Raw genomic sequence first — 56,615 nt, 5'->3', positions numbered from 1 at the left:
GATGCCCCCGCGCTACGACTGGATGCGCCACAAGCACGGGGAGGTCCTGCTGACGAACCGCCGGGACTACGCCGGCGCCGAGAAAGAGTACGCCGCCGCGCTGAAGTGCGTCCCCGGGTTTTGGAAGGCGGGCGCCGCCCTGGCGGAGATCGCCCTGTGCCGCGGCGACGGCGCGTCCGCCGCGCGTCTCCTCGACGAGCTCCTCAAGGGCATGCCCGAGCGGACCCGTCCGTGGGGCCACGCCTGCCGCGGCAAGCTCCTGCTCTGGTCGGGCGAGTATGAGGCCGCGCTGGCGAGCCTCGAGCTCGGCGTCGGCGCGGGCGTGCCTTATTCCCTGCGCCACCGCGGCGCGGCCCTCCTGCTCCTCGGACGGCTCGACGAGGCGGCGCGCGATCTCGACGAGGCGCTGCGCCAGGGGACGGACGCCGAAGGCCTCACCTGGCGCGGCGAGCTCCGGCGGCTGCGCGGGGACCACAAGGGCGCGCTCGAGGACCTCGGCGCCGCGATCCGCATGGACGGGGCCCACTCCTTCTGGGCCCTGGCCGACCGCGCGCTCGCCAAGGGCGCGGCCGGGGACCCGGCCGGGATGTGGACCGACTACTCGACGATCCGGCGCGACGTCCTCGACCGCTTCGAGAAGGCCGCCGGCCTCAAGGCCGAGTCCCCCGAGAAGCCCGACGAGGTGCGCGCGGTGCTCGAGGCGGGCCTGGCGCTCGGCCGCGGGATGCGCGTCTCCAACGAATACCTCTTCCCGGTCTGGATGGGTCATGGCCGCCAAGCTTAGCCTCGCCCAGAAGCGGCGCTTCGCGCGCGACGGCTACGTCATGCTGCCCCGGGTCGTCCCCGCCGCGCTCACCGGCGCGGCCGTGCGGGAGATCAACAACCGCCTCGGGACCGGAGCGCACCCCGGCAAGGACTACGCCGCCGATCCGAAGGACTACCTGTCGGAATACGCGAGCTCGCGCGCCGTCATGGATCTCGCTCGCGGCCCGGTCCGGCAGATCGCCGAGTCCCTGCTCGGCGCCGGCAAGGTCGAGCCCTTGACGCAGGGGCAGGTCGTCCTCCGGTTCCCGGCCGAGCACGACGCCGTCGAGTACGAGAGGCTGATCCACATCGACGGGCTGTATTCCTCCAAGGACGGCCTCGGCACCGGGGCCGGCAAGCCGCTGCGCTACTCGCTGTGCGCCGGCGTCCTCCTCAGCGACACGCCCGCGCCCGACATGGGGAACCTCACCGTGTTTCCGGGCACGCACCGCCAGATCGCCCGCGCCGTCGAGACCCGCGGCCTCGACGCGCTGAAGGGCGCCCTCGAAGAGAAGATCCCCCTGCCCGCGCCCGTGCAGGTGACCGGCCGCGCCGGCGACGTGGTGCTGTTCCACTTCCAGCTCGCGCACGACAAGGCGCGCAACCTCTCCCCCCACATCCGGCGCGCCGCGTATTTCCGCTTCTGGCACATCGACGCGTGGCACGACGGCTCCCTCGAGTACCTGAAGCGGGCGATGATCGATCCGTGGCTCGAGTGGCCCGGCATGCGAGGCATCGGTGAAGCTTAGCCTCGCCCGGAAGCGGCGCCTCGCGCGCGACGGCTACGTCGTGCTGCCCCGGGTCGTCCCCGCCGCGCTCACCGACGCCGCCGTGAGGGAGATCAATCACCGCCTGGGCGCGGGCGCGCCCCCGGACGGCGGAGCCTACGCCGTCGAGCCGGACTGGCGCTCGGAGCACGCGGCCTCGGCGTCCGTCATGGACCTCCTGCACCGCACACCGATCCCCGCGCTCCTCGAGTCCTTGCTCGGCGCCGGGAACGTCGAGCCCTGCTTCCAGGCCCAGGTCGCCCTGCGCTTCCCGTCCGTCGAGGGCTCCCTGTGCGACTACGATCCGCACATCGACGGGTTCTCCCCGAACGAGGAGCTGCACCGGTTCACCTTGCTGGTCGGGGTGCTGCTGAGCGACTGCCCCCGGCCCGACATGGGCAATTTCGCGGTCTATCCGGGCACGCATCTGCGCAGCGCGCGCTACCTGAAGGAGCACGGGATCGACGCCCTGCGGCCGGGTCCCGAGGGCAGGCTCGACCTGCCGGAAGCGGTGCCGGTCACCGGCAAGGCGGGAGACGTCGTCTTGTGCCACCATCAGCTCGTCCACGCCAAAGGGAAGAACCTCTCCCCCCACATCCGCTATATGGCCTACTACCGCATCTACCACGCCGCCGCCTGGCGCGACCGATCGAGGGAATATCTCGAGCGGGCCCTGACCGACGTCTGGCTCGAGTGGCCCTCGATGAGAGGCGTTCATGGAGCTTGACCTCGAGCAGAAGCGCCGCCTTCTGGAGGACGGCTACGTGACTTTGCCCGGCGTCGTGCCCCGGGCGCTGGTCGACGAGGCCCTGCGCGAGATCAATCACCGGCTCGGCCTCGGCCGCACCCGGACGATGGACGCCTACGCCGACTCGCGCGACTACTGGTCCGACGACACCGACTCCCCCGCGATCATGGACCTGCTCTTCAAGAGCGGCCTGTGGGAGCTCGCCGAGTCGCCCGTCGGGACCGGGAAGCTCCTGCGCCCCCCGACCGGCCAGATCGCGCTGCGCTTCCCGTCGGTGAACAATTCGCACGGCGGGCCCGCCTCGCATATCGACGGCTTCTATTCCCCCAACGCCGCGAAGTCGATCAGCCGCTTCACCATGCTCGTCGGCGTCCTGCTCAGCGACCTGCCCGAGAAGTACATGGGCAACTTCACCGCCTACCCCGGAACCCACCGCCGGGTCGCGGAGTTCATCAAGGCCCACGGGACCGCGCCCCTGCGCGCCGGCCTCGCGGGCAAGATCGACCTTCCCGACGCCGCGCAGATCACCGGCAAGGCCGGCGACGCGATCATCTGCCATTACCAGCTCGCGCACGACAAGGAGCAGAACCTCTCCCCTCTGATCCGCTACGCGGCCTATTGGCGCGTCTGGCACGTCGACGCCGAAAGCTGCCAGACCGAGGGCCTGACCGACATCTGGCGGGAATGGCCCGCCATCGCCGCGCTGGTGAAGAATGCCTCGAGGAAAAAAGCGAAGTAGCGCCGGCGCGCTCCGCCGGGCCGGCGCGGCTCATTTCAACGCCGGCCGCCATGAGGCGGCGCTGGAGTGCTTCCGCCGCGCGCGGGAGCTCGGCGACCGCAGCCCGGAGCTGGGGGTCTTCGTCGCCCACGCGCTGAACGCGGCCGGGCGGGCGGAGGAGGCCGTAGCGGAGTTCGCGTCCCTGCTCAAGGACCATCCCCGCCATCCGGCCCTGAAGACGGGCCTGGCGTCGATCATGCTCCACCCCGCGCGCCTGCCCGAGGCGGAAAAGGCGCTGCGCACGGCGCTGGCCGCCGATCCGCGCGACGCCGGGGCGCGGGTCGGCCTCGTCGAGGTCCTGCGCATGCGGGGGCAGGGGGCGCTCTCCTCGGGCGAGCCGTGGACGGCGGAGGCTCTGCTCCGCGAGGCGCTCGCGCGCCGGCCCCGCGGCGAGGCGGCGCGGCGCAAGGTCGTCGACGTCCTGCGCTCGTGCGGCTCGGCCTACCTCTTCGCCGGGCGCCTCGAGGACGCCGCGAGGGTTTTTCGCGGGATCCTGCGCTCCGCGCCCAAGGACGCGCGCGCCCGCCTCGGCCTGGCCGCCGTCATGCGCGCCCGCGCCGAGCACGAGAAGGAGCGGGCGATCCTCTCCCGGGCGGACCTCGCCTCCGCGCCGGTCCTCCCCCGGGACCGCTTCCGCGGCCTGATGAAGCTCGGGCGCTACAAGCGGGCGATCGCGGAGGCGGAGCGCATCCTCGACGAAGGCGCGACGCTCGACGACATCCGGACCTTCTGGGACCCGTGGGAGTGGGCCGACCGCCGTCCGAGGTCGGACCGCCTCAAGGCGCTCAAGCGCCTCGAGCTCGCCCTCGGCCCCCGGCCGCGCACGCCCTGGCTGCACTACTACCGCGCGGAGCTGCTCGGCCCGGAGAAGGGCATGGCGCATTTCGAGGCGATCGCCGCCTACCCGCGCAAGCGCTACGGCTGGATGTTCTCCAAGGCCGGGCTCGCGGCCCATTGCGGGGCGCGCTTCGACGTCGCGGCGCGCTGGTTCAAGATCGCCCTTCGCTGCAAGCCCGCCGACTGGCGCACGAACGGCTTTCTCGCCGAGGCCCTCCTGTGCCTGGGCCGCCCCGACGAGGCGCTGGCCGAGATGGAGAACGCGCTGAGCGGCGCCCCGCCCGAGGACGCCGGGCAGGTCCTCGCCTGGCGCGGCGCCCTCGATCTGTGGCTGGGCCGCTATGAGGAGGCGCTCGCCCGGCTCGAGGAAGCCCGCCGCCTCGACGCGCAGTGCGCGTATTGCTGGCGCGCGGGCGCTTTGCTCAAGCTGGGCCGCCCGGCCGAGGCCCTCGCGGCCCTCGACGAGACCTTGGCCCGCTTCCCGCGCGACTTCGAGGCCTACGTCTGGCGCGGCGAGGCCAAGCGCGAGCTCGGCCTGCACGAGGAAGCCCTCAAGGACCTCAACGAGGAGTCCCTCGTCGACCCGACGCGCGAGCCGCCGATCTGGCTGTGGGCCCTGGTCAACCGCGCTTTGGTCAAGGCGGCGCTCGGCGACGCGGCGGGCCTCAAGGCGGATTTCGACGCGCTGCCCGCTTACTTCACCGACTACCTTCGCGCGAAAACCGGGCTTGCGGACCCCGAAGCGCTCCTCAAGGCGAGCCTCGAGCTGAGCCGGGGCTTCCGGCGCGAGGAGTACCGGCAGGCGATATGGATGACCTGAACGCCCGCGGCGTGGAGCACTTCAACGCCGGGCGCTTCGAGGAGGCGCTCAGTTGCTTCCGCGCCGCCGTCGCCGCGGGCGAGAGCGTCGCGCAGGCGCGCGTCTTCATCGGCCATGTCGCGGGCTCCCTGGGCCGCCCCGACGAAGCCGCCGCGGAGTTCGTCTCCGTGATCCGGGATTTCCCCCGCCACCTGCCGGCCTATGCCGGCCTGGCCAACGTCGTCCTCCGCCGAGCCCCGGCCCGGGACCCCGCGGCGGAAAAGGCCCTGCTCAAGGTCCTGTCGCTCAAGACCGGCGGAACGGCGCTCGCGGAAACCCTGCGCGCTTGCGGGCAGGCGCTGGGGGCCGTCGGCGAGCTGGCCGCGGCGGAGAAGGCCCTGACGAAGGCCCTCGTCCTCGGCGGGGGCGCCGCGCGGCGGCGCCTGCGCGACGTCCTGCGCGCGCGCGCCGAGTCCTTCCTCGCCGCCGGCGCCCTCAAGAAGGCGGAGGGCGAGCTGCGCAAGCTCCTCGCGCTCGCCCCCGAAGACGAGCGCGCGCGCCGCGCCCTCGTCCGGCTCCTGCGGCGCCGCGGGCTGGAGTACGTCCAGGCGGGCCGCCTCGACAACGCGGAACGGATCCTGCGCCGGGCGGTGTCGCTGGCGCCGGCCGATCCGTTGTCCCGGCGCCGCCGCGCCGAGGTCGCGCGGATGCGGGAGAAATCCAAGCGGGCGCGCCGGTCGGCGGCGCGCCGCAGGAAGGCCGACAAGGTCCGGGTCCTGCGCGGACGCGGCGGAGCGCTCGTCGCCGCGGGCCGCCTCGTCCTCGCGGAAAAGGCGCTGCGCCGGGCCCTGCTCGTCGGCCCGGGCGACGCCGGGGCCGGCCGCCAGCTCGCCGAGGTCCTGCGCATGCGCGAGCAGGCCGAGGAAGCCCGCCGGCAGGCGGCGCGCGCGGCCAAGGGAGAGAAGCTGCGCGCCTTACTCGAGGCTCTCAAGGCGGCCTCGCAGGCCTACCGCTCCTCCTCGCGAACGAAGACGGCGGCAAAGATCCTGGCCAAGATACTCAGGCTCGAGCCGGGAGACGCGCGCGCGCGCCTGATCGCGGGAGGCATCCTATTCTCCTCGGGCGCCGTCGCGCGCGGCCGAGCGCTGCTCGCCGAGGGCCTGCGCCTGAACCGCGGCGTGCTGCTTCCCGGCGAGGTCTTCGCCGCGCTCATGAAGCTCGGCCGCTATAAAGAAGCGCTCGCCGCGGGTGAGCGTCTGCTCGACGGCCGTCCGGGGCTCGCGGACATCCGCGCTCTGCGCGACCCGTGGGAATGGGACGATCGCCCCCTCGCCGAGCGCCGGCGCGAGGTCCTCCGGCTCGAGCGCGCCGCCGGCCCGGCCGCTCGCCGCTCGTGGGTTCCTTATTATCGGGCCGACCTGCGCGGGCCCGAGGAGCTGCGTCAGTTTTCGCGGCTGGCCGCCTTGCCCGGGCGCCGCTACGGCTGGATGCTGTGCCGGGGCCGGACCGGGGAGGCCTTCGCCGAGCTCGACCGCGCCCTGCCCGAGGCCCCGCCCGACGAGGCCGGGCAGGTCCTGGCCTGGCGCGGCGCCTTCGACCTGTGGCTGGGACGCTACGAGTCCGCGGTGGGCCGCTTCGACGAGGCCCTGCGCCTGGGCGCGCCGTACGCGCTGAGCTGGAGGGCCGGGGCCCTGCTCAAGCTCGGCCGGGCCGAGGAGGCGCTGCGGCAGCTCGACGAGGCTCTGACGCTTTACCCCCGGGATCTCGAGGCCTACGTCTGGCGCGGCGAGGCCAAGCGCGCGCTCGGCCGCCACCGGGAGGCGCTTAAGGATCTCAACGAGCCGACCCTCTCCGACCCCGACCGCGCGACGCCGATCTGGCTGTGGGCCCTGTTCAACCGCGCCCTGGCCAAGGCCGCGCTCGGCGACAGCGCGGGGCTCAAGGCGGATTTCGACGCGATCCCGGTCCGCATCAGGGATCACATCCGGGGAAAGTCCGGCCGCGAGGACATGGTGGGCTTGCTCGAGGCCGGCCTCGAGCTCAGCCGCGGCTTCCGCCGCGAGGAATACCGTCAGGCGATATGGATGGCGTAAGCGGACGCCTGGCCGCCGCCGCGATCGCCGCCGGGCTGTGCTGGCGCCTCGCGCTCGCCTGGCCCGCCGGAGACGCCGCGCGCCCCTACGTCGTGCCGCAGGAGGAGTACTTCCTCTCCTCCGTGATGCTGCTCTCCGAGGGGCTTTACTCGTCGGACCCGGGCGGCGGCCCGCTCACGGGCCGCGGCCCGCTGTACACGACCTTCCTCGCGGCGGCCCAGCACGGCGGCGAGCGCCCGTCCCCCCGGCGCGCCCGCGTCTCTCAGGCCGTGCTCGGAGCCCTCGCGGCGATGTGCGCCTGGGGGCTCGCCTCCCGTCTGTTCTCCCCCGCCGCGGGCGCGCTCGCGGCGGCTTTCGTCTCGCTCGACCCGTCCCTGGCCGCCTCGGCGCGAGACCTGGACGTGCACGGCTTCTACGGCCTCGTCATCCTGCTGCTCGCCTGCGCGGCGGCGCGGTGGGCCGAGCGCGACGGCGACCGCGCCGCGGGGAATCTCCTCGGCTTGGCGCTCGGAGCGAGCCTGCTGTGCCGCAGCGCGCATCTGCTCGCCGTTCCGCTGCTCGCGGCGGCGGCCCACGTCTGGTGGGGGCGCGCCGGCGCGCGGCGCGCGGCGCGGGTCCTGCTCGTCGCCGGCGCGGTCCTGCTCCCGTGGACCCTTCGGAACTACGCCCACACGGGCCGCCTCGTGCCCCTCGACGCGGGGACCGGCGCCTACAACCTGCTCGCCGCGGCGGACGGGGGCGACCGGGCCGTCATGTTCGGCGAGGCGTTCGCCATCGCGGAGCGGCGCGCGCCCGGCTTCGCCGCGGCGCATCTCGACGAGACGATCGAGCGCCGCGATGCCGCCTTCGCCGGCCTGGCCCTGCGGCTCATCCTCGACTCCCCCCTGGACTACGCCCGCGGCAGCGCGCGGCGGCTCGCCGCGTTCTGGCTGCCTCTCTCGGCGCTGCTTTTGCCCGCGCTTTTCGCCGCCCTGCGGCCGGGCGCCTCGCGAGGCGCGCAGGCGGCCGCGCTGATCGCGGCGTCATTCTCCGCCTACGCGGCGATCGGGCTCGGCCACGGCTACCGCCTCGGCGTCGAGCCGCTGCTCGCCGCCCTTGCCGGGATCGGCGCGGCCGGATTCTTCCGGAAGGAGGCCGCGCCCGAGCCGTCCGCCTTCCTGGCGGCGCTTCCCCTCGCGGGGAGCGTCGCCGCGACGCTCGCCGCCTGCCTGCTCCTGACCCCGTTCGACGCCCTCGCGGCGGCGCGGGCGGGAAAGGCCGACTGCCGCCCGCCCGGCCCGGCGCTCGCCGCGTTTCTGGACGACGGGGTCCGCCTCGCGGGCGAAGACTGGTATCTCGCCCCCTGGGCGCAGGCCCTTCGAGCCCGCCCCGGCGTCTGCGCCGCGATGGCCGCGTTCGCGGCGGTAGACGCGCCCGAGGCCGTCCGGCTCTTCGACGCCGCCGCCGCGCTGGCGCCGCGCGACCCCGAGATCCGCGTCAGCCTCGCCGTGGCGCTCGGCGCCGCGGGGCGGAAGGCGCGCGCGCTGCGGGAGTGCGGGACGGCCGAAAAGCTCGCCGCCTCCGCCCGCTATCCGCGCGGGCTTAGGGAGTCGATCCGCTCCACGCGCGCGGGGCTAACGGCGCTCCGCTAGCGCCAATGCCGGTCATTTAAGAGATTTTCCTGGAAAATATTCAACCACAAAGACACCAAGACACGAAGAAAACGGTCTTTTACCCTTTCTTTCTTGGTGTCTTCGTGCCTTAGTGGTTCATTTTTTTGATGATGACGGCTTAAGTGCCCGGCATTGCCGCTAGCGCGCGACGAACCTCGTCCGAGCCCGGGAGCAGCTTGGCGAGCGCTCCGAGCAGCGCCCGCCGCTCGGCCGGGGGGCGCGCGCCCTGCAGCTCGAGGCAGCGCTTGACGAAGCCCGTGTCGGAGGTCCGCAGCTTGGCGAGCACGCCGCGCTCGACGTCGCCCAGCTGTCCGCGCACGAGGACGTTGCGGTCCATATAGGCCTCGAGGGCCTCCTTCAGCAGGCCTTCGGCCGTCTTCGTCCGGCCCAGCATGATGTGCGCGCAAGCCTTGAGGATGTTCGCGTCATATCGAAGCATCTGCTCCCGCTGAGTCGGGCCATGCGGCGCCCGCCACCGGATGATCGGCGCCGGCTGGCCGAGCGCCAGGCGCGCGCGCGCCTCCGGCAGGCGATGGCTCGCGACGCGCGGCTCCAGGCGCGTGACCGCCGCGAAGTCCTCGACGGCTCCGGCGCTCTCCCCCCGGGAAAGCCTGACGCGTCCCCGCTCGAGCAGCAGCCAGACGTCGTTCGGGTGCCGCGCGAGCGCGCGGTCGAGGTCCTCCCCGATCGGCGGCCGTCCCCGCCGCAGCGCCGCGGCGTAGGACCCGGCCGCCGCGCCGACGTACGCGCCGGCCGCGAGGACGGCGCCGAGCGAGGCCAAAGTGACCAGGACGGCGAAGCGATAGTCGAGCGAGCCCGGGCTCGGCGCCTCCTCCGTCCCGCGCGACGCGCCGATGAGCGAGGCGGCCAGGATCGCCGCCAGCGGCCACAGCGGCCAGAAATAATTCTGCTCGACCGACATCAGGCAATGGATCGCGATGAAATAACCCGCCAGCAGGCCGAGCTGCTGGAACTCCCGCCGGCGGCGGAAGACCCATAGGCCGCAGACCGCGAGGAACGCCAGGGCCCAGTCCTGGGAGAGCGCGTAAACGGCCCGCTCGGCGATGGACAGGGCGTAGCGCAGAGGATGCCGCAGGACCTCCCGCGCGGCCCAGCCCAGGACGTCGCCGGTGCTCGCGACGTCGACCGAGGGTCCGACGAGCGTGCCGAGGTCTCCCTCGATGCTCCGCACCAGGCCGAGGGCACCGGTCACGATGTTCGCGTTGGCCGCGCCCTGCTCGAACGGGACGAAGCTCCGGTAGATCGTCCAATTCAAGGCGATCCAGGGCAGCAGCAGGAGATACGGCGCCGCGCACAGGATCAGAAGGTGCTTCCAGTACGCTTTCAGCGAGAAGCGGTGATAGGCCCCCCATTCATACAGGGCCAGAAGCGGCGGGAAGAGCACGAGCGGCGAGCGGTAAAGGAGGCCGGCCCCGACGGCCAACGCCAGCGCCGCGCTTCGTCCCGGCGAGGGCGACCGCGCCCTCCAGACCAGAACGCAGGCCGCCAGCAGCACGAACGGCGTGTAGCCGGACTCCGGATAAAAAGAGAAGCTGAAGGCGCCCCCGAGCAGAGCGATGACGGCCGCCCCCGAGAACAAGCCCCCCAGCGGGTGCAGCAGGCAGCCGAGGGCGAAGAGGAGGAGGACGACGAAGGACTGGTAGAGAGCCCGGACGGCGGGCGCGGAGAGGTCCGAATGGTAGCGGATCCGGGCGGCGAGGATCGTCGCCAGCGGCATGCGGTAGGAGGCGATGTCCGCGCGCGCCGCGACGCGATGGAGGACGACCTCGCCGGCCTGCTCGTAGCCGACCATGTCGATAGGCTCGGGGTCGGCGCCGCCGCCGTCGAGGCCGACGGTCCAGCCCAAGGCGATGAGGCCCGCCAGGCACGCGGCGCCGAACGCGGCGACCTTCCGGCTCATACCCACGCGCCCTCGGAGAGGGGCGCGCGCTCACTCGCGACGAGATGCTTCTTGTAGCTCCCCTCGTAGACGAAGAGCTCGAACCAGACCTGGAAATTGAGGATGCACCAGAGCGCCCGGCCGTTGTCCTTGCGCCGCGCCAGATGCTCCCGCCACAGGCCTTGCACGGCCTCTCCGTCGAGCAGGCCCGAGCGCGCGGCCGCCTTCGGGCTGAAATACCGCTCCGCCAGCTCGCGCAGCTCGCCGTAGAACCAGACCGAATAAGGCAGCTCGAGCCCCATGTTCTGGCGGGAAGCGATCTCCGGCGGCAGGAGGCCGCGCATGGCCCGCTTCTGCAGCCGCCGTCCGGAAAAGCCCTTGAGGCGGAAGCGCGAGGGCGTGCGCGAGACGAAGTCGACCAGCGCGCGATCCATGAAGGGGAAGCGCCCTTCCAGGGAATGGGCCGAGAGCATCCGGTCGTTCTTGACCATCAGGTCGTCGATGAAATAGTACTGCAGGTCCAGGAAGGACAGGCGGTCCAGCGGATCCTCGAACGCGAGGCTCCGGTAAAGCTCCTCGAAGAGGTCCTCCGTCGCGGGTCCGCGGCGGCCGCGCCACAGCCGTCCCTTCTCCTCGTCGGAGAGCGCGTGGCGCCAGAAGACGTGCGCCTTCGCGACGCTTTTCTCCGCCCCCTCGGTGAAGCGCTTGGAGAGGAAATCGAAGCTCAGCTTCCGGTGGTCGACCGGAAGGCGCGACACGGCGGCGCGGATCGCCCCGCGCGCCCAGGACGGGACCAGGCCGCGGTAGAGCGCGCGGGCATGGTAGGCGCGATGGGTCTCGTAGGCGTTGAACAGCTCGTCCCCCCCTTCGCCGGAGAGGAGGACGCGGACGTGCCGGCTCGCCTCGCGAGCCAGGATGAACGTGGGCACGGCCGCGCCGTTGCCCGACGGCTCGTCGAGATGGGCGACCGAGGCGAACAAGGTCTCGACCACGTCCCGCGGCCGGATCTCGATCTCATGGTGGATCGGCTTGGCGTAGTCCACCATGACCTTCTGGTAGCGCGACTCGTCGAAGCTCGGCTCGGTCATCTTCAGGGAGAAGGTGTGCAGCCGGGGGCTGGCCCCCAGGTCCTTGGCCAGGGACAGCAGCGAGCCCGTGTCCACGCCCCCGGACAGGGTCAGGCCCACCGGGACGTCCGCGACCAGGTTCCGTTCCACGGAGCCGCGCAGCAGCCGCCGGACCTCCGCCGCCGCCTCGTCTTCATCGAGGCTCTCGTCGGCCCGGTAGTCGATCCGGGAATGCCTCTTCTCCGAGTACGCGCCGGTCCTGAGGTCGACCTCGAGCAGGCGGCCACCGGCCAGCTCGCGGATCCGGAGGAACGGCGTCATCCTCCCCGGGATGTAGGCGAGCGTGAGGAAATGCCAGAGGGCCTCCTCATCCAACTCGCCGCCCAGGCCCGGGACCTCGAGGAGCGCCTTGATCTCGGAGGCGAAGTAGAGCACGCCGTCCCGCTCCGCGTAGAAAAGAGGCCGCAGGCCGTGCGCGTCCCGGACCAGGAAGGCCTTCTGCCGGGCTCGGTCGTAGACGCAGAACGCGAACATCCCGGAGAGCTCGCCGACCAGCGCCGGCCCCAGCCGCTCGTAGAGGCGCAGGACGACCTCGCTGTCCGAGGCGCACCCCGCCGGAAGGGCGAAGCGCTCCTTGAGCTCGCGGAAGTTCGTCACCATCCCGTTGTAGGCGAGCCACGTCTTGCGGTCCTCGCCGGTCATCGGGAGGTCGGACCGGGGCGAAAGGTCGATGACGCGCAGGCGCGCGTTGCCCAGGATCGCGCGCTCCTCCGCGTGAAGGCCGGCCTGGTCCGGGCCGCGATGGCGCAGCGCCTCGAGCATGGCGGCGGCGACCGGCCGCCCCGAGTCCGGGACGTCGCGGCCCAGGCCCAGCGCGCCCACGATGCCGCACATCAGCGCTTCTCCCGGAGCCAGAAATGGAGGTCGCTGCGCGCCCGCGCGGCCGCGAGGAAGAAGCGATAGAGCGGGCCCTCGATGTAGAAGCCGAACGCCCGGCGGCGGATGCGCCAGCGGCTGAGCAGGTGAAGCGGGAAAGCGGCCAGGCTCAGCGGGAAGCGGGACAGGTGCCGGCGGTAGCGGTAGGCCATGAAGCTCGAGAGGTAGAGCTTTCGGGGCAGCCGGGGATCCGCGAGCCAGGAGTCCTCGACGGTGAGGTGATCGTGCCGGGACCAGCCCATGAGGTCCGCGGGCGGCGTGAAGCCCCGCGCCAGCGCGCTGCCGTACAGGTCGCTGCCCGGAAGCGGGACGTAGGATTGGACCTGGACCTCCGCGTCCGGATCGAGCTCGTGGATGCGCTCGGCGAAGGCGAGGACCTCCCCGGACTCGGGGGCGGGGCCGTCGATCGGGAGGCCGTAGATGATCGAGTACACCGCGGGGATCGAGGAGGCTCCCATGAGCTTGAGGCCCTCCTCGATCTGGGAGGCGCTCATGCCCTTCTTGATCACGGCCAGCACGTCGTCGCGGTCCGACTCGATCCCGTAGTAGAGCCATTCGCAGCCGGAGCCCTCCAGGGACGAAAGGAGCTCCCGGGAGAGCATGTTGATCCGCAGGTTCGCCATCCAGCGCATCGAGGTCTCGCGCAGCGCCGCCGCCAGCAGCGCGATCTCGGGCTTGCGCCCTCCCATCAAGGTGTCGTCGTAGATGTCGATGCGGTCCACGCCCAGGCTGCGCAGCGTCTTGAGCTCCGCGGCGACCTTCGCCGGGGATTTGACCCGGACGTTGGCGTGGAAGTTGGGGCTGTAGCAGAAGGTGCACAGGAACGGGCAGCCGCGGGAACCCTCGTAGCCCACGGCCTCGCGCACCGCCGGGAGCAGGAGATAGCGCTTGAGCATCTCCAGGGCCTTCCCTTGATAAACGAACGGGAGCGTCTCGACGTCCGGCGAGGGGCGCGCGGGATTGCAGCGCGGCCGCCCGCCGGCCTTGTGAGCCAGGCCGAGGAGCCCGTCGGCCGGCCGGCCCTCGCGCAGGCGGAGGATCAGCTCCCAGAGCGTCTCCTCGCCCTCGCCGATCACCACGAAGTCGACGAAGTCCTCTTGGATGGTCTCCCGGGCCAAGGTCGTCGGAGTGATCCCGCCCCAGACGACTGCGGCTCCCGGGGCGCCGGCCCGGACGCGGCGCGACAGGCGGGCGGAGGCCTCGATCTGGTAGCCGCCGATCACCGAGAAGCCCACGAGCAGCGGCCCGCGCGCGAGCAAGGCGTCGAAGACCGCGAGCGCGTCGAGGCGCTCGTCGTAGTACTCGACCTCGACGCCCTTGGTCTCCAGGTAGGTTCCCAGGGCGAGGATGGAGAGCGGCGTGTGGGCGTCGTAGTCGTACGGGCTGTTGCGCCCGTAGCAGAGGAGCACGAGGTCCCGCGTCACGAGAACTCCTCCGCGCTCAACGTGACGCGCCCGCGCGCGAGCCGGAGCGCCAGCTCCTCGGCCGCGGAGAAGCAGGCGCTGGCCGACGCCACGACCGCGAGGCCCGCGCTCGCCGGCGCGCACAGCGCGGCGTAAAAGAGGCCGCGCCGCCGCCGGGCGAAGGAGAGGAACGGCCCGTAGGCGTACAGGAAGACCGCGAGCGCCGCCGCGGACCCGAGCGGGCGGCCGGCGAGCGCGAAGGCCAAGGCGGCGGGGACCGCCAAGGTCCCGGCGGCGTAGCCCCGCGTGGTCAAGGCCTTCTCGAAGCGGCCGCCCGTCGCGAAGAAGACCTTCACCCACCAATAGACCCGGCTCGTGAAGATGAAGAGTATCTTGCGCGGCCCGCCCCAATGGTGGTCGACGGCCGCGCTCGGATCGAGCAGCAGCCGGAAGCCGCGCGCGACGATGCGCCGCCCCAGGGCCTCGTTCTCGATCTCCACGCCCTTGGCCGCGGGCCGGTGCCCCGCGAGCGCGTCCATGACCTCGCGGCGGCACAGGGCGCACCAGCCGTTGAAGACGTTGTAGGGCGCGGGCTCGTCGGCGACGAGGAAGGAGTGGTGGACGAACAGCGCGTAGTAGCCCGACCAGAAGCCCGCGTCCAGGGCCGTGCCGCTGTAGATCCCGCAGAGCACGTCGGCCTGCGTGCGTTCCCGGGTCTCGAGGAGCCGCGCGATGACGTCCGGCGCGACGCGGACGTCGGCGTCGAGGAAGAGCAGCAGCGGCGCGCCGGCCAGCGCGAGCGCGCTGTTGCGCGCGCGGGTGACGCCGAGATTCGCCTCGTGGACGACCCATTTCAGGTCCAGCCGGTCCGCGAAGGCGCGCGCCTCCTCCAGGCTCCCGTCCCGGGAGCCGTCGTCGCACAGGCACACCTCGAAATCCGCGAAGTCCGAGCGGCACAGGGATTCGAGGAGCCCCCGCAGCGGGCCGCGGACGTCGTAGAACGGGATGATGATCGAGAGCTTCGGGGTCATCGGCGGGCCGGGAGAAGAACGGTCACGGCGGCGTCCGCCCGCGCGAGCGCCTCCTCGAGGCCCGCCGCCGCCGCTTCGGACGGCGAGAATTCGAGATAGCCGGAGCCCGGCATCAGCCAGCAGGCGTCGCCGGGCTCGAGCCGGCCGGCGATGAACCGGGCCTGCTCGCGCCGCTGCGCGCCCGACGCGAAGTTATAGACGACCGCGGGAAGCCTCGGATCGAGCCCGGCCAGGCCGTTGGTGTCGCGCACCTCGATGCCCAGCGACGAGCCGCGGACGCGGCCGACGAGGCAGGGGAGCAGGTCGGCGATCGAGACGGAGGGGATGATGCGGCACCCGATGCCGCGCGCCTCGCAGTCCTTCGTCAGCCGGTAGGCGAGCCGTCCGTAGTAGTTCGGCATGCCGCGCGTGACGACGGCGCCGCGGCCGAGCTCCTTCATGCCCTTCATCACGAGGCGCGCGCAGGGCGTCGACTGGCCGTCGGAGCGGCGGAAGACGATGGTGCGCATGGGGACGCCGTAGAGGCCCAGCGTGTCGGCGACCGTCTTGTCGGAGAGGTTGCTGAAGAACGCCTCGCACGAGGCCAGCGCCCACAAGGCCTCGACGCTGCTCTGATAGGGCAGGCGAAAGCCCAGCCCCATGATGAGCAGCTCCTTGCCCGGAGGAGGGGCGGGAGCCTTCGGCGCCTCGGAGAGCACGCGCGCCACGTGGCGGTAGAACGCGCACGTGCTCGCGACCTGGCCGTCCTCGGTCGCCTTCTCCGCGGCGGCGAACAGGCGCACGCTCTCGTCGAAGCGCTTGCGGCGGCAGGCGACGTAGGCGCGCCAGAAGTCGCGCACGCCGGCGGGCCACTCTTCCTCGAGCAGCGCGGCGACGGCCTTGTCGTCGTCCTGGAGCACGCACAGGCGCAGGCGCTCCTGGCGCAGGCCGGCGTCGCCGGGCGCCAGGCGGCAGGCCTCCTCGATCGCGGCCCGCGAGCGGGGCAGGTCGCCCTCGACGAAGCGCAGGCGCGAGAGCTGCCGGGGCACGCGGACGTCGCCGGGCGCCAGGCGCGCGGCGCGGACCAGGCACTGCGCCGCCTCCTCGTACTGCGCCTGCTCGAGATGGATGGCCGAGGCGCGGAGGTCGGGCTCGGGGCTGCCGGGAATGGCGCGGCGCATGTGCGCGAACTCGGTCAGGGAGCTCGAGAAAAGCCCGATCCGGTTGTAGGCGTCGGCGCGCTCCGCGCAGGCCCAAGCCGAGCGCTCGCTCTTGCGCGTCGCCACGAGGTCCGAACGCGCGGCGTCGTGCTCCCCCCAGCGCGCGCGCATCATGCCGCGCAGGGCGAGCGCCCAGCCCTCGGGGCCGCGCGGACCGGCGGCCTCGAGCCAAAGCTCGGTCTCCGCCCTGTTCCCGCTCTGAGCGGCGATCAGGGCCTTCATCGCGGGACCGGCGGCCGACCCGGGCAGCCGGCCGATGAAGGCGTCGGCGTCGCGCCCGGCGGCGGCGTGGTCCCCCTTCCGGAAATTCTCCGCGGCGCGGTAGACGAGGTCCCAGGGCGCCGCCGGCTTGGCGGCCGCCGCGGCCTTCCCGCCCGGGGAACCCAGCCAGGGGATCATGTGGCGGCGCTCCTCGGCGCGGCGAGGAGCCTTGACCGCGCCCTTGGCGAGGAGGCGCGCCAGCCCCTGCTCCAGGAGCACGCGCGGGCTCCAGAGCAGCATGCGCCGCGCGAGGGACGGATCGGCGGGATGGCCCGCGCCGGGGCCGTCGGCCTTCGGGGGAGCGTCGCTCGAGCCCATCAGGCGCAGCAGGAGCGCGGCGGCCTCGGCCTCCGTGCGGCCCAGTCCGGTGCCGATCGGGATCGTCAGGCCCTCGACGCCGGAGGCGTGGGACGCGAGCAGGTAGGCCTCCACGACGTCGTCGATCCAGACGAAATCCTTGACCGCCCCCGACGCGCGCGCCGGACGCGCGCCGTCCTTGATGTCGTGCGGGAAGTCCCCCTTCTTCTGGCCGGGCCCGTAGACCAGGTACAGCTCCAGAGTGACGGCGGGCAGGCCGAGGGCGGCGACCTTCGCGGCGAGGGCGGCGTCGTCCTCGCGGGAGGGCGCGTCGTGCGCCGTCCGGACCAGGCGCCGAAGGTCCGGCGCGGCGGAGCGCAGGACCCCGGCGAGGCGCAGGGTCGCCTCCGCCTCGCGCGAGAAGGAGGAGCCGTCGCGCTGCTTGGCGAGGTGGAAGACGACCTCCGGCCGCGCGGCGCCGACCGCGGCGGCCAGGCTTTTCTCGTCGCCGAGGTCGCCGAGATGCCGGGTGAGCCGCCCCCAGGCGGAGCCGAGCTTCTCCGGCGAGGACGTCGGCCGCACGAGGACGTGGACGTCGGCGCCGTCTCGCACGAGGCGGCGCGCGAGCGCGGCGCCGATGAAGCCGGAAGCCCCCGTGACGAGGACGCGCCGGCCGCGCAAGGTCACCATTTCGTCTTGCGCACCTCGAGGGCCTTGGCGGGCGGTATGAGGACCACGCAGCGGTCCCCGGGCTTGAGCTCGGACAAGGGCGCCTCGGTCAGCCCCGCCGGGGCGTACAGGCTCGCCTTATGCCCGGCCGGGTAGCCGCCCGCGAGGCGCTTGAGGGCCGCCTTCCAGCTCGCGGGCTCGCCCCTCTCGGCGTAGAGCACCAGGGGCAGCTCCGTGGTCGCGGACGCGGAGTCGTCGAGCAAGGTCTGCAGGTCGTAGGACTGGATGCCCTGATAGCCGTAGTCGCCGCCGAGGAAGCTCACCGAGCGCGCGAACACGCTGCCGATCGGGGAGATCGCGCCGAGGACGCGGTACGCGAGCCCGGCCTTCTGCGCGCCGAGCTCGACCTCGCGCGCCAGGCGGCTCGAGGACTGCGGATTGCCCCAGACCGCCAGCCCGACGACGCCGCCGCCTTCGGCGGCGGTCTTGAGTATCTCCGCGGCCGACTTCGGCGTCTTGAGGCTCCTGCAGTACCCGCCGAGCCAGGCCCGGGCCTTCTTGTCGTCGAGGTCGGTGTAGACGACCCGGCAGTCGGCGAGCGCCTGGAGGGTCTCGAGCGTCGTCTCCTCGGGCACGCGCACGCCGAGGCCGCAGATGATCATTTTCTCCATGTCTTCCTCATTGACGGGGCGGCAGATACATGACGGTTCCGAGGTCGAGCGACAGGAGCTTCGCCTCGACGTCCTTGACGGGGGCCGAGACGACCTGCTGCTCGCGGTCGCCGGAGCCGGCCAGGAAAAACACCGACTGCTCCGGGTCGTAATTCGCGCGGACCAGCGCGCAGAAGCGCCGGCGGTCGTCGTCGTTGGCGATCGCGTACACGACCGTCGGATGCGCCGGCTCGAGCTGGCCCGGGTTGCGCGTCAGATGAACGAGATCGAAGACCCGCTGCCCGAAAGGGCCGCGCCGCGTCCCGTGGTCAGGCTCGGCCGACGCGAGGCTCCAGGCGACCTCGGTCAGAGAGACGGCCCCGAACGCCTGGAAGCTGATCTTCGCCGCCTCGCACTCCGTGACGAGGTCGCGGGCGATGCGGCGATAGATGAAGGGGTGGATGCGCGTGACGAATCCCGTGGTCCTCCCCCGCTGGAGCCCGGCGAGGATGCGTTTGACGCGGCCCATGGCCGGCTCGTTGTCGACGCGGGTCACGGCGCGCACCTCGCAGCGGAACAGGCCGAGGAACTCGGAGATCTGCGGATCGCCGAGGTTGTTGTAGAGGACCTCGCAGGCGTCGAGCGCCCGGAGGATCTCCACGGTGATCTGATAAGGATGATGGATGCCGACGCCGCACAGGTAGAACTGCGGGCGGGCCAGGACCTTTTTTTCCGGCTTGGAGAGCACTCGGCAGACGAGGGCGTAGAAGCGGCAGCGCTCCGCGAAGCCGCCGTCGGCCAGGGAGGCCGCCCGGAGGAAGTGGCGGACCGCGCGGGCGCGGTCGCCTTTCCGGCACAGGACGTAGCCGGTGAGATACGAATGGAACGGCTCGTGGAGGGCTCCGCCTTTGAGCGCCTCGAGGACCTCCGTCCAGCGGCCTCTCATGGCGATGACGTTGAGCCTCTCGAAGCGGAGCTGGCCGCTGTCGGGGGCCAGAGCGCAGGCCCGGTCCAGGCCCTTCTCGGCCTCCTCGAAGCGTCCGAGCAGGAGATGGAAGCGCGCCCGTCGGCTGAGCATGCCGGCGTCGTCGGGACGCCGCGCGAGCGCGCGCTCCATCTCCGCGAGAGCCTCGGGATAGAACGCCTGGTCGAAATAGATGTTCGCGGCCTGCAGATGCGGCTCGGGAGAATCGGGAAGAAGTGCTGCGGCCGCAGCGGAATCCTTCAGCCCCTCACGATAGAATCCGCTGCGGTTGAGCGCGTCCGCGCGCTGCATGAGGATCCAGGCCGAGGGCTCGAGCGCGGCGGCCGCGTTGAGATCCTCGAGGCACGCGGGAAGGTCGCCTAGGCCCAGGCGCAGCAGCGCGCGCACCGCGAACAGCGGCCCGGAGGGACGCGCGGCGAGCTCGGCCGTGGCCGCGTCCGCGCCCGCGCGGGCGGCGCCGCGCTGGCCCTCGAGCAGGGCCGAGACGAGCACGGCCTCCGGCAAAGCGCGGATGGCGGAAAGCTCCTTCTGGGCGCCGTCGACGTCGCCCTCGGTGAGCAGGCACACCGCCCGCAGCAGCCGAGCCCAGGGCCAGCCTTCCGACAGCTGGGCGGCCTTGTCGAGGGCGAGGCGCGCCTCCGCGCGGCGTCCCGCCAGCAGCAGGGCTTCGCCCCGCCACGCCCAGCCTTCGCGGGAGGCGGCGTCGAGCGCCAGCGAGCGGTCGAGGGCGGCGAGCGCCTCGGCGCCGCGGCCGAGCAAGGAGAGGGCCCGGCCCCCGCGGCGCAAGGCGCCGGCGTCCTTCTTTCCCCGCTCGCGCGCGAGCGCCGCCGTCCACTCCGAGCGGCCCCCCGGCGGCAGGCCGATGAGGCAGGTCAGGTAGGAGCGGCCCTCGGAGGGAGCCGCGGGCCGCTTCATTTTTCGGCCTTCCCGACGAGCGGCGGGACGTAGAGCATCAGGCTCGAGTGCACCTTCGGATAGGTCTTGGCGAGCGCGCCGACCGCGACGACCGCCGGCGTCGCGTCGTATTTGGGACCGAACATCCAGCACAGATGCTCCTTGGGATAGAAGCGCCCGAGGCTTTTTTGGAAGGCCGCGACCTCGCCCTTGGCCTCCAGGCCGGAGTAGAAGCAGGCGAGCAGGGGCAAAGCCGTGTTCATCGTCTCGGCGCGGTCTATCGCCGGCCGGTCCATGGCCTGGATGCCCTCGAAGTCGTCGCCGAGCCCCTTGCCCGTGAAGGCGAGCAGATGGTCGATCGAGGACACGGCGCCGAAGGTCTGATGGTCGACCTGCTGGACCCCGCAGCGCCGCACGAGCTCGACGGCGAGGCCGCCGAACACCAGCGGATGGCCGCGCGTGATGAACCCGACGGTCTTCCCTTTGCCCAACTGATCAAAGATACGGTCGGCCCACTTCGGCTCGTCCTGCCAGGCCTGATAGGAGGCGGGGCGGATGTCGGAGCAGAACTCGGCGAGCAGCTCGCGCACCTCGGGGCCGGCCACGTTGTTGAAGATCACGTCGCAGAGGCTGAGCGCGTGGATGACCTCCAGGGACGCCGTGTACGGAGGGAAGATGCCCAGGCCGCAGAGATAGAGCTTGCTCGGTTTGCGGGTCGTCGCGTCCATGCCGGTCCTCCTTCGAAATTCGGGGTCGACGGCCCGCGACGCCGCCCAATAGAAGCGGGCGCGCATCGAGACCGGATGCTCCTTGGGCAGCTCCTTCATTATCGCGGTGAAGCCGTCGCGCGCGGCGCGATGGTCGCGGACCTTCAGCGCCAGCAGGCCCCGGCACAAGCGCGCCTCGAGCCTCGACGCCGGCGAGCCGGTCTCGGCGAGCGCGGCGATCTCGGCGCCGGCCTCCTCGGCGAGGCCCTGCTGGATCAGGATGCGCAGGCGGGCCAGCCTCAGGAACTCGTCGGCCGGCGCGCCCTCGAGGGCCTTCTCGAACTCGGTCCGGGCCTCGGCGAGGCGGTCGGTCATCACGTAAAGCTCGGCGCGGGCGACCGAGATCGCCCGGTCTCCGGGAGAGAGCGCGTCGGCGGCGTCGAGCGCGCGGCCGGCTTCCTCATAGTTGCGGCGCTGCAGGAGGAAGCGGACCTTGCGCAGGTACAACGCGGTCCCGGGCGAAAGCCCGATAAGGCGGTCGATCTCCGCGATCGCCTCGACGACCGAGCCCTCGTCCGAGAGCGCCTGCGCGCGCTCCAAGGAGGGCTGAGCCGTCTTCACCGGGCCGGATGCCGAGCGTTTCAACGGCGGTGATTGTACCAAATGCTATACTCGGCGGCATGGACGTCGTCATCGACCCATCCATCGAGCTCCTGGGCGCGGTGGACCTGCTGGGCACGCGCGCGACCGCCGCCCTCAAGGGTCCGGGCCGGGACTACGCGCGGGCGCTCGCGAAGGCCTGCGCGCCTTTCAAGACCCACCCCGCCGTGAAGCTGAACGCGCGGATGCACAAGTCCGATCCGGACTTCTTCCAGCGCAAGGATCTCCTCCTGATGCGCACCGCGCCCCCGGAGCTGGAGTTCGACGCGGCGCTGGACTCCTGCAGGGGAGAGGCCGAGAGAAGCGGCGTCTGGGAGCCGTGGCTGGGAGCCATGCGGGCTTTCGCGCGGGACTCGCGGTTCACCGCCGTCCTCGGCGCCTGCGCCCCGAGGCTGAGCCCCGCGGTCGACGCGCTGAGAAGGCGGGTGGAGCAGGACGATCACGCCGGGAAGATCGAGCGCTACACCGGCCTGCCCTTTCTCGGACGCTACCGGATCATCGTCTCCCCGTTGTGCGCGCGGGGCGTCAGCCTCAACCGGGTCTGGCTGCGCGACGACGCCCGTCACGAGATCGTCAGCATCCTGGACGCGGATTCCTGCCCTTCCGCGGAGCGGGACTCCGCCGATCACAGCCTCGACGCCGTCGTGTGGCACGAGTTGGGGCACGGGGTCCTGGACATGACCGCGAACCTCTACGACCACGAGGAGAAGGACCGCCCGTTCTCCTTGGGCGCCGGCCTGCGCAGCAACTGCCGCAATTGGCTCCACGGCATGAGAGAGCATCTCGTGAGAGCGGTGATGCTTCGTCTCGTCGCCCTGGAGCGCGGGGAGGAGGCCGCGAGCAGGGAATTCCGTCTCGAGGAATTCAGCCGGCGCCCGCACCTCGCGGCGTTCCTCTCCCGGCTGCGGGAATACGAGGCCTCGCGCGAGCGTTATCCGGCTTTGTCGGACTTCTACCCCCGCCTGCTCGAAGTTTTCCCGCGCCAGTCCGCGAAGCTCGAGCCGCCCGCCGACCCCGGGCGGGAATCCTGGCCGGACGCGCTGCGCAAGCTCGCCGGACCCTACTACACCGAGCGGCAGCGCGCGCGCGCCGTCGCGCACCTCGACGCCCTGCTGGAACGCTCCCGGGACGAGCGGCTGATCCTGCGCCGAGCCGCGCTCAACTTCCTGTTGGGCGAGCACGCCCGCGCGGCGGAGGACGCGTCCGCCTTGCTCTCCCGGCACCCCGCGGACGTCGCCGCCCTCATCCGCTGGGGCGCGGGTCTCACGGCGAAAGCCCGGGCGCGGAACACCAGGCCTTGATCCGGACGATGATCGGCGCCGGCTTCCTCGCCGGGCTCGCGCTCGGCGCCTCGGCCGCGGCCGCGGCGCCCGACGCCCCCGAAGACGGCTGCGAGACGTCGTTCTCGCTCGAGGTCATGCGCCGGGAGCCCGGATTCCGGCCGGACGAGGACCGGGAGCTGGCGCGCGCGCTGGTCGACCACGGCGCGTGCCTCGCGGCGGCGGACGGAGGCGGGAAGGCCTGCAGGGTCCTGCGTCCGTTCGCCTTGAACGACGACGACCTGCCCACGCTCGAGGCGGCGTGCCTGTCGCACGCGCACTTCCTGCGCTTCGCCCGCCGCGCGGCCGGCGGGCGAGGGCGCGCGGCCCTTCCCGACTGCCGGCGCTGGCTCGCCCCCGAGGCCGCCGGCCGCCGCTACCGGAGCCTCGACGCCGCGTGCGAGGCGCTCGCGCGAGCCTACGGCCCCGGCTACTATCCCGCGTGCGAAAAGCTCTCCTCGCCCCCGATCGTGGCGGAGGGCGCCGACCGGATGGACGTCGAGCGCAGCTGCCGTCTCGATCTCTACCCGGTCTACGGCTGCGCGGACGCGGGGCATTCCCTGGACCTGGCCGCGTGCGAGGCGTTCGCGGCCGAGGTCGCCGCCATCCGAAAGGGCGAAGGGGACGAATGGTGCGCGGCCGCGCGCCGGCGCGCGGCGCGCGGCTATTGCCGTCGGGCCCGCGAGCCGGGGAGGAGCCGGTGAGGCGAACGCTCGCGATCCTGCTTCTCACGGTCTCGGCTTCGACCGGCGCCCGAGCCTCCCTGTCGACGGGCAGCGTCGCCGCGGCCGGGGAGTTCGAGCGCTGGGCCGCGCCCCGTCCCGCGGGAGCGCCGGGAGCGCGCCCGCTCGTGCTGGCCGTGGTCGATCACCGCGACCGGGACCGCGCCTACTTCATCGACACGCGCCGCTACGACGCCCACGACGATTTCCTCGCCGACGCCCATCTCACGGTCAATCGCGGGCAGGCCCTGTACGCGGAGTCCGTCGACACCGACGCGCGCCGCTTCACGATGGCGTTCCTCCGCCCGGCGGTCCTTCCGGAGGGCGGCTTCGAGCTCGAGCTCTGGTCCGACGATCACATCCCGGCGGCGCTGCTCGCGCGCGCGCATCGGGCGCTCTCGGCGGGACTGCCCGAGCCGGCGACCCTGCGTCCCTTGAATCCGGAGCAGGCCCAGGCGGCCGCGCAGGCCGGCGTGCCCTCGCTCCCGTTCGTCGAGCCCGCGCCGGCCTACGAGGCGCTCAACGCGGGGCGCGCGGTCGGGCGCCTCAAGATCGTCGAGGGCGACGTCGAGAAGGCGCGGACCTCGTCCGACGAGATCCTGGTCTTCCGCCGCACGCCGCGCTACCTCCCGGCCCTCGCGGGCTTCCTCCTGACGCGTCCGGCCAGCGCGCTCTCGCACATGGTCATGCTGTCCCGCGCGCTCGGCGTTCCCGGCGCCGTGACGCTCGGCGCCGAGCCGCTGATCGCCGAGCTCGAGGGACGGGAGGCCGTCCTCGAGATCCACCCGTCGAGCTGGACCCTGCGGGCCGCCGCCGCGGGCGAGGCCGGCCTCGCGCGGGCGCGGCGCGCGCGGCCCAAGCGGCGGCTCTCGGCCGACCTGGACTGGCGCGAGCTCACCGCGCTCTCGCGCCAGCGCGGCCCCGACTCCCGCCGCTTCGGCGCCAAATCGGCGAACCTGGGAGAGGTCATGGCGGCCGTGCCCGAGGCGCGGGTCCCGCCGGGCTTCACGATCCCCTTCTCGCGCTACGCGGACTTCATCCGGCGCAACGGCCTGGAGCCCGAGATCCGGCGCGCGCTCGACGGCCTGGCCGCCGCCAGCGGCGCCGTCGAGCGCCGGGCGCTGCTGGACGCGCTCCGCGCGAGGATCGAGTCCGGGACGCACGATCCGGACCTCGAGCGCGAGGTGGCGGCGCTCCTGCCGGAGCTGGGCGGCGGCGTCTTCGTGCGCAGCTCGACCAACGCCGAGGACCTGACGGGCTTCACGGGCGCCGGGCTGTACACGACGGTGCCCAACGCCGTCGGCTCCGCCCAGGCGCTCGACGCGGTCAAAAAAGTGTGGGCGTCGATCTGGAACGAGCGCGCCGTCGTCGCGCGCGAGGCGTTCGGCATCGATCACCTCGGGGCCCTGCCGGCGGTCCTGATCCAGCGCACCGCCGTCGCGCAGTCCGCGGGCGTCATGGCGACGGCCGACCCCGCGCGCCGCGGCCGGACGGGGATCGTCCTCATCGAGGCCAAGAAGGGCTTCGGCGAGCGCGTCGTCGAGGCGACGAGCCGCCCGGAACGCGCCGTCTACCGGAGCGAGGGCGAGCGCGTCGAGTTCGCCGGCGCCTCCGCCGACGACACCGCGATGCGCGCCGCCCCGGAGGGAGGCCTTCGCCGGGAGCGCATCGCGGTCGGCGCCCGCGTGCTCGACGAGGACCGCGTCCGCGCCCTCGGACGGATGGCGCTGCGCGTGCAGAAGGCGTTCGCGGGCGTTCCTCAGGACATCGAGTGGGTCATCGAGGACGGGAAGGTCGTGATCGTGCAGTCGCGGCCCTATCCCGAGTGACGCGAGCGGCATTGACCGGGGAGTCCGGGGAGGCTATGATACGGCGCATGGGCACGTATCCCTCGGACGGCTATCGCCTCGTCCAGCTCGACGCGGACGCCTCCCCCGCGCTCTACGACGGCGCGGCGGCGCTCATCGCCGAGCAGGCCGCGGAGGAGGGGCACTCCCCCGCCCCGGACGCGGCGCGGCGCCTGCGGGAGTTGACGAAGGGGCGCTCGGGCGTCTTGCTGCACGCGCTGCTGGGGCCCGAGGAACGGGTGGACGGCTATCAGCTCTCCAACGACTGCCGCACGCTGGGCGGGCATTACGCGTACATCAACGAGACCTACATCACGCGGGAGCGGCGCGGGCTCGGGCTGGGCTTCGTGCTGCTGGAACGCTACCTGGAGTGGGCGCGCTCGCGCGGCTTCACGCACGTCTACTCTCACACGGGCTCGCCCGAGATGAAGCGGGTGGCCGAGCGCCTGGGCGCGAAGATCCAGTCCGTGGACTGGGTGGACTTCACCCTCCTCCCCTAGCCGCGGACGAAGTCCTTGTTGAGCTGGGCGTGCCAGAGATGGCCGGGGTCCGCGGCCACGGCGCGGACCAGAGCCTCCAGCTCGTCGAGCACCGGCACGACCTCGTCGTAGACGTCGCCCTGGAGCAGTTGCAGCAGGGGGCCGCGGTACTCCTCGCGGTCGATGAACCAGGTGAAGAGCACGTTGAGGGCGTAGTAGACCTCGATGAAGCGCTTCCAATTGCGGGTGCCCGTGCGCAGGGTGGATCCGAAGCGGGAGAAGGACGCGGCGCGGTAGTCGCCGGTCTTGGCGGCGGCGATGATGTCGGCGGCGGCCAAGCGCGCGCCGTTGAGGGCGATGCTCACGCCCGAGGAGAAGATGGGGTCCACGAAGCGGGCGGCGTCGCCGATGAGCAGGAAGCGGTCGCCGTGGAAGGCCTTCATCTCGTAGCTGTAGTCGGCCTCGACCTTGAACTCGTTCGCCCGCTCGGCGGCGCCGACGCGCCGCGCCAGCTCGGGCCGCTGCGCGAGCATCTCGTGGAAGAGCTCGCCGGGGGAGCCCCGGCGCGCGCGCAGCCTCGGCTTCCGCGTGACGAGGCCGACGCTGGTGAGGTCCCGAGTGATGGGGATCTGCCAGATCCAGCTGCCCGGCGACGCCAAGAAGTGCACGAAGATGTGGTCGGGGGTCGCGGGGCCCCGGTCGAGGCCGCGGAACCAGGCGTGGACGGCGTACTGGTCGAAGAGCGGGTCCAGGACCTTCAGGCCTCGCGCCGCGCCGAGGAAGGTCCGGCGCCCGCTGGCGTCCACGATCAGGTCGCTGTGGACCTCGCTCCCGTCCGAGAGGCGGGTCGTGACCCCGTCCGCGGCGACGTCCACGCCCGCCGCCGCGACGCCGTGGCGCAGCTCCGCGCCCTGCTCGCAGGCGTGCCGGGCCAGCATCTCGTCGAAACGGGACCGGTCCACGTGCCAGGTATGGGCCTCGACGCCCGGCAGCGGCCGCTCCTTGAACTCCACGCGGCAGTCCTCCGGGATGCCGGCCCAATCGTGCGCCCAGCGGGCCTCGCCCGCGCCGTCGCGACGGGGCAGAGACCAAGAGGCCCCGCGCTTCACGACGAAATCCGACCTCGTCATCCGGTCCAGGAACCCGATCTCGCGGAAGACCCGGTTCGCGGCCGGGACCAGGGATTCCCCGACGTGGGGGCGCGGGAAGGTCTCGGCCTCGACGATCAGGCAGCGGATCCCGGCGCGGGCGAGGTAGGCGCCCAGCGCGCTGCCCGCGGGGCCGGCCCCGATGATGAGAACATTCGTGCGCTGCGCAATCATCACGTGAATATCCTAACATTCCTCCATGGACCTCACCGAGGAACTCCTGGCCTTCTTCCGCGAGGGCGCCGACGGCGGCCTCACGGTGGACGCCGCCACCCCCCTCCTGGAGTGGGGGCTGCTGGATTCGGTGCGCATACTGGACCTGGCCGACCTGCTGGCCGCGAAGGCCGGCTATAAGCTGGACGCCTCCGCGCTGAAGAAGGAGAACTTCAAGGACGTCCGTTCCATCGTCCGACTCGTGGGCGCCGGGCCGGCCAAGCGGCCGGCGCGCCGGAAGGCGGCCTAGAGTGGACTTCGCGCTCTCCGGCGCCCAGCGCGCCGCCGTCGCCCGCGCCGCCGCGCTGGGCGCGCGCGTCGCGGCCCGCCCCGCGGAGGCCCGCTCCCTGCTCGCCGCCGACGGCCTCTACGCCCTGCGCGTGCCCCGCAAGCTCGGCGGGCGCGGCGCGAGCCTGCTGGACTCGGCCCTCACGCTCGAGGCGCTGGCCGCCGAAGGCGCGCCGCTGGGAGAGCTCTTCGGCCTGGGCGCCCATCTCTTCGGCGGGCTGCAGACCTTGCTCGAGGCCCGCCGCCTCGACCGGGCCACGGCGCGCGAGCTCCTCGCCGGGCGGCACCTGATAGCCCACGCCGTCACCGAGACCCGCGCCGGCTCCGACCTCTCCGCCGTGGCCTGCGCGGCCCGCAGGACGGGCGCCTCCTACCGCGTCACCGGGCGCAAGAGCTTTGTGACCGGCGCGCCGGACGCCCGCTCCTTCGTGGTCTACGCCAAGACCTCTCCCCGCGACGGCATGTTCGGCCTGTCGGCCTTCTGGATCCCGGCCGGGACGGGCGTGCGCGTGGAGAGAGGACTTAAGACCATGGGCCTGCGCTCGGCCCATCCCGCGCCCGTCACCCTCGACGCGCGCGTGCCGGCGTCGGCGCGCCTCGGCCGCGAGGGCGAGGGCCGCGAGCTGTTCCGCCGCGTCATCACGGTCGAGCGCGCGGCGCTCCCCGCCATCTTCCTCGGCCAGATGCGGCGGCTGATCTCCGCGACCCTGCGCTTCAGCCGCGAGCGCCGCCAGTTCTCCAAGCCGCTGCTGGACAACCAGGCGGTCTCGCACAAGATCGCGGAGCATCAGCTGCTGCTGGAGCAGTCGCGCCTGCTCCTCTACCGCGCGTGCTGGCTGCTGGACCGGGGCCGCGAGGCCGGGCGCGAGGCCGCGCTGGCCAAATGGGCCGTGACCGACGCCGCGCTGCGCGTGGCGCTGGACTGCGTCCAGCTGCACGGCGCCTCGGGCGTGCTGGAGGCGGGCGAGTTCGCCGCCGCCCTGCGCGACGCCGTCGGCGGGCCGATCCTCTCGGGCACCAACGAGATCCAGAAGGAGATCGTCGTCGCCTCGCTGAGGGCGGGCTAGTGCGCCTGCTCGAGCGCCTGCGCTCCCACGCGCGGCGGCGGCCGGACAGCCCCGCCCTGAGCTGCGGCGGGAAGACCTGGAGCTACGCCGAGCTGCTCGCCGCCGCGCGCCGTCCGGCCGGCCCCTACGTGCTCCACCATGGCCCCAAGAGTCTCGCCGCCGCGGCCGCGTGGCTCGGCTGCCTGGACGCCGGCGTGCCCTTCGTGCCGCTCGACCCGTCCTGGCCCGCCGCTCGCGCGCGCAAGGTCCGCGCCCTTCTCTCGCGCCGCGGCGCGCTCAAGAGGGGCGACGCGATGCTGCTCTTCACCTCCGGCAGCGAGGGCGAGCCCAAGGGCATCCCGCTCTCGCTGCGGAACATCGAGTATTTCCTGGACTGGACCGCGCGCCTGCTGCGCATCGGCCCGGACGAGCGCGTGCCCAACCTGGCGCCATGGGGCTTCGACCTCTCCCTGCTCGACGTGCTCGGCGGCTGGCGCGCGGGCGCGGAGGTGGAGCTGTTCCAGGCCGAGGCGGCCTACGACCCCGCCGGGCTCGCCGCGCGTCTGGCCCGCGGGTTCACGAGCGTCTACGCGACCCCGTCGCTGCTCATGCACCTGCAGGAGAAGGGGCGCCTCGCCGAGCGCCTGGCCCGCGGACGCCTGCGCCGCCTCGTCTACGCGGGCGAGAGCTACCCTCCCGCGGAGCTGCGCAAGCTCTTCCGCCGCGGCCTGCCCGTCTACAACTTCTACGGCCCCACCGAGACCAACGTCTGCGCCTTCCGCCGCGTGCGGGCGGGCGACCTGCGCGCCGCCGCCGTCCCCATCGGGGCGCCCCCGGAGGGCACCCGCCTGCGCGTCGTGCGCGGCGAGCTCGAGGTGCGCGGTCCGGGCGTGATGCGCGGCTATCTCGGCGGCGCCCCGAGCCGGGGCGTGTTCCGCACCCGCGACCGCGTCGCGGCCGGGCGCGGCGGGCTCGTCTTCCTCGGCCGCTCCGACCGCCAGGTGAAGCATCGCGGCATGCGCGTGGAGCCCGGCGAGATCGAACGCGCGCTCTGCCGCCTGCCGGGCGTGCGCCGCGCGGTGGTGCGGCTCGACGCCGGCGGCTTCGTCGCCCATCTCGAGAGCTCGCGCGCCGTTACCCTCGGCGAGGCCAAGGCGCGCCTCGCCCGGGAATTGCCCCCGCACATGAGCGTGCGCCGCCTGGTCCTGCATCCCGGCGGCCTGCCCTTGACGCCGCGCGGGAAGCTCGACCTGCGCGCCGTCGCCGAGGAGGCCTCGTCATGAAGAAGACGCTCGAAGCCCAGGTCAAGGACTACGTGCGGAAGCTGCGCCGCCGCGCGGGCGGAGAGGACCTCTCGCGCGTCGAGGGCTTCTTCTCGAACCTGCTCGGTCGGCGTGCCGCCGTGGACGACCCCCGGCAGAGGAAGGGCGAAGCCAGCCCGCTCTGGGTGCCCGGCCTGCCCGCGTCGCCCTGGCACGACCCGGCGAAGCTTCCGTTCCTGGCCGAGCTCAAGGCCGCGAAGGCCGGACTGCTGGCCGAGGGCCGCGCCCTGCTCGACGCGGGCGCCCTGGTCCGCTCCTCGGAGAGCCGCGAGGATCTCGCCTACGAGGGCTGGATCGCCTTCGACTTGAAGATCCTCGACGCGCAGTTCCCCCCGAGCCGCTTCCGGGTCGAGACCAGGGGCTTCCCGGAGAACCTGGAGCGCGCTCCCAAGGCCGCCCGCCTGCTCGAGCGCCTCCCCGTTCTCGGCGACTGCTTCTACTCCGCGCTGCTGCCCGGCGGGACGGTCTCGCCCCATCACAGCCACTTCAACGGCAAGCTCATCTGCCATCTGGGGCTGAGCGTGCCCGAGGATTGCGCTATCCGCGTGGCCGGGGAGACGCGCTCCTGGAAGGACGGGGAGGTGCTGCTCTTCGACGACACCTACGAGCACGACACCTGGAACCGCTCCGCGCGGCCGCGCCTGCTGCTGCACCTGAGCGTCTGGAACCCCGACCTCACGCCCTTCGAGGTGTCCGCCCTGCAAGGCTGGTTCGACCTCTCGCTCAATCCCTGAATTCGACGTGGACGTTGCGCAGCCGGCCGCCGTCGAGCCAGGTCGTCAGCCAGGAGGAGCGGTTGCCGGCCATGAGCTCGAGCCCTCGCTCGAGGACGGCGGCCCGCGACGGGACGGGCAGCGACCGGGCGCACAGCGAGAAAAAATGCGGCGCCCAGCCGCAGATCCGCGAGAAGAGCCGGTCCGCCTCCGCCTCCTCTCCCAGCTCGCCCAGCACCAAAGCCAGATTCATCCAGGCGCTCAGCCGCCGCGGCATCGCCGCGACCGCGACCTCGAGGTCCTCGCGGGCCTCCGTGAGCCGGCCGAGCTTTCGCAGCGCCTCCCCGCGCAGCGTGCGCCAGGAGCGGTCGGGCGCGGCGTCGCGAACGGCGTTCTCGCAATGCGCCAGCGCGGCTTCGTAGTCGCCCGAGAACAAGGCCGTCCCGCAGAGCCCCACATGGGGCCAGCGCAGGCGCGGGGCGAGCTCCAGGGCGCGGTGAAAATCCGCCTCCGCCTCGCCGTAGCGGGCGGCCCAGCAGAGGGTCTCGCCGCGGAAGGCGTAGAACCAGGCTTCGCGCGGTTTTTGACGGATGAGGCGCCGGTACTCGGCGAGCACGGCCCGGAGATCGCCCCCGCGCAGGCGGGACTGCAGGATCTCCATCTGGTCGCTGATGTCGCACGCGACGAAGGGCTCGAGCCTCGTCCCGCGCGTCCACACCTTGGCCTGGCCGCGGTTGCCCTTGAGCGCCTTGAGCACGCGCTCCAAGGCCCGCGCCGCGGCCCGGGGCCGCTCCGGGTCGAGGCGCTCGCTCAGGGGCTGGAGCGGGCGGGGCAGGAGCCGGGAGATCAGGGAGTACTCCAGCTCCGAGACCCGCTCTCCCGCGGCCAATTTGGCCAGGGCGTGATTGGCGTTGGCGCCGAGCGCGTTGTCCGAGATCGCGCGCCCCGCGGCTCCGGCCGAAAGGGCCTCGGAATTCCGCCCCAGATACCGCAGCGCCTCGGAGCGCCAGGCCAGGGCCTCCGCGTCCCGGGGATCGGCCGCCAGGGCGCGCTTAAGCGGCGAAAGGGCCTCGGCAAAGCGGCCTTGAAGGACCCGGGCCGCGCCGACGATGCGCCGCGCCTCGCCCAAGGCCGGGTCGAGGGCCAGGATCTCCTGGGCGCGGAGCACGGCTTCCTCGGCCCGTCCGGCCCAGAGCGCCCGCACGGCCAGCAGGAGCCGCGCCGGGAGCGGATCCGGATCGAGCCGCACGGCGAGCAGAAGCTCGCGCCGCGCCTGCCCGTAGCGCCCGAGCCGCTCCAAAAGCTCCGCCGCGTGAAGCCGCAGCTTCGCGTCGCGGGGATCGCGCTTCAAAGCCTTGCGCATGGCCTTCTCGGCCAAGGCGAGGGAGCGCTTGGAGTCGGCCGCGAGCCCCAGCAGCTCCTCGAGCTCCCAGAGCTTGGCCGCCGCCTCCCATGAGTCCGGATCGAGGCGCAAGGCTTCCGAGCAGCGCTTGCGGGCGATGACGTACTCGCCTCGTCGCTCCCAAAGCTCCGTCGCCTCCAACAGCTTCCGCGCGGCGTCCATGCCGGATATGTTGTTATTTTAACATTTACAGAACAAGGGGGATATCCGGGCCCCCGCTCTGCGGGCCGGCAATATTATCTATGATTGCAGGCGGTGCCGACCAAAGTCTTCGCGGGCTACCTCGCGGCGTGTTTCCTGTGCGGCGAGCTGTTCCCCTTCGCCCGGCTCGACATGTTCTCGTCGGCGGGCGCGGGGATCCGCGTCGTCGTCGTGCGCGCGGACGGAGCGCCGCTCGAGCTCGCGGAGCTGGCTTCGTTCTCCGCGGACCCTCCCCCTTTCGCGGCGGCCGAGCTTCCCTCCGCGGACATGCGCGACTACCTGTCGGCCTTCTCCGCGGAACGGGCGGCGCCGTCCGCGGCGCACGCTTTTCTCGACGTCGAGACCGGGCTGGGGCGCAATCGCAGCGTGCACGAGGCCCTCTTCCGGTACGCGCGCTGGCGGCGGTCGCCGCCGGTCCTGGAGACGACCCCGTCGCGCGTCGAGATCTCCGAGGAGAGCGTCGAGTACGACCGCGCCGGCCGCGGGTTGAAGCGCGCGTCCCGGCTGCTCTGGCGTGGCACGGCCCGCCGGATCCGATGAGAGCCTGGCGGACGGCGCTGGCGCTGCTCCTCGCGACGATGTGGCTGGGAGCGCACCTCCAGGCGCCGGCGCTCCGCTCCCCGCTCCCGCTCTCGGGCTGGACCCTGGCGTCCGGCGCCGCGACCTTCGCCCTGCTCGCGGCCTACGTCGCGCGCGGCTCCGCCGCCGCCGGACTGGCCGCGAGCCTCCTCGTCTTCGCGGGCCAGTTCGCCCTCTCCCGAAGCGTGGAGGATTACGGCAAGATCGAGGGGATGCCCGCCGCGGCGGTGCTCGCCTATTTCCTGGCCGCCGCGCTGTCCGGAGACCGCGACAAGGCGGCGTCCGCGGCGCGCGCCGTGATCGGCGCGGCGTACACGGTCGCCGGGCTCTGCAAGCTGATCGACGGAGGCCCCGGCTGGATCAACGGCTATTCGCTGCGCGTCTTCGCGCACGCGAAGTCCCTCGAATCCTCCGGCGCGCTGTCGACGCTGCGCCTCGCGCTCGCGAGCAGCCCGGAGGCGGCTTGGTCGGCGAGCCTGGCGACCGTCCTCGTCGAATTGTCGGGAGCGGCCATGCTGTCGCCGCGCGCGCGCGTCCCTTACGCCGCGGCGCTGCTGCTCATGCACGCCGGCATGTACCTCGGTCTCGGGATCATGTTCTGGACCTGGGCGGCGACCGTCGCGCTGTTCGGCTTTCGGCCGGAGCCGAAGCGATGAGCGGCGGAGTCCGGTCGTGGGATTGGTGGCTGGAGTCGCTCCCGGAGCTCGTCTGGCCCGCGGAGGGGCTCGGCCCCTGGGAGCCGCGCGCGGCCCGCGCCTTGGAGCGGGCCCCGCTCTTGCGCCTGCTCGCCCGCGAGGACGATCCGGCCGCGCGCGCGCGCCTGCGCCGCGTGCTGGGCGAGCCGGGGAGCCGGGACGAGCTGGAACGGGCCGCGCGCCGCGCGCCGAGGGGCGCCGAGGCCCGCGCCTGGCTCGCGGAGAGCGTGCTCGACGAGGATCCGGCGCGGGCTCTGCGCCTGCTCGACGGGGCCCGCGGCCCGGCCGCGGCCCTGTACCGGGGAGCGGCCCTCATGTCGCTCAAGCGCTGGAAGGCGGCGGCCGCGGTCTTTGAAGGGATCCCATCGGCCCTGGCCGCGCTGCTGGCCGGCGCGGCTCGCCTTCGCGCCGGCGAACCCGCCGCGGCGCTCGAGGCGCTTCGCGGCGGCGCCGACTCGGCCGCCCTGCATTGGCTGCGCGCCTTCGCCTGCGACCGGCTCGGCAGGGACGCGGAGGTCCGCCTCAACGTCGAACGCGCCATGCTCCGGTTCTCGGAGATCGCTTTCGACCCGCTGCTCGGCGCCGCTCTTCGCCGGGAGAACCTCCGCGGCGGCCGCTGCCGCCCTCCGACGGCCCGCACCTTGGCCCTGCTCTCCGCCCGCCGGGCCGGCGCGAGAGCCGTCTGGGCGGACGTGTCGCGCGCGGAGACTTTGCGCGCGCCCCAGTTCTCCCGCTACGCCGAGGCCGTGCCCCTGCTGCGCCGCGCGGCGAAGCGCTCGCCGCGCTCGCCCTGGGTCTGGGCCTACCTCGGACGCGGCCTCGACAGCGTCGGAGACTCCGCCGGCGCCAAGCGCGCGCTCGACCGCGCCGCGGAGCTCGCGCCGGGCTGCGGCTGGATCCGCGCCTGGCGCGGCTCCTGGCTGCTCCGCCACAAGTCCGCCGCGGCTCTTGCGGAGCTCGCGCGCGCGGCCGCGCTGATCCCGGGCTACCCCTTCGCCCGCGCCTGGCACGGCGGGGCGCTGCGCCGCGCGGGCCGTCTCGCGCGCGCGGCCGCCGAGCTCGAGCTCGCCGTGCGCCTCGAGCCGGGCTACGAGTGGAGCTTCGCCGAACTGTTCCAGGTGCGCCGCCAGCAGAGGGACTGGGCGGCCGCCGCCGCCATGGTCACGGAGGCCTACGAGCGCGAGATGAAATTCACCTGGGCCCGCCGCGACGACCCCGAGGCCTGCGCCCGCGCGGCCGAGGAGCTCGCCGGCGCGCTCTCCTCCCGGCCCCGGCTGGCACTGCTGCGCGCCTGGCGCGCCTGGCTCCTGCTCTCCTTGGGCCGCGCGCCGGAGGCGCTGCGCGAGGCCCTCGCCGCCGCGGCCGAGGGGCCGGCCTTCGCGCACGCCGTCGCGGCCGAGGCCTGCGAGCACGAGGGCGACCTCGAGCGGGCCCTCGCGCATTACGGCCGCGCCGTCGCCCTGCGTCCGTGCGCCGCCTACGTCGGCGCCCGCGGGGCCGTCCTTCAACGCCTGGGCCGCGCGAAAGCGGCGGTCGCCGACCTGCGCCGCGCCGTGGAGCTCAACGGCACGGTGGCGCGCTTCCAGTGCGCGCTCGGCGCGGCCTTGCTGGACCTGGGCCGGCCGCGCGCCTCGCTCGACGCGCTCGACCGGGCCTTGGGCCTCGACCCGGGTTACGGGGAGGCCCGGGCGCGGCGGGCTTTGGCCGCCGCCCGTTTGGCGAAAAACGACGTGGCGGCTTGCGCCGAGCTGCTCAAGGCCGTCGAGCTCGGCGCGGAGCTCCCCCCGGCGCTTTTGGCCGCGACGCGCCGGCGCATGAAAACCCTCGCGCGCCGGGCCCTGAAAGGGCTCGGGAACGGCCCCGAAGTCCGGCGCCTGTTGGCTGAATCCGGTTCTTGACTTACCCCCCCGGACCTGTTACACTTAGCCCGTCCTGCCCGTGTCTAAAATACGCCGTTAACGAGCCTCGGCCATCCGCGAAATCGTCAAATAATATAGAGGGAATACCATGAAACAGAGCGACTTCAACCGCACGATCGAGCGCTTGGCTGGCGGCGGACTTTCCCTCCCCAGAGATCTCTCGGTGTTCTTCCCCGACGGCGACGGCCGCCAGGATCTGATGTACGAACAGGACTTCGGGCTCGCGCCGCACGCCCCCGCGTACGAAAAGGCCCGCCGCGCCGTCCTCGCCGCGGACATCCCCGCCGGGCAGCGCGTCCTCCTCGCCGGCTATCTCGACCTGTTCCTCGGCGAGTACGACCGCGCCGCCGTCGCGCTGAAAGCCCTGTGCGAGAAGTCGCCCGACGAGTACTGGCCCCACTTCCTGCACGCCGCCGCGATCTGGCTTCTCGGCGATCAGCGCCGCACGCGCGACTATCTCCCCACCGCCTTGACCGCGATCGAGAAGGCGGTCGCCGTCGATCCCAAACAGATGTACGCATACATCATCCGCGCCGGACTGCGCCGCGAGCTCGAGGACGTCCCCGGACGGCTGGAGGACACCGAGCGCGTCATCAAGATGGCCCCGAGCTTCGTCTGGGCGCGCACCGAGAAGGCCGAGGTGCTGGGCGAGACCGGGCATTACCGCCTGGCGCTCAAGGAGCTCAACAGCCTCATCAAGCGCTTTCCGACGGCGGCCTGGACGTGGGCCCAGCGCGGCCGGCTGCGCGGCATCTCCGGCTTCTACCGGCTGGCGCTCGCCGATTTCGAAAAGGCCGTCGAGCTCGACCCGTCCTGCGGCCCGATGATCGCGTGGCGCGGCGAGACGCATCGCCGACTCGGACGCTTCGCCGAGGCCGTGGCCGATTTCGACCGGTCCATCGCCCTCGACCCGGGCTACCGGCTCGCGCACGCCTGGCGCGGCCGCGTCCGCCTGCTCGTCGGCGACTACGCGGGCGCCGTGAAGGACTTCGACGCCGCGCTCAAGATCGAGCCCCGCGAGATGCTCGCGCGGACCTGGCGCGGCGAGGCCTGGTGGAAGGCCGGCGACTACCGCCGCGCGGCCGCGGATTTCGAGGCGGTCTATCCCGCCGAGCCCCAGGGATTCTGGAACGCGCGCCTGAAGACCAACGAGACCCAGGAGAACTATTTCATGCTCGACGCCGAGGGCGGCAAGCGCCAGGAGCATTTCTGGGCCGACCTCGAGAAGGGCGCGCGCTCCGGCGACGCCTGGGCGTGGGCCTTCCTCGGCCGCTGCAAGATCGGAGCCGGGCGCGTCGAAGACGGCCTGCGCGACCTGACGCGGGCGCTGCAGATCGAGCCCGCCAACGCCTACGCGCTCGCCTGGCGCGGCGAGGGCGCGCGGCGCCTGGGCGCCTTCGGCCGCGCCCTGACCGATCTCGAGGCCTCGCTCAAGCTCGACCCCGCCAACCGCTGGGCCCGGGCCTGGAAGGCGCAGGTCCTCGTGCAGACCGGGAAGACCGCCGAAGGCCTGCGCGCCTTCGAGCTCGCCCTCGACACGCCCGAGCAGCGCTTCGCCCTGGCCCACGTCTGGCACGGCGAGGCTCTCTGGGACCTGGGCCGCCGCGAGGAAGCGGCCGCCGCCTTCCGCCGGGCCTTCGTCCTCGACGGGAAGTGCAAGCAGGCCAAAGCCTGGATGATCCGCCTGGGCAAGCGGAAGACCGAAGCCGCCGCCTGACGCTTTCTTGGCTGATGTCCTGTCCGCCGCCGACCGCCTCGCCTCGCGCGGGGACTTCCACTCGGCGCTCGCCGTCCTTGCGCCGTCCTTGCGCCGGCGCCTGCCCAGGCTCGACTCGTTCTACGACTTCGTAGCCGACCAGGACCTGCTCACCGATAACCCGCGCCACCCCGCGCTGACCGCGGCGGAAGAGGCGCGGGCCCGCCGGGGCCTGGCGCGCCTGAAAGCGCGCCCCCTCAGGGACGCGCTGACCTCCTACGCCCTGCTCTGCGCTCGCCGCTACCCGGAGGCCGCTTCGCGCGCCGCCGCCGCGCGCGTGCCGATCCTGGAGGCCTGCGCGCTGTGGCTTCAGGGCGACGCCCGGCGCAGCCGGCGCTGGCTCGCCCGCGCGCTCGACTGCGCCGAGCTCGCGGTCGCGCTGTCGCCCTCGCGGGCCTCGTGGCTGCTGCGCGCTCAGATCCGCTTCGAGTTCGAGGACAACGAAAAGGGCCTCGCCGACCTGGCCCGCATCCTGCGCCGGGATCCCGGCGATCTCGCCGTCCGCGTCGGCCGCTCCGAGATCCTCGCCGACCTGTACCGCTACCGGCCCGCCGCCCGCGAGCTCCGGCGCGCGGCGCGCGGAGGCCCCGCGCCGTGGTGGTTCTACGCCCAGCGCGGACGCCTGCGCGGGATGTGCGGCCTCCTCAAGCCCTCGCTGAGGGACTTCGACGAGGCCCTGCGCCGGCGCCCGAAGCGCGGCGCGGTCCGCGCCTGGCGGGCGGAGGTCCTGCGCAAGCTCGGGCGCCTCGAGGACGCCCGCCGCGACCTCGACCTCGCGACGGCGCACGCGCCGCGCTACGCCTTCGCCTGGGAGTGCCGCGGCCGCCTGCGGCTGATGCTCGGCGAGCCCGCCGCGGCGCTGCGCGATCTGGAGCGGGCCTGCCGCCTCGACCCGACGCACACGCTCGCCTTCGCCTGGCGCGGCGAGGCCCGCCTGCGCCTGGGGCGGCTCGCCGGCGCGTGGGCCGACTTCGAGAGGATCTATCCGCTCGAGCCGAGCAACGTCTGGAACGCCGACGACGCCGCCGAAGGCCGCCTGCCCGCGCGCGCGGCGCGCCTCGCCTCGTACTGGCGCACGCTCGACGCGGCGGCCGCGCGCGGCGACGCCGCGGCGTATCTCCTGCGCGGCCGCGCCCGCGCCACGACGGGGCGGGAGCGCGAGGCGATCGCCGACCTGACGCGCGCCCGGCCGCGCCTTCCTCCCGCCCTGCGCGGCGCGGCCCTGGCCTGGCGCGGACGCGCCCGGATGAACCTCGGCGAAACGGCCGTGGCGGCCCGGGACCTGAGCGCGGCCGTCGCGCTCGATCCCGGGACGCGCCGCTGGAAGGCGTGGCTCGGCACCGCGCTGCTGAGCCTCGGGAAGAAGAAGCGCGCGCTGCGCGAGCTGGACCGGGCGCTGACTTTCCCGGAGCCGGGCTTCACCGAGGCGTTCCTCGCCCGCGGCCGCGACCGGGCGAGCGAAGGCCGCCTGCTTCCCGCCCGCGACGATTTCCGCGCCGCCTGCCTGTTCGATCCCAGATCGGAGGCGGCCCGCCGAGCGCTGGCCTCCCTGACGCCGGGGCGCGAGCGATGAAGGACTGGACCCGGGCCGAGAAGAGCATCCGCGAGTCCGACTTCGAGGCGGCGGCCGCGGCCCTGCTCGGTCCCGCGCGGCCGCTGAGGCTCGAGGCCTTCTTCAAGAACACCCCCTCGCACGACCTCATGTACTCCACGCCGCCCCGCGGCGCCGAGGTTCCCGCCCGGGAGCTGCGGGCCTGGAAGCGCGAGGCGGCGCGGCGGCGTTCGCCGGAGCTGTGGACCTTGGCGGGGGCGGCCGAGATGGCGATGGGCCGGGACCGCGCCGCGGAGGCCGCGCTCACGCGCGCGCTGGGTCTCGACCCGGGCCTGGCCGCGGCCAGCCTCGCCCGCGCCGCCGTGCGCCTCTCCCTGTCCCGCGCCGAACGCGACAATCGCCGCCTGCCCGGCTGCCTCGACGACCTCGACCGCGCGCTCGCGCTGAGCCCGGACGACCCCCGGGCCCTGCGCCTGCGCGCCGAGCTCAGCAACGACTGCGAGGACCTCGACGGCGCCCGCCGCGACCTGGAGCGCTGCCTGGAGCTCGAGCCGGAGAACGGATGGGCGCGCGCGGAGCTGGCCGACCTGTTCTGCGACAGCGGCGAGTTCGAGAAGGCGCGCCCGCTCATGGCGTCGCTGGCGCCCGAGGGCGGCCGCGAGGGCTGGTACTGGGCCCTGCGCGGCCGCGCTTTGGCGCTCTCCGGCAAGGCCGGGCAGGGACTTCGCGATCTCGAGAAGGCGGTCGAGCTCTCCCCTCGCCTCGCGTCCGCCGTGGGTTGGCGGGGAGAAGCCTACCGCCGGATCGGCCGCTACCGGGAGGCCCTGCGCGACCTGGACCGCTCCATCGCCCTGGACCCGGGCTTCGTCTACGCCTACGAGTGGCGCGGCCGCCTCCACCTGATGCTCGGGAGCCCGGACCGGGCGCTCGCCGACGCCGAGGTCATCGTCCGCCGCGACGCGCGCCATCGCTACGGCCCGGTCCTGCGCGGCGAGGCGCGCTTCAAGCTCGGACGCTTCGCCGCGGCCGCCGCCGATTTCGACCGCGTCTACCCGCTCGATCCTTCGCGCACCTGGAATCCGGTCGTGAAGGAAGGGCGGCTGACCTCTCCCGCCGAGCGGGAAGGCGCTTTCCGCGAAGACGTCGCGCGCGCCCTGCGCTCATCCCCCCGCTCGGCGCACGCCTGGCTCCTGTCGGGCCGTTTTCACGGCGCCGCCGGGCGCCGCGCGCAGGCGCTCTCCGATCTGACCCGGGCGGCGGCCCTGGCGGCCCTCCCCGCGCCCCGCGCCTCGGCCTTCGCCTGGCGCGGCCGGATCTTCCTCGACGACGGCGACGCGGGCTCGGCGCTGCGCGACCTCGACGCCGCCCTGCGCCTGGCGCCCGGCGACTCCCGCGCGCGCTGCTGGAAGGCCGAGGCCCTGACCGCCCGCGGCGATGAAAGCCGGGCGCTCGAGGAGTACGGGCGGGCGCTGTCCCGCCCGGCGACGGCTCCCGCCTTCGGCTTCCTGTCCCGCGCCGCCCTCCACGCGCGCGCCGGGCGATGGGAGCCGGCGCGCGCCGACTACGCCGCCGCCTTCGCGCTCGACGTGAAATCCAAGGCCGCGCGCCTCGGCCTCGCCGACTGCCGCCGCCGCCTGGGGACGGCCCGATGAGCCTCCCGGCGCTCGACGAGACGCCCATGCTCGACGTCTTCCTCAACTACGCCTGCCAGGCGAAATGCCCGTTCTGCTACAACCCGCCGCTGACCCCGGAGCTCATCGCTTGGAAGCTCCCGCTCGAGCGCCTCGCGCACGAGCTCCTCGAGGGCCGCAAGAAGGGCTTTCGCGGCGCGACCTTCTCGGGCGGCGAGGTCACGCTTCTGGCCGAGCTGCCGGCGATGCTGCGCCTGGCGCGCAAGGCGGGCTATTCCGCGGTCGGCGTGATCTCGAACGGGATCCGCATGGCCGACGAGGCTTATACGCGCGAGCTCGTCGACTGCGGCATGAGCTTCGCCTGCCTCTCCATCCACGCGGGCGAGCCGGCGCTTCACGACGAGCTCCTCGCCGTGCCGGGGGCCTTCGAGAAGGCGGTGCGCGCGCTGGGCCATCTCGAGAGGCTCGGGATCCCCGTGGTGCTCAACTTCGTGATCACGCGGCGCAACGTCCGCGCGATGCCCGCCTTCATCGAGCGTTTCGCCGCGCGGGCCGGCGTCGTCGAGTTCCAGCTCTACTTCCCGCACTACGAAGGCCTGATGACCGTCCACGCCGACGCGCTCAAGCTCCCGGCCCAGGAGGTCGTTCCCTCCTTGGAAAAGGCGTTCGCCCGCGCTCGCGCGCTCGGCGCCGGCGACAAGGTCTTCGTCTACAACATGCCCCCGTGCTCGCTTCCCGCCGTCCCGATGGCGCGGCTGCGCAACTGGGAGCGGGAAAGCACGAGCCTGCTCATCGACCCGAAAGGCGTCGACGACGGGCGCTTTCAGAACGAGCGCCGCGACCGCTACAAGAACGCGGATTGCAGGGAGTGCTCGCTCGACGAGCGCTGCCTGGGCTACGAGACCGGCTATGTCGAGCGCTACGGCGACGCCGATCTGCGGCCGGTGCCCAAGCCATGACGCCGGAGGTCCGGGCGCTGGGAGAAAAGGCCTCCGCGCTGATCCTGGACGGCCGGCCCGCCGCCGCGCTGCCGCTGCTGTCGCGCTGCGCCGCGGCGGGCGCGGGCTGGGCGCTTCTGCTCCGCGGCCGCGCCAAATACGCGCTCGGCAGACCCGAGCTCGCCGAAGCCGACGTCACGCGGGCCTTCGACCTCGACCCCGCCTGCGGCTGGATCTTCGGGCTTTCGATCGGCCCGCTGAGGATCCCCCCCGGGGGCCGGCGCCTGCACGAGGCCAACCGCCGCTTTCACGGGGACCGCGGCTGCTACGCCGCGCGCGCCTTCCACGGCAAGCTCGCCATCATGGCCGGCCGGCGGCGCGAGGGCCTGGCGCATCTCGACTGGGCCGTGAAGGCCGCGCCGAAGCGGCCGTACCTGTTCGCCTGGCGGGCCGAGGCCCGGCGCCGCCTCGGAGACCTCGTGGGCGCGCGGGCCGACGCGAAGCGCGCGCTCGCGCTCGATCCGCGCCATGGGGTGGCGTGGACGACTTTCGCGGCCGTCGAGCGCATGAGCGGCCGCCCGGCCGCGGCGTTCTCCGCGGCGCGGCGCGCGGCGCGCTGCGCGCCCGCGTACGAGATCGCCCCCCTGGAAGCGGCGCGCGCCGGCCTCGCTCTCGGCGACGTCCCCGCCGTCCTGACCTGGCTCGAGCGCGCCGCGCGCCGCGCCAGCGGGCTCGGCTGGTCGAGCCTCGGCGAGAGACACGGCGCGCCCGCGCCCGACCCGGAGACTTTGCCGGGCGACGCGTCCACGCGAGGCCGGCTGCTCGCGTGGAGCGGCGAACGCCTGCTCTCCCGCGGAGAGCCCGCCCTCGCCCTGGCCCGTCTCGACGAGGCCTTAGGCGTCTCCCCCCGCTTCGCCTGGGCCCAGGCCTGGCGGGGCGAGGCCCTCGGCGCGCTCGGGGAGAAAGCGGCGGCGGAGAAGGCTCTGCTCGCCTGCGCGGCGGCCGCGCCGCGCTACGCGCGCGCCTGGGCGGCGCTGGCTCAAGTGCGTTTCGAGCTCGGCCGCCCGCGCCCGGCGCTGGAGGCCTGCGAACGCGCCTTGAAGCTCGAGCCGGATTGGGCCTGGGCCCTGTTCCAGCGCGGGCGCCTCCTCGCGGCGTTGGGCCGCGCGTCCGAGGCCCTGCGCGACCTCGACGCCTGCCTCGCGCTCGACGCGGGCTTCGAGCAGGCCCGGCGCGAACGCGCCCGGCTCGCGGCGGGCTAGGATCCTAGGGGGCTCGAGCGGGCCGCGGCCCCGGCGTCTCGGCCGCCGCGAAATGCGCGTTCAGGCTCAGCCGCAGCCGGGCGAGCCGCTCCGCGCGCTCATCCAGGGCGAGCGCGACGGGGCGTTCGACCTTCGCCATGGCGGTCTCCAGATCCGTCAGGCACAACTGGGCGTGGCTGATCGCGCCGTTGACCGCCTTCCAGTTCTCGGGCGACTGGATCGGCGCCTGGCACACGAAGCCCCTGAAGTCCGCGGGCTTCGCCGGCGCGGCCGGGGGAGCCTCTCCCATCAGGACGCGGCACCGCGCCGAGCGGCCGCACGCGGCGGAGTTCCCGGCCTTGGAGGCCAGCGCGTAAGCCGCGGCGTCGCGGCAAAGGACGGCGGAAATGGCCGGCAGTTTTTTACACGCGGCGGCGCCGCCCCGCAGGCCTCTGAAAAAAACCTGGCACTGCTCGACGTCCCGGGGCACCGCGTCGTCGGCCAGCTTCGCGCAAGGATTCGGGACGTCTTCGAGGTAGCCCGCGACGCCGGCGTAGGAACGGATACGGTGAAGCAGCTGGGCCTCCGCGGGACCGCCCCCCGCCTCGAACGCCCCGGCCTGCAGCCCGCTCGAGCATTCGGCGACCTTATTCAGCATCTCGTCCGCGGCGGCCAGCGCCGCGTCGCACCTCGCGACCAGGGCCTGCGCGGCCGCCGGCCGGGCGCTCGACGCCGCCGCCAGGACCAGCGCGGCGAACAGCGCGAATCCACGTTCCCTCATCATCGCATCTCCTTGCGAGTCCGGCTACCGCCCGATGCCGGCCTTCATGCTTTTGACGGACGCCGCCACCGACGCGCGCGCGCTCCGATGGCGCTCGAGCTGCTTCTCGTCCCGAGGCGAGGCTTTGAGCGCGGCGTCGAGGCGCGCGAGCAGCGCTTCCAATTCGAGGTGCTTGTTCTTGAACGCCTCGAGCGCCGCGACCCGGGGGTTGACGTCCTTCGCCTGAGCCGCCTCCGCCGCGAACTTCCCATGGCGCTCGACGGCGGCGGCGGAACAGACGCTCGTCGCGAGCGCGTCGCCGGTCGCGGCGCAGGTCCGGTCCTTGCGCGCCCGGAAAGCCTCCTTGCACGCGTACGACGGGGCTTCCGTGAAGCTGTCGCCCTCTCCTTTCATCGGGAAATTCTTCTCGGCGCACGCCGCCTCGGACGCCGCCCCGCGCATGGCCGTCTCCGCCCGGCACAGCGCCATGTCGGAGGCGTCTTCGTGGCCGCCTAACGCCGCGCCGACGCCGGCGCAGACCGTGTCCGCGTTTCCGGCGGCGAACTGCGCCCGGCAGGCGTTCAGCCGGAGCTGGACGGGAACGTCGTCGTAGCTGTCCGCCGCCACGGCGCAGATCCCCGGGCCCTCGTTGCCGATCAGCGCCGCGTAGATGAGCAGGCGGCCGGCGACGCGCCGGCATCGGGTCTGGGGCACGCACTTGTCGTCGGGCGCGCAGGTGTTCTTGATGTATTGAGCGAGGGGAGCGAGCTTGTCGCAGGGCGCCAGGGACTTGGCGGCCGCGGCCGTGCAGGCGAGGTGCGCCACGAGCGCGTCTTGATGCTGCTGGTCTTTCGCTTCGAGCGCCATCTCGATCTTGAAGCTCCGGCGGCACTCATCGATGAAGCGGCTGTACAAGCCGGCGACGACGCGGGCCCGGGCGGCCTCCGGCTTCGGAAGCGGCGCCGCGAAGGCGCGCACGGCGTCGGCCGCGAGGAGGCCGAGCTGCTGAGCGCCCCTCTCCGCCGCGGTCAACTGGGCGTCGAGGGTCGGGTCCGCCGCGTGCGCGGGAGAGACCGCAAGGGCGATCGACAGCGCGATGACTTGTCTCACGGGTACCTCGTTTGACACGATGGATGAAAGCCGCCTAGCCGGAGTATAACGTACTTGCGGCGCACGCGCAACTAGGTCGCGGCCGCCAGTATCGACCGGCTCTGCTCGGGAGAGAACAGCTCCGGCTCGAGCTCCAGCGCGCGCTTGAGATCCGCGGCTTGTCCGCGGACGTCGCCTCGCGCCGCGCGCGCCGCGGCCCGGACGAGGAAGGCCATGGCCGGGGCGTCGGGAGACGCGAGCGCCGCCTCGGCGTCGCGCTCGGCGCCGGCGCGATCCCCCAGCGCCCAGCGCGCGCGCGCGGCCAGGGCCCGGGCCGCGGTGTAGCGGGGATCGAGCTCGAGGGCGCGCTCCAGGGACTCGAGCGCCTCCTTCGGGCGCTCGAGCGCGGCCTCGAGCCGCGCCCGATCGACGAGATGCGTCACCGTCGTCGGAGCGAGCGCCGTCACGCGGCGCATCCGGGACAACGCCTCGCGCTTCAGCCCCCGCGCGGCAAGCAGATCGGCCAGGGCCTTATGAGCGCTCCACGCGCGCGGCGACAGCCGCGCCGCGGCTTCCAGGGCGCGCCGGGCGGCCGAAGTCCTGCCGAGCCGCGCCAACGCCTCGCCGCGCCAGACCCGCGGGTCCGCCTCTCCCGGCAGCTTCCTCGCCGCGACGTCGAATTCGGCGAGCGCCTCCTCGAAACGGCCCTCCGCGAGCAGGAGTCTCCCCCGCCAAGCCCGCAGCCAGCCGAGCTCGGGACGGGCGCGCAGCGCCTTCCTCAGGAGCGCGCGGCCGCGCGCGACCGTCTCAGCCGGAGCGCCGGGCGCCAGGCCCGGCCAGTCGAACTTCGGATCGGCCCGGCGCGCCGCGACGAGGTCCGCCGCGGCTCCCTCGATGTCCCCGGCTCCGAGCCGGGCCTTGAAGCGCTCGAAGCGGGCGAAGATATAGTCCGGATCGAGGAGCACGGCCCGGTCGAGATCCGCGCACGCCTCGCCGTGGCGTCCCGCCCGCACGAGCAAGGCGCCGCGCCAGGCGTAGGTGTAAGGATACCAGGGCATGAGCCGCCGCGCCGAATCGAAATCGGCGAACGCCGGCGCGGCGCGTCCGAGGCGCGCCAGCGCGGCGCCCCTCCAAGCCCGGATCCAGCCGCTGTCCGGCCCCAGCGCGACCGCGCGATCGAAGTCCGCGAGCCCGGCCTCGCCGCCGGCGGCGTTGTTGCGCGCGCGGCCGACGAGCGCCCTGATCCAGGCGATCCCGGGCGCGCGCCGCGCGGCGGCCTCGTAGTCCTGGAGCGCCTCCTCGTACCGGCAGATCCGCGGGTCGCGCTTGAGCTCGCCCCGCTCGGCGAGGAGCAGCGCCGACGGGCGCCGCGCGATCTCCCGGTCCAAGCGCCTGAGATAAGCGGGCGCGTTCGTCCAGGGATCGAACCCGAACTCAGGCAGAAGATAGGACGCCCCGACCTCGAGATCGCGGTCGCGCGCCCGGTGGCACGCCGCCTGCGCCTCGCCCGACCTCCCTTGCCGGTGGCGGCTGCTGCTGAGAAGAACGTGCCCGGCGGGGCTGCCGGGATCGGCGGCGACGGCCCGCTCGGCGGCGGCCGCCGCGCCCTCGAAATCGCCCCGGTGGAACAGCGCCGCGCCTTTCAGAAGCAGGAGGACATGGGGAGGACGGGCGAAACGCTCGAGCGCGGCGTCGAAGTCGCGGCCGGCCCGGGAGAAGCGCTTGAGCTCGAGACGCGCCAGCCCCAGCCACATCCGCGCGCGGCCGTCGGCGGGGTCGAGCGCCGCCGCGCGCTCGAGGCGCCTCGCCGCGCGGCCCGGAGCGGCGACGACGTCGAGTTCCCCGAGCCAGGCCAGGATCCGCGCGTCGCGCGGCGCCGCCGCCGCGGCCCGGGACAGGTCGACCCGCGCGCCCGGAAGGTCGCCGCGCAGGCGCCGCAGGCGTCCGCGCAAAGCGAGCTCGCGCGGCTTCCGAGCGCCGGCCAGCCGGCCCTCGAGCTCCGCGAGCTCGCGGGTGAACACGGCGCCGAAGGCCTTGAGCGCGCGCAGGCCGAGCCCGCGGGCGGGAGACATCGAGTCGGCCTCGTCGAGGACGTCGAGGTGGCCGAGGGCGTCCAGCGCCCTCTCCGTGGCGGCGAGGATATCCGGGCTCACGCTCACATCGTATAAAGTTTCTGCTAGACTTCGGTCCATGCGCGGAGAATCGCCCGTCGTGCACCGGCGTCTGAGAGAGGCCCGCGGGGCCCTGGACTCCGGGCGCCCCGCCGCCGCCTTGCCCCCGCTCGCTCGCGCCCTGGCCGAGGATCCCGCCTGCGCCTACGCCTGGTTCCTGCGCGCGGGCGTGCGCGTCCTGCTGCGGGACCGGCGCGGGGCCGAGGCCGACCTCGACGCGCTCGGACGCCTGCCCGCGTCCGCGATCGTGCGCTACCGCGAGTTCGACGCGCCTGCGGCGCTGCGCTGGCCCTCCTATCCGGCCGCCGTGGACCGGCTTCTGGCGCGGCGCGGGGCGCCCGCATGGGGGTTCGTCCTGCGCGCCTTCGCCCTGCGCGAGTCGCACCGTTTCCCCGAGGCCGTCGCCGCGATGGAGCGCGCGGTCGCCGCGGCCCCGCGCGACGCGGGCCTGCGCGGGCTGCTGTCGCGCGTGCGCTTCGTCAACCGCTTCCCGAAGAAAGGCCTCTCCGACCTGAACGCCGCGCTGCGCCTCGATCCCTCCTGCGGCTGGCTCCATGCCTGGAAGGGCGAGGCCCTGCGCCACCTGGGACGCCCGGACGAGGCGCTGGCGGCGCTGGAGAAGGCGATCGCCCTCGACCCGAGCTACTTCCGCGCCTTCGCCTGGCGCGGCGGCATCCGCGCCTCCCGGGGGAGCCGCGCGCTCGCGCTGGCCGACCTCGATCGCGCGCTGTCCGCCGCGCCGCCGGGGGAGCCGAGCCTTTCCTGGATCTACAACGAGCGCATGCGCGTCCGCCGCGCGCTGGGCGACGTCGCCGGCGCGCTCGCCGACCTCAACGCCGCGCACGCCCTCAACAGCCGCTACGGCTGGTCGCGGCCGGGCGGAAGCGACTTCGACGCCGCCGACGCGGAGCTGAGCCGTTTCCTGCGCCGCCGCCCGAGGCACGCCTGGGCGCGCGCCTGGCGCGGCTGGACCCGCCTGGAGGCGGGGCGCCCGGCCGAGGCGCTGGCCGACCTCGGCTCGGCTCGCCGCGCCTGGCCGCTGGTCTGGCGCGGACGCGCGCGCCTGATGCTCGGCGACCGCGCCGGCGCGCTGCGCGACTTCACGCGCGCCGTCGGCGCCGACGAGAGCTACGCGCCCGCCTGGGCCTGGCGCGGGGGCGCGCGCCGGTCGCAATCCGATCTGAGCCGCGCCATCGCCCTCGATCCGATCCTCGCCTGGGCCTGGGCCTGGCGGGGCGAGCTGCGCCTGGGCGAGGGCCGCCTGAAGGAAGCCCTGAACGACGTGGAACGGTCGCTCACGCTCAATCCGTCGTACCCGGAGGCTCAGCTGATCCGGCAGCGGATCATCGCTTCCTTGAAGTAGGCGCGCATCACCGGGTCGCTCTTCGCGGCGAGCGCCGCCCGTTCCATGAAGGCGCGCGCCATCTCGGTGCGCCAGCGATAGGGATCGTTGCCCTCGTTCACCGCCGGATCGCGGTAATAATCCGAGGTGCAGGTCCTGCACGGATCCGAGGCCAGGTCGAAGGTGCAGTCCCGGTAGCGTTCCGGCACGCCTTCCGCGGCGCTCCCCACCTTCGCTCTCTCGCGGCCTTCCCGATCCACGAACGCGAAGGGGTAGAAAGAAAAGTTCCCGTCGGGATAAGTCTCCATGGAAGAATGGAACGGGCACCAATCCTCGAGGACGACGGCCTCCTTGAGCATGAGCGGCACCAGGGAGCAGACCACGAAGCGGAAGCGGCCCTCGTGAGCCTCCTGCCAGATCCACTCGAACACCTTCCGCAGCATCGGACGGAAATGCCGCTTCGCGTCCTTCCAGCCGAAGCCGTGGATCACCTCGATCTCGATGTTCTCGAAGCCGAGTCCGGCGAGCGTCTTGAAGTTGTCGAGCATCTTCTCGACGTTGTCGGGGTGCACGCACTGGATCGCCATCGCGCGGCGCCTGCCGATCGTGTCGAAGATCGCCGGCAGGGCGGGCAGCATCTTCTTCCACGAGCCGCCGCCCCCCTTCAGCACGCGGCGCTTGTCGTGAGTCTGCTCGTCGCCGTCCATGCTCACGGAGATGAAGAAGCGCTGCGCGGCGAGGAATTCGAGCCATTCCCTCTTGATCGGCAGGCCCGCGCTCGTGCAGATGGACAGGTCGAGGTCCTTGCCCGCCTTGAGGGCCTCCGCGCGCGCGAACAATGAGATCTCGCGCACGATCTCGAAGTTCATGAACGGCTCGCCGCCGTACAGCAAAAGCTTCTTGACCTGGCCCGGCGAAGACAGCTGGAAGCGGACGAGGTTCTCGACGTGCTTCCAGGCGATGGTCTCGCCGGAGTCCTTGTCGATGAAGCAGTACTCGCAGCGCAGCGGGCACGCGGTGTTGATCGCCACCTTGAAGCGGCGGATCTCCTTGTTCGACGCGAGGCCCCGCGCGCGCAGACGCTCGAGCGCCTTGGGCCCGTAGGCGGCGTCCAGATCAGACGACGCGGACGCGGACATAGAGCTCCTGGAACTGCGGATGGTCCTGGCACGAGTCGACGAGCTCGGAGAGCCCCTCGGCGAAGACGGCGGCGACGCGCCGGAAGTTGGCCAGCGCCGCGTCGGGGTCGCGTCCCGCGATGCGGGCGTGGGCGACGACGCCGATCGGGCAGAAGACCTCCTGGTCCCCGCCGCCTCGCCGCTCGATCCAGTCCACGAAGCCGTCGATCTGCTTCGCGGCGCCGTCCCAGTCCATGCCCGTCCCCGGGGAGCCGGCGCGCAAGGCCGGGGCGGTCCCGACGGGGAAGGAGAGGGCTTTGTCGCAGGAGTAGTATTTCCCGTCGGGCCCGAGCGTCATGTTGTGGCAGGAGTGCCACCAGCGCTCGCCGGCGCGGTTGTGCTCGAGGGACTCGAGGACGGCGAAGAGGATCTGCAGCTGCGGCGCGCGCGCGCCGGAGTCGAGGACGGCCTTGTACCAGCGCGCCAGGCCGGAGAGGGCCTTGCGCATAACGGCGATCTTGGCCTCCGGCCAGACCTCGTACAGCTCGGGATTGAAGGTGATGCGGCCGAAGCCCGCGCGGTAGAAGGCGTCGACGTTGCTGAGCAGGCGGTCGACGGTGTGCGCGGTGAAGACCAGGCTCACGCCGAGGTTCGACTTGTCCAACGGCGCCAGGCGGGCCATCACGTCGTCGTGGACGGAACGCTCCTTCGTCTTGAAGTAGACCCGGTGCTTGTCGTTGTCCTCCTTGCGCCCGTCGAGGCTGATCGTGCAGTGGACGCCGACGTCCCGCATGAACGCGGCCTTCTCCGGGGTGAGCAAGGTGCCGTTGGTGAAGGTCTGCAGGACCGCCCGCTCTCCGGCCTTCTCGCGCGCGTAGCGCGCTGCCTTCACGAACAGGGGCCAGTCGAGGAGCGGCTCGCCCCCGATGAAGGTGATCTTCCGCTCCTCCGGGGGCAGCTTCGAGCAGAACTCGTCGATCGCCGCCTTGATCTGCTCGAAGCCGAGGCGGGCGCCGGGACCTTGGTTGACCGCTACGTAGCAATAGCTGCAGGCCAAGTTGCAGCTATCGGACAGGTAGACGGCCAGATGATCGAGTTTCCCCATACGCCCATACGCGGGCCCTTAGCAGCGCGGATTACACCAGCCGCCGCGGCAGTGGGAGCCGTGCGAGCCGTGGGACCCGTGCGAGCCGTGGGACCCGTGCGAGCCGTGGGACCCGTGCGAGCCGTGGGACCCGTGCGAGCCGTGCGAGCCGTGGGACCCGTGGGACCCGTGCGAGCCGTGCGAGCCGTGGGACCCGTGCGAGCCGTGCGAGCCGTGAGACCCGTGGGACCCGTGCGAGCCGTGCGAGCCGTGAGACCCGTGGGACCCGTGGGACCCGTGCGACCCGTGCGAGCCGTGGCTCGTATGGGAGCCCGTGCCGCCGGAGTTGTGCAGGTAGTTCGAGTGCGCGGCCGGAGCGGGCGTCGCCTTGAGCAGGGCCGCGCCGATGATGCCGAGCGCCGCCGCCGTCTTGATGACGTTCTCCTTCGTGATCTTGCCTTCCTCGGAGCTCAGGAACACCGAGGCGTCCTTCTTGATCTGAGGCAACAGCTGGGGCTTCTTCGACTTCTTCCCCTTCTTCGGAGTCTTCTTGGCCATGCTCTATCCCTCCGCGGCGCTACCGCGATTTATACTCGAGCCAGGACTCAAGGACCTTCCTGGCCTCCGGATCCTGCAGCTTCGTGAAAACGACGTCGAAAAGCCCCATCATCTTCTCGCACCAGCCGTTGTCCGGCATGCGGCCGAAGACGCCGCCCTGCGTGCCCTGGTTGTACACCGGCAGGACGCTGCAGAAAGGGTTGTACGCGCAGTGGAAGCACATCGGCTGGGCGTTCGAGCTCGAGGCGAGCAGGCTCGCGCGCACCGTCGGGTGGTCCAGGAAGTCGGAGAACGCCGAGGTCGCGGCGTGGCCGATCTTGAAGAACTCGTCGCCCTCGTTGGCGAGCAGGCGGCCCTCCTCGCAGGTGTAGACCGAGCCGTCGTGGTCGTAGGCCAGGCGCGCCACGCCGTCGGCGTTGGGAAAGCGCCAGTGGCCGCCCTCGAGGATGCGGATGATGAAGATGAGCGCCATCTTCTCGTACGCCTTCACGCCCTTCTTGTTGAGCGCGATGATGTAGTCGAGCGCGTCCGAGTAGAACTCGACGAACTCCGCCGAGGAGTAGCCGATCGTGCCCCAGCTCTTCTTGGCGAAGCCGATCGGGTCGAGCGGGCCGAACTGGATGCGCTCCAGGCCCAGCGCGACCAGCTGATCGACGATCTCCGGCGCGCGGCCGAGCGAGTGCCGGGTGATCGTGCAGATGGCGTTCGGCGTGTCCGTCTTCGCGCCGGCCGCCTTGCGCGCGAGGACCTTCTGGAGGCCGACCAGCACGCTCTCGTGGCTGTTGCCGCCGAGATAGATCCGGTTCTTGTCGTGCAGGTCCTTCGGGCCGTCGAGCGAGGTGCAGAAGGAGACGCCGTTGGCGACGAGGAAATCGATCTTCGCGTCGTCGAGCAGGCTGAAGTTGGAGATGAGCCCGAAGTGCAGGGCGCGCTTGTGATGCTTGTTCTTCTCGCGCGCGTACTGCACGATGAACTTGACGACCGGCCAGTTGAGCAGCGGCTCGCCGCCCTGGAACTCGATCATCAGGTTCGGGTTGGGGCTCTGGAAGATCAGGTCGACGACCGCCTTCGCGGTCGCGACGCTCATGTCCTTGTCGGTCCGCTCCTGGCCGACGACGCTCGCGTGGCAGTACAGGCACTTGAAGTTGCAGCGCAGCGTGACGACGACGGTGTGGACGTTGGGGCCCTTCCAGTCGAGCAGGTTGCGGGCCACGGTGCGGTCCGCCAGATGGCCGAACTCGTGCTGGTCGCGGATGAAGTCCTTCTTGACGAGCTCCGGCGTCTCGTGACGGCCGGCGAGGTACGACGCGTAGTCGGCGGGCGAGAGGAGCGCGTGCTCGCCGACGTCGTTGGTGATCAGGACGGAGGAGCCGACCGTCCGGGCGTTGTGGGCCGCGACCTTCGACGGCGAGGCCTCGAGGACGCCGGCGGGCTCCGTCAGCCTAGACACCCGCGTCCTCCTTCACCGGCGGCAGGACCGTGCCCTGGTCCGGGATCTTCCTCGGCATCGTGCGGGCGACCTCGGCCTCCGCGTTCCTGACCAGGTCCGCGACGAGCTTCTTGAACTCGGGCGTCCCCTCCGCGGCGGGCGCGGCGGCGGGCGTCTCGCCGCCGCGCGCGGCCATCAAGGTCTGCGTCACGATCAGGCTCGAGATCTTCGAGTTGAAGCGGCCGACGAGGAAGCGGTACTCCTGGTTCAGAAGCTCGTTGCCGAACTCCCCGGCCAGCGCGGCCAGCTGGGCCTGGTCGACGCCGCGGCGCTTGGCCTCGATCGTGACCGTGTAAGCGGACTTCGATTCCTCGAGATAGACGTTGATCTTGTTCGAGAGGACCTGCGCCGCGATGAGCAGCGCGTCCTTGGAGTAGATCTTCTTCGACAGCGTCCTCTTCATCGCACGACCTCCGGTTCGCCGGCGGGGACGTTCCCGCTCTCCTGCCAGCGGCACTGGTCCCGCTCGAGCCACTTGTCCATCACCTTGCGCGCGCGCGGGTCGCGCAGCTTGCGGAAGATCACGTCGAAGACGCCCATGTGGGAGACGCACCAGCCGCTCGTGGGCATCTGGCCGAAGACGCTCTTCTGCGTCTCGTAATGAAAGACGGGCTCGACGCCGCAGTACGGCTTGTACGCGCATTGCTGGCACATCGGCTGGTTGTCGAGCGTGGACGCGGTCACGCAGGCGCGCGTCGTCGGGTGGTCGATGACGGAGAGCCAGTCGTTCTTGGCCACGTCGCCGACGTTGAAGATCGGGTCGCCCTGGTGGTCCACCATGCGCCCCTCGTCGCTGACGAAGATCTGCCCGTTGTAGTTGTACGCGAGGCAGCCGAGCACCGCGCCCGCGGGCGAGCGCAGGTCCATGAAGCCGGGGTCCTCGCCCTTGACGATCTTGCTGAGCAGGATCAGGGCCATGCGCTCCATGATGTCGGATTTGCCGGAGACGTTGAGGTCGATGATGTAGTCGAGCGTATCCTCGTAGAAGCGGACGAACTCATCGGCCTCGTAGCCGACGTCCTTCCACACGCGCTTCGCGTAGCCGATCGGCGACAGCGGCCGCAGGAATATCTGCTCGAGGCCGAGCTTCACGTACAGGTCGACGATCTGCGGGCCGTAGTCGAACGAGAACCGCGTCGTCGTCATCAGCGCGCCCGGGAGGTAGTACTTCTTCTTCGGGTCGGCGCTGCAGCGCTCCTGGATCTTCTCGAGCCAATGCACGACCTTCGGCTGGGCCTCGCCGCCGCCGAGGAACGGGCGATTCTTATTATGCAGCTCCGCCGGTCCATCGAGGGAGGTGCAGATCGAGACGTGATGGTCGAAGAGGAAGTCGAGCTTGTCCTCGGTCATCAAAGTGAAGTTGCAGACCAGCGCCATCAGCAGCTTGCGGTCGCCGGCCTTCGCCTTCGCCTGCGCGTACTCCGTGATGAACTTCACGACCGGCCAGTTCAGCAGCGGCTCGCCGCCCTGGAACTCGATGCAGACCGTCGGGTTCGGCGTCGAGAAGATGAAGTCGACGGTCTTCTTGGCCGTCGCGATGTCCATGTCGGTGTCGGTGCGCGACGGGTCGACGACGCTCGAGTGGCAGTACTGGCATTTCTGGTTGCAGCGCAGCGTCACGACGATCATGTGCAGGCTCGGCCCGGGGAACCACTGGAACGAGCTCTTCTTGACCACGTTCGCGGCCAGCTGCCGGAAATCGAGGCGGGCCTTCAGGAAGCCGCGGCTCTCGAGCTCGGGGTAGAGAGGATCGGCGGGCTCGACCTCGCCGGCCATGAAGCGGTGAAAATCCTCCGTCGACACCATCAGGAACTGGCCCCAGTCGTTCGTCAGCAGATGCCAGCCGCCCATGTCGCGGAAGTTGAACGCGGAAAGGTTCCCCGTCTCGACGGCGGCGCCCTTCGCCAGCGCGGTGAGGCGGCTCATCAGGCCTTGTTCCCCTGCTCCTGCTTTTCTTCCCACGAGGCCTTGATGCCCTTCGGGTCCAAGACGGACTTCTTCTCGTTCATCGTCTTGATCTCGGACTCGACCTCCGCGATCAGCTTCTCGATCTCGGCGCGCTGATCGTCGGTCAGCTCCTCGGCGGCGGGCTCCGGCGCCGCCTGCGCGGCGGACGGCGGCGGCACGGTCCCGTTGGCGATGAGCACGGCCTGCTCCGCGACGAACTCGCGGATGGGAAGATTGTTCTTGGAGATGGCCCAGCGGACCTTCTGCGAGGCGAGGTCGGACAGGAATTCGTCGGCGAGCGCCTTGGGCTTGACCGCCTTCGGATCCTTCGCGCGAAGGGTCACGACGACCTTCGCGGCGCGATCGCCCGACAGCGCGACGTAGGCCTTGTCCATCATCAGATAGGCGGCGCCGAAGACGGGCTCGAGACCGTCGGTCTTCACGTCGAGGGATATCTCGACTTCGGCGGCGGAGATCTTGGGAGCGGCGGCGGAGGGCTTCTTCTTCGGCGAAATCTTGGAGGCTTTTACGGCGGTTTTCTTCTTTGATTTCATTCCAAATCCTGAACTATTAGGGAAGGCTGCGGCCTTCGCGAAAGTGTAGCAGGATAGTCACACCATGTCAACACTCCATTTATTCAACAGATTCAAGCATTTTTCGTCATTCAGGCTTTCCAAAATACGGTCCATTATTCCCATCTGGACCGAGCACGCGGCGCTCGACGGCGTCTGCCCCCAGAGGCTGCCTTGTTGTTTTTTATTGATCGAGGGCGGCACCGCGCAGAACGGCCGGTACGCGCACTGCGAGCACAGAGGCTGATCGTCGGGGTGGCTCGCGGCGATCACCGCGCCGGTCGCGGGAAGGCCGGGGAGGTCGCGGTAGCGCAAGGTCGCGATCGAGCCGAGCGCGAGCTCCGCGTCGCCGGCCGCCTCCTCCGAGGCGTACACCGTCCCCGCCCCGTCGTACGCGAGCTGCTCGAGGACGTCCATGCCGGGCAGGTCCCACAGCCGTCCGCCGAGAAGGCCGAGGACCCACTCGTCGCGCAGGTTGACGCCCTCCCCATGCTCGACCAGCCAGGAGAGGAAGCCGGAGTGGAACTCCGCGAAGGCCGCCGCGCCTTCCTCGTCGAGGGACGCGGGGATCAGGCGCGCCGATTCGAAGCCCCACTTCTCGAACCACCGCGCCCACGCCGCCGGCTCCGCGGCGCCGGAGCCGAGGCGCGCGAGCGCGCGCTGCGCGCGGAAGGCCGGAGCCTTGCCCATGTCGGGCTTCCCGTCGAGCTCGAGGACGGCGCGGCGCGTCACGCCGTGCGAGCGGAGGAAATCCGCGCGATCCGGCGACATCGTCCGCGCCCGCGCGATCAGGAACACCGGGCGCCGCGACCACTCGCCCTTGCGCCGGGCGTACTGCACGATGAACCAGACCACGGGCCAGACCGCGTCCGCGTCGTCGAAGACGAGCTCGAGCGTGAGCTGCGGCCCCGGGCAGGAGAAGACGAAGTCCACCGTCGCGCGCGCCGCGTCGAGATCCATCGCGCCGGCGGCGCCGTCGAGCAGAAGGACATGCAAGCCCGGGCCCTTCCACGAAAGCAGGCCCCGCTCGAACTGGCGGCGGGCGGCGGCGTCGAAGTCGAAGGCCCCGGCCAGGAAGCCGCGCGGCTGCAGGACCGGCCACAGCGGGTCCGACGGCCCGATCCCGGCGACGAAGCGGTCGTACTCCGGACGCGTCAGCAGCGCCCATCGCCCGTGCTCGTCGGCGATCAGCACCTTCTCGCCCAGGAGGCGATACTGGTGAGGCGCGGCCGCGCCGGCCCGCGCCTTCGGCGGCTTTTCGAACGAGGTGAGCCTGCTCACTTCATGCTCCGGGCCTGAGCCAGCAGCTCCGCGAGGTCCCGCGCGCGGTCGGCCTTCACCTGAGGCTCGAGCTCCTCGAGCGGGTCGGCGGGAACAGCCGGGAAGCCCTTGGCGAACAGCGGGGCGAGCACGGCCTGGGTCAGGGGCGCGTTCGCGCGCACGACCCGCTGGCGGTACTCGTGGTTCAGGGCCTCGTTGAGGAACTCCCCCCCGAGCGCGAGCAGCCGTTCCGGAGGGAGCTTCGCGGCCGGCTTGATCTCGACGGAGAACGCCGACTTCGTCTCGGCGACGAACACCTGGGCGCGCGTGCCCAGCGTCAGCGCTCCGGCCGCGAGCGCCTCGGCGCCGTACAGCGGCTTGCCGAGCGTGAGGACGACGGCGCCCCTTGAGATCCTCATCGGTCCTTCCGGGATTCTTCCCACGGCACCGTGATGCCCAGCGGATCCCGCGGGCCCGTGTCGGCGTCGGCCTCGGCCAGCAGGGCCGCGATCTCGGCCTTCTGCTCCGGCGTCAGCGAGGCCGGCGGCGCCTCGGCGCGGCCGCCCGCCGCCTCGGCCAGCAGCAGGGCGCGGCGCAGGGTCTCCGCGCGCAGGCCGAGGCCGTCCCGCGTCAACGACCAGCGCAGGACCTGGTTCGCGTACTCGCGGCGGAACGCCGCCGCCAGGGCCGCGGGCTTGGCCTTCTTCTTGGGCCAGAGCTCGACCGCCCCGCCCTTTCCCTTGCGGCTCACGAGGACGTACGCGTCCTCCGTCATGACGTAGGCCGCCCCCAGCAGGGCCTCCTCGTCGACGGACGGCAGGCGCACGAGGGCCTTCACGCCGCGTCCACCGGGTGGAAGGGATCGCCGGTCAGGGTCACCGCGCGCGGCTCGACGATGGGGGCGATGTCGGGCGCGCCCATGTGCTTGATGTAGCTGCGATGGACGCCGACGCACTGGGCCTTGTACGCGCACTTCGTCCGGCAGCCCTCCTGGTACGTCACCTTGAACCCCGCGAGCGTGTTCCAGACGAAGGGCCACAGCCGGGTCGGCACCGTGCACAGCGAGAAGTGGTAGAG

Annotated in this window: 48 protein-coding genes (2 of these 48 cut by a window edge); 24 read left to right on the top strand and 24 right to left on the bottom strand. The window is 72.5% G+C overall.

Annotated elements, in window-relative coordinates:
• The 7 genes in view from HYV14_04705 to HYV14_04675 are tightly spaced (each overlapping or abutting the next) and all read left to right on the top strand, a layout consistent with a single transcriptional unit that may run on beyond the window.
• Positions 1 to 784, top strand: the 3' portion of a protein-coding gene (locus HYV14_04705) for a tetratricopeptide repeat protein (protein ID MBI2385298.1). 725 nt of this gene lie to the left of the window's left edge; only the last 784 of its 1,509 coding nucleotides appear in the window; its start codon lies off the left edge, out of view; it ends in the stop codon at positions 782 to 784.
• A complete protein-coding gene (locus tag HYV14_04700; protein MBI2385297.1) occupies positions 768 to 1,553 on the top strand; it encodes a phytanoyl-CoA dioxygenase family protein in 786 nt (261 codons plus the stop codon). Before HYV14_04705 ends, HYV14_04700 begins: the two co-directional genes overlap by 17 nt.
• Positions 1,543 to 2,298 carry a phytanoyl-CoA dioxygenase family protein gene (locus HYV14_04695; protein ID MBI2385296.1) on the top strand — a complete coding sequence of 252 codons (756 nt, stop codon included), beginning with the start codon at positions 1,543 to 1,545 and terminating at the stop codon, positions 2,296 to 2,298. The genes HYV14_04700 and HYV14_04695 overlap by 11 nt, the downstream gene beginning before the upstream one ends.
• Complete coding sequence (locus HYV14_04690) at positions 2,288 to 3,058, top strand: phytanoyl-CoA dioxygenase family protein (GenBank protein MBI2385295.1); 771 nt, start codon at positions 2,288 to 2,290, stop codon at positions 3,056 to 3,058. Before HYV14_04695 ends, HYV14_04690 begins: the two co-directional genes overlap by 11 nt.
• Positions 3,033 to 4,754, top strand: a complete 1,722-nt coding sequence (locus HYV14_04685; GenBank protein ID MBI2385294.1) for a tetratricopeptide repeat protein — start codon at positions 3,033 to 3,035, stop codon at positions 4,752 to 4,754. The genes HYV14_04690 and HYV14_04685 overlap by 26 nt, the downstream gene beginning before the upstream one ends.
• Positions 4,742 to 6,826, top strand: a complete 2,085-nt coding sequence (locus HYV14_04680) for a tetratricopeptide repeat protein (GenBank protein MBI2385293.1) — start codon at positions 4,742 to 4,744, stop codon at positions 6,824 to 6,826. The genes HYV14_04685 and HYV14_04680 overlap by 13 nt, the downstream gene beginning before the upstream one ends.
• Positions 6,814 to 8,457, top strand: a complete 1,644-nt coding sequence (locus HYV14_04675) for a glycosyltransferase family 39 protein (protein ID MBI2385292.1) — start codon at positions 6,814 to 6,816, stop codon at positions 8,455 to 8,457. Before HYV14_04680 ends, HYV14_04675 begins: the two co-directional genes overlap by 13 nt.
• A gap of 139 nt (positions 8,458 to 8,596) precedes the next feature.
• Here the strand turns inward: HYV14_04675 and HYV14_04670 are convergent, their stop codons facing one another.
• Genes HYV14_04670 through HYV14_04635 form a run of 8 tightly spaced genes read right to left on the bottom strand, consistent with a single transcriptional unit; the run spans position 8,597 to position 21,122 of the window.
• Positions 8,597 to 10,399, bottom strand: coding sequence for a hypothetical protein (locus HYV14_04670; protein MBI2385291.1), 1,803 nt, complete (start codon positions 10,397 to 10,399; stop codon positions 8,597 to 8,599).
• Positions 10,396 to 12,339 carry an asparagine synthase (glutamine-hydrolyzing) gene (gene asnB, locus HYV14_04665; protein ID MBI2385290.1) on the bottom strand — a complete coding sequence of 648 codons (1,944 nt, stop codon included), beginning with the start codon at positions 12,337 to 12,339 and terminating at the stop codon, positions 10,396 to 10,398. Before asnB ends, HYV14_04670 begins: the two co-directional genes overlap by 4 nt.
• Positions 12,339 to 13,805 (bottom strand): B12-binding domain-containing radical SAM protein, encoded by a 1,467-nt coding sequence (locus HYV14_04660; GenBank protein ID MBI2385289.1) that lies wholly within the window; start codon positions 13,803 to 13,805, stop codon positions 12,339 to 12,341. The genes asnB and HYV14_04660 overlap by 1 nt, the downstream gene beginning before the upstream one ends.
• Entirely contained in the window at positions 13,802 to 14,815 is a 1,014-nt protein-coding gene (locus tag HYV14_04655) for a glycosyltransferase family 2 protein (protein MBI2385288.1), read from the bottom strand. Before HYV14_04655 ends, HYV14_04660 begins: the two co-directional genes overlap by 4 nt.
• Complete coding sequence (locus HYV14_04650; protein MBI2385287.1) at positions 14,812 to 17,262, bottom strand: NAD-dependent epimerase/dehydratase family protein; 2,451 nt, start codon at positions 17,260 to 17,262, stop codon at positions 14,812 to 14,814. Before HYV14_04650 ends, HYV14_04655 begins: the two co-directional genes overlap by 4 nt.
• Complete coding sequence (locus tag HYV14_04645; GenBank protein MBI2385286.1) at positions 17,256 to 17,912, bottom strand: hypothetical protein; 657 nt, start codon at positions 17,910 to 17,912, stop codon at positions 17,256 to 17,258. The genes HYV14_04650 and HYV14_04645 overlap by 7 nt, the downstream gene beginning before the upstream one ends.
• Positions 17,913 to 17,919: 7 nt before the next feature.
• Positions 17,920 to 19,791, bottom strand: coding sequence for a tetratricopeptide repeat protein (locus HYV14_04640; protein ID MBI2385285.1), 1,872 nt, complete (start codon positions 19,789 to 19,791; stop codon positions 17,920 to 17,922).
• Positions 19,788 to 21,122 carry a hypothetical protein gene (locus HYV14_04635; GenBank protein MBI2385284.1) on the bottom strand — a complete coding sequence of 445 codons (1,335 nt, stop codon included), beginning with the start codon at positions 21,120 to 21,122 and terminating at the stop codon, positions 19,788 to 19,790. Before HYV14_04635 ends, HYV14_04640 begins: the two co-directional genes overlap by 4 nt.
• A 35-nt stretch (positions 21,123 to 21,157) precedes the next feature.
• Here HYV14_04635 and HYV14_04630 point away from each other — a divergent pair, with 35 nt between their 5' ends.
• Genes HYV14_04630 through HYV14_04615 form a run of 4 tightly spaced genes read left to right on the top strand, consistent with a single transcriptional unit; the run spans position 21,158 to position 25,525 of the window.
• Complete coding sequence (locus tag HYV14_04630; protein ID MBI2385283.1) at positions 21,158 to 22,438, top strand: DUF4932 domain-containing protein; 1,281 nt, start codon at positions 21,158 to 21,160, stop codon at positions 22,436 to 22,438.
• Positions 22,439 to 22,446: 8 nt separating this feature from the next.
• The gene (locus HYV14_04625) at positions 22,447 to 23,160 is read left to right on the top strand and encodes a hypothetical protein (GenBank protein ID MBI2385282.1); all 714 of its coding nucleotides are present in this window, start codon (positions 22,447 to 22,449) and stop codon (positions 23,158 to 23,160) included.
• A complete protein-coding gene (locus HYV14_04620) occupies positions 23,157 to 25,007 on the top strand; it encodes a PEP/pyruvate-binding domain-containing protein (protein MBI2385281.1) in 1,851 nt (616 codons plus the stop codon). Before HYV14_04625 ends, HYV14_04620 begins: the two co-directional genes overlap by 4 nt.
• 47 nt (positions 25,008 to 25,054) lie before the next feature.
• A complete protein-coding gene (locus HYV14_04615) occupies positions 25,055 to 25,525 on the top strand; it encodes a GNAT family N-acetyltransferase (GenBank protein MBI2385280.1) in 471 nt (156 codons plus the stop codon).
• Here the strand turns inward: HYV14_04615 and HYV14_04610 are convergent.
• On the bottom strand, positions 25,522 to 26,826 hold the full coding sequence (locus tag HYV14_04610; GenBank protein MBI2385279.1) for a tryptophan 7-halogenase: 1,305 nt from the start codon (positions 26,824 to 26,826) through the stop codon (positions 25,522 to 25,524). The two genes, HYV14_04615 and HYV14_04610, sit on opposite strands and share 4 nt — an antisense overlap.
• Before the next feature lie 25 nt (positions 26,827 to 26,851).
• Here HYV14_04610 and HYV14_04605 point away from each other — a divergent pair, with 25 nt between their 5' ends.
• Genes HYV14_04605 through HYV14_04590 form a run of 4 tightly spaced genes read left to right on the top strand, consistent with a single transcriptional unit; the run spans position 26,852 to position 30,255 of the window.
• The gene (locus HYV14_04605) at positions 26,852 to 27,115 is read left to right on the top strand and encodes an acyl carrier protein (GenBank protein ID MBI2385278.1); all 264 of its coding nucleotides are present in this window, start codon (positions 26,852 to 26,854) and stop codon (positions 27,113 to 27,115) included.
• A 1-nt stretch (position 27,116) separates the two neighbouring features.
• Positions 27,117 to 28,220, top strand: a complete 1,104-nt coding sequence (locus HYV14_04600; GenBank protein MBI2385277.1) for an acyl-CoA dehydrogenase family protein — start codon at positions 27,117 to 27,119, stop codon at positions 28,218 to 28,220.
• Positions 28,220 to 29,482, top strand: coding sequence for an AMP-binding protein (locus tag HYV14_04595; protein ID MBI2385276.1), 1,263 nt, complete (start codon positions 28,220 to 28,222; stop codon positions 29,480 to 29,482). The genes HYV14_04600 and HYV14_04595 overlap by 1 nt, the downstream gene beginning before the upstream one ends.
• Entirely contained in the window at positions 29,479 to 30,255 is a 777-nt protein-coding gene (locus tag HYV14_04590) for an aspartyl/asparaginyl beta-hydroxylase domain-containing protein (protein MBI2385275.1), read from the top strand. The genes HYV14_04595 and HYV14_04590 overlap by 4 nt, the downstream gene beginning before the upstream one ends.
• On the opposite strand, the gene HYV14_04585 is transcribed toward HYV14_04590, so the two are convergent.
• Entirely contained in the window at positions 30,245 to 31,798 is a 1,554-nt protein-coding gene (locus HYV14_04585; GenBank protein ID MBI2385274.1) for a tetratricopeptide repeat protein, read from the bottom strand. The genes HYV14_04590 and HYV14_04585 overlap by 11 nt on opposite strands.
• A 93-nt stretch (positions 31,799 to 31,891) precedes the next feature.
• Here HYV14_04585 and HYV14_04580 point away from each other — a divergent pair, with 93 nt between their 5' ends.
• The 8 genes from HYV14_04580 to HYV14_04545 all read left to right on the top strand — a co-directional run bounded on the left by HYV14_04580 (position 31,892) and on the right by HYV14_04545 (position 42,169).
• On the top strand, positions 31,892 to 32,377 hold the full coding sequence (locus tag HYV14_04580; GenBank protein ID MBI2385273.1) for a hypothetical protein: 486 nt from the start codon (positions 31,892 to 31,894) through the stop codon (positions 32,375 to 32,377).
• Complete coding sequence (locus HYV14_04575; protein ID MBI2385272.1) at positions 32,374 to 33,072, top strand: hypothetical protein; 699 nt, start codon at positions 32,374 to 32,376, stop codon at positions 33,070 to 33,072. The genes HYV14_04580 and HYV14_04575 overlap by 4 nt, the downstream gene beginning before the upstream one ends.
• Positions 33,069 to 35,009: a hypothetical protein gene (locus HYV14_04570; GenBank protein ID MBI2385271.1), complete on the top strand. Its 1,941-nt coding sequence runs from the start codon at positions 33,069 to 33,071 to the stop codon at positions 35,007 to 35,009. Before HYV14_04575 ends, HYV14_04570 begins: the two co-directional genes overlap by 4 nt.
• A gap of 109 nt (positions 35,010 to 35,118) precedes the next feature.
• On the top strand, positions 35,119 to 36,747 hold the full coding sequence (locus HYV14_04565; protein MBI2385270.1) for a tetratricopeptide repeat protein: 1,629 nt from the start codon (positions 35,119 to 35,121) through the stop codon (positions 36,745 to 36,747).
• Positions 36,748 to 36,754: 7 nt separating this feature from the next.
• Positions 36,755 to 38,359: a tetratricopeptide repeat protein gene (locus HYV14_04560; GenBank protein ID MBI2385269.1), complete on the top strand. Its 1,605-nt coding sequence runs from the start codon at positions 36,755 to 36,757 to the stop codon at positions 38,357 to 38,359.
• The gene (locus HYV14_04555) at positions 38,356 to 39,990 is read left to right on the top strand and encodes a tetratricopeptide repeat protein (protein MBI2385268.1); all 1,635 of its coding nucleotides are present in this window, start codon (positions 38,356 to 38,358) and stop codon (positions 39,988 to 39,990) included. The genes HYV14_04560 and HYV14_04555 overlap by 4 nt, the downstream gene beginning before the upstream one ends.
• Positions 39,987 to 40,928: a radical SAM protein gene (locus tag HYV14_04550; protein ID MBI2385267.1), complete on the top strand. Its 942-nt coding sequence runs from the start codon at positions 39,987 to 39,989 to the stop codon at positions 40,926 to 40,928. Before HYV14_04555 ends, HYV14_04550 begins: the two co-directional genes overlap by 4 nt.
• Positions 40,925 to 42,169, top strand: coding sequence for a tetratricopeptide repeat protein (locus HYV14_04545; protein ID MBI2385266.1), 1,245 nt, complete (start codon positions 40,925 to 40,927; stop codon positions 42,167 to 42,169). The genes HYV14_04550 and HYV14_04545 overlap by 4 nt, the downstream gene beginning before the upstream one ends.
• Before the next feature lie 4 nt (positions 42,170 to 42,173).
• Here the strand turns inward: HYV14_04545 and HYV14_04540 are convergent, their stop codons facing one another.
• The 3 genes from HYV14_04540 to HYV14_04530 all read right to left on the bottom strand — a co-directional run bounded on the left by HYV14_04540 (position 42,174) and on the right by HYV14_04530 (position 46,150).
• Complete coding sequence (locus HYV14_04540) at positions 42,174 to 42,932, bottom strand: hypothetical protein (GenBank protein ID MBI2385265.1); 759 nt, start codon at positions 42,930 to 42,932, stop codon at positions 42,174 to 42,176.
• Between the two features lie 21 nt (positions 42,933 to 42,953).
• Positions 42,954 to 44,018 (bottom strand): hypothetical protein, encoded by a 1,065-nt coding sequence (locus HYV14_04535; GenBank protein ID MBI2385264.1) that lies wholly within the window; start codon positions 44,016 to 44,018, stop codon positions 42,954 to 42,956.
• A 71-nt stretch (positions 44,019 to 44,089) separates the two neighbouring features.
• Complete coding sequence (locus HYV14_04530; GenBank protein MBI2385263.1) at positions 44,090 to 46,150, bottom strand: tetratricopeptide repeat protein; 2,061 nt, start codon at positions 46,148 to 46,150, stop codon at positions 44,090 to 44,092.
• 37 nt (positions 46,151 to 46,187) lie between these two features.
• On the opposite strand from HYV14_04530, the gene HYV14_04525 reads away from it, so the two are divergent.
• The gene (locus HYV14_04525) at positions 46,188 to 47,531 is read left to right on the top strand and encodes a tetratricopeptide repeat protein (protein MBI2385262.1); all 1,344 of its coding nucleotides are present in this window, start codon (positions 46,188 to 46,190) and stop codon (positions 47,529 to 47,531) included.
• Here HYV14_04525 and HYV14_04520 read toward each other — a convergent pair.
• The 11 genes in view from HYV14_04520 to HYV14_04470 are tightly spaced (at most 57 nt apart) and all read right to left on the bottom strand, a layout consistent with a single transcriptional unit that may run on beyond the window.
• Positions 47,492 to 48,649: a radical SAM protein gene (locus HYV14_04520; GenBank protein ID MBI2385261.1), complete on the bottom strand. Its 1,158-nt coding sequence runs from the start codon at positions 48,647 to 48,649 to the stop codon at positions 47,492 to 47,494. The two genes, HYV14_04525 and HYV14_04520, sit on opposite strands and share 40 nt — an antisense overlap.
• Complete coding sequence (locus HYV14_04515) at positions 48,627 to 49,733, bottom strand: radical SAM protein (GenBank protein MBI2385260.1); 1,107 nt, start codon at positions 49,731 to 49,733, stop codon at positions 48,627 to 48,629. The genes HYV14_04520 and HYV14_04515 overlap by 23 nt, the downstream gene beginning before the upstream one ends.
• Before the next feature lie 18 nt (positions 49,734 to 49,751).
• Positions 49,752 to 50,270, bottom strand: a complete 519-nt coding sequence (locus HYV14_04510) for a hypothetical protein (GenBank protein ID MBI2385259.1) — start codon at positions 50,268 to 50,270, stop codon at positions 49,752 to 49,754.
• Between the two features lie 19 nt (positions 50,271 to 50,289).
• Positions 50,290 to 51,720, bottom strand: a complete 1,431-nt coding sequence (hxsB, locus tag HYV14_04505) for a His-Xaa-Ser system radical SAM maturase HxsB (GenBank protein ID MBI2385258.1) — start codon at positions 51,718 to 51,720, stop codon at positions 50,290 to 50,292.
• Positions 51,713 to 52,162 (bottom strand): hypothetical protein, encoded by a 450-nt coding sequence (locus HYV14_04500; protein ID MBI2385257.1) that lies wholly within the window; start codon positions 52,160 to 52,162, stop codon positions 51,713 to 51,715. Before HYV14_04500 ends, hxsB (HYV14_04505) begins: the two co-directional genes overlap by 8 nt.
• The gene (gene hxsB / locus HYV14_04495; protein ID MBI2385256.1) at positions 52,159 to 53,685 is read right to left on the bottom strand and encodes a His-Xaa-Ser system radical SAM maturase HxsB; all 1,527 of its coding nucleotides are present in this window, start codon (positions 53,683 to 53,685) and stop codon (positions 52,159 to 52,161) included. Before hxsB (HYV14_04495) ends, HYV14_04500 begins: the two co-directional genes overlap by 4 nt.
• Positions 53,685 to 54,260 carry a hypothetical protein gene (locus HYV14_04490; protein ID MBI2385255.1) on the bottom strand — a complete coding sequence of 192 codons (576 nt, stop codon included), beginning with the start codon at positions 54,258 to 54,260 and terminating at the stop codon, positions 53,685 to 53,687. The genes hxsB (HYV14_04495) and HYV14_04490 overlap by 1 nt, the downstream gene beginning before the upstream one ends.
• A gap of 57 nt (positions 54,261 to 54,317) precedes the next feature.
• On the bottom strand, positions 54,318 to 55,559 hold the full coding sequence (locus tag HYV14_04485) for a hypothetical protein (protein MBI2385254.1): 1,242 nt from the start codon (positions 55,557 to 55,559) through the stop codon (positions 54,318 to 54,320).
• Entirely contained in the window at positions 55,556 to 55,957 is a 402-nt protein-coding gene (locus HYV14_04480) for a hypothetical protein (protein MBI2385253.1), read from the bottom strand. Before HYV14_04480 ends, HYV14_04485 begins: the two co-directional genes overlap by 4 nt.
• Positions 55,954 to 56,376 carry a hypothetical protein gene (locus HYV14_04475; GenBank protein ID MBI2385252.1) on the bottom strand — a complete coding sequence of 141 codons (423 nt, stop codon included), beginning with the start codon at positions 56,374 to 56,376 and terminating at the stop codon, positions 55,954 to 55,956. Before HYV14_04475 ends, HYV14_04480 begins: the two co-directional genes overlap by 4 nt.
• Positions 56,373 to 56,615 carry the end of a radical SAM protein gene (locus tag HYV14_04470; protein ID MBI2385251.1) on the bottom strand. Its footprint extends 699 nt past the window's final position, so only the last 243 of its 942 coding nucleotides appear in the window; its start codon lies off the right edge, out of view; it ends in the stop codon at positions 56,373 to 56,375. Before HYV14_04470 ends, HYV14_04475 begins: the two co-directional genes overlap by 4 nt.

This window comes from Elusimicrobiota bacterium (genome assembly GCA_016182905.1).
Classification (GTDB): Bacteria; Elusimicrobiota; Elusimicrobia; order UBA1565; family UBA9628; genus GWA2-66-18.
The sequence above is the reverse complement of the archived record's forward strand: the minus strand, read 5'-3'. Positions and strand labels throughout refer to the sequence as shown.

Bases quoted from the DNA above. Each gene is read 5' to 3' on its own strand.
- HYV14_04645 (MBI2385286.1), bottom strand. From the start codon at position 17,912: ATGGAGAAAATGATCATCTGCGGCCTCGGCGTGCGCGTGCCCGAGGAG.
- HYV14_04685 (MBI2385294.1), top strand. From the start codon at position 3,033: ATGCCTCGAGGAAAAAAGCGAAGTAGCGCCGGCGCGCTCCGCCGGGCC.
- HYV14_04510 (MBI2385259.1), bottom strand. From the start codon at position 50,270: ATGGCCAAGAAGACTCCGAAGAAGGGGAAGAAGTCGAAGAAGCCCCAG.
- HYV14_04575 (MBI2385272.1), top strand. From the start codon at position 32,374: ATGAGAGCCTGGCGGACGGCGCTGGCGCTGCTCCTCGCGACGATGTGG.
- HYV14_04680 (MBI2385293.1), top strand. From the start codon at position 4,742: ATGGATGACCTGAACGCCCGCGGCGTGGAGCACTTCAACGCCGGGCGC.
- asnB (MBI2385290.1), bottom strand. From the start codon at position 12,339: ATGTGCGGCATCGTGGGCGCGCTGGGCCTGGGCCGCGACGTCCCGGAC.
- HYV14_04640 (MBI2385285.1), bottom strand. From the start codon at position 19,791: ATGAAGCGGCCCGCGGCTCCCTCCGAGGGCCGCTCCTACCTGACCTGC.
- HYV14_04570 (MBI2385271.1), top strand. From the start codon at position 33,069: ATGAGCGGCGGAGTCCGGTCGTGGGATTGGTGGCTGGAGTCGCTCCCG.
- HYV14_04565 (MBI2385270.1), top strand. From the start codon at position 35,119: ATGAAACAGAGCGACTTCAACCGCACGATCGAGCGCTTGGCTGGCGGC.
- HYV14_04610 (MBI2385279.1), bottom strand. From the start codon at position 26,826: ATGATTGCGCAGCGCACGAATGTTCTCATCATCGGGGCCGGCCCCGCG.
- HYV14_04555 (MBI2385268.1), top strand. From the start codon at position 38,356: ATGAAGGACTGGACCCGGGCCGAGAAGAGCATCCGCGAGTCCGACTTC.
- HYV14_04550 (MBI2385267.1), top strand. From the start codon at position 39,987: ATGAGCCTCCCGGCGCTCGACGAGACGCCCATGCTCGACGTCTTCCTC.
- HYV14_04670 (MBI2385291.1), bottom strand. From the start codon at position 10,399: ATGAGCCGGAAGGTCGCCGCGTTCGGCGCCGCGTGCCTGGCGGGCCTC.
- HYV14_04490 (MBI2385255.1), bottom strand. From the start codon at position 54,260: ATGAAATCAAAGAAGAAAACCGCCGTAAAAGCCTCCAAGATTTCGCCG.
- HYV14_04520 (MBI2385261.1), bottom strand. From the start codon at position 48,649: ATGTCCGCGTCCGCGTCGTCTGATCTGGACGCCGCCTACGGGCCCAAG.
- HYV14_04605 (MBI2385278.1), top strand. From the start codon at position 26,852: ATGGACCTCACCGAGGAACTCCTGGCCTTCTTCCGCGAGGGCGCCGAC.
- HYV14_04655 (MBI2385288.1), bottom strand. From the start codon at position 14,815: ATGACCCCGAAGCTCTCGATCATCATCCCGTTCTACGACGTCCGCGGC.
- HYV14_04590 (MBI2385275.1), top strand. From the start codon at position 29,479: ATGAAGAAGACGCTCGAAGCCCAGGTCAAGGACTACGTGCGGAAGCTG.
- HYV14_04700 (MBI2385297.1), top strand. From the start codon at position 768: ATGGCCGCCAAGCTTAGCCTCGCCCAGAAGCGGCGCTTCGCGCGCGAC.
- HYV14_04540 (MBI2385265.1), bottom strand. From the start codon at position 42,932: ATGATGAGGGAACGTGGATTCGCGCTGTTCGCCGCGCTGGTCCTGGCG.
- HYV14_04650 (MBI2385287.1), bottom strand. From the start codon at position 17,262: ATGGTGACCTTGCGCGGCCGGCGCGTCCTCGTCACGGGGGCTTCCGGC.
- HYV14_04500 (MBI2385257.1), bottom strand. From the start codon at position 52,162: ATGAAGAGGACGCTGTCGAAGAAGATCTACTCCAAGGACGCGCTGCTC.
- HYV14_04545 (MBI2385266.1), top strand. From the start codon at position 40,925: ATGACGCCGGAGGTCCGGGCGCTGGGAGAAAAGGCCTCCGCGCTGATC.
- HYV14_04690 (MBI2385295.1), top strand. From the start codon at position 2,288: ATGGAGCTTGACCTCGAGCAGAAGCGCCGCCTTCTGGAGGACGGCTAC.
- HYV14_04615 (MBI2385280.1), top strand. From the start codon at position 25,055: ATGGGCACGTATCCCTCGGACGGCTATCGCCTCGTCCAGCTCGACGCG.
- HYV14_04625 (MBI2385282.1), top strand. From the start codon at position 22,447: ATGATCGGCGCCGGCTTCCTCGCCGGGCTCGCGCTCGGCGCCTCGGCC.
- hxsB (MBI2385256.1), bottom strand. From the start codon at position 53,685: ATGAGCCGCCTCACCGCGCTGGCGAAGGGCGCCGCCGTCGAGACGGGG.
- HYV14_04515 (MBI2385260.1), bottom strand. From the start codon at position 49,733: ATGGGGAAACTCGATCATCTGGCCGTCTACCTGTCCGATAGCTGCAAC.
- HYV14_04585 (MBI2385274.1), bottom strand. From the start codon at position 31,798: ATGGACGCCGCGCGGAAGCTGTTGGAGGCGACGGAGCTTTGGGAGCGA.
- HYV14_04675 (MBI2385292.1), top strand. From the start codon at position 6,814: ATGGATGGCGTAAGCGGACGCCTGGCCGCCGCCGCGATCGCCGCCGGG.
- HYV14_04525 (MBI2385262.1), top strand. From the start codon at position 46,188: ATGCGCGGAGAATCGCCCGTCGTGCACCGGCGTCTGAGAGAGGCCCGC.
- HYV14_04480 (MBI2385253.1), bottom strand. From the start codon at position 55,957: ATGAGGATCTCAAGGGGCGCCGTCGTCCTCACGCTCGGCAAGCCGCTG.
- HYV14_04630 (MBI2385283.1), top strand. From the start codon at position 21,158: ATGGACGTCGTCATCGACCCATCCATCGAGCTCCTGGGCGCGGTGGAC.